General features: G+C 67.0%; 50 protein-coding genes (2 of these 50 running past the window's edge). 22 read left to right on the top strand and 28 right to left on the bottom strand.

Annotated features, from left to right (window positions below; all coding sequences use genetic code 11):
- A protein-coding gene (gene mtrB, locus ACT9TC_RS14180) for an MtrAB system histidine kinase MtrB (RefSeq protein ID WP_458042941.1) crosses the window boundary here: on the bottom strand, positions 1-1,413 show its 5' portion. It extends 312 nt beyond the left edge of the window; 1,413 of the gene's 1,725 nt are visible here — the first part of the coding sequence; its start codon is at positions 1,411-1,413; its stop codon lies off the left edge, out of view.
- A gap of 130 nt (positions 1,414-1,543) precedes the next feature.
- Positions 1,544-2,224, bottom strand: coding sequence for an MtrAB system response regulator MtrA (mtrA, locus tag ACT9TC_RS14175; RefSeq protein WP_458041104.1), 681 nt, complete (start codon positions 2,222-2,224; stop codon positions 1,544-1,546).
- Positions 2,225-2,301: 77 nt separating this feature from the next.
- Here mtrA and ACT9TC_RS14170 point away from each other — a divergent pair, with 77 nt between their 5' ends.
- From ACT9TC_RS14170 to ACT9TC_RS14145, 6 genes are all read left to right on the top strand, one after another.
- A complete protein-coding gene (locus ACT9TC_RS14170; protein WP_458041103.1) occupies positions 2,302-3,768 on the top strand; it encodes a glycerophosphoryl diester phosphodiesterase membrane domain-containing protein in 1,467 nt (488 codons plus the stop codon).
- Positions 3,765-4,424, top strand: a complete 660-nt coding sequence (locus tag ACT9TC_RS14165) for a DUF4129 domain-containing protein (RefSeq protein ID WP_458041102.1) — start codon at positions 3,765-3,767, stop codon at positions 4,422-4,424. Before ACT9TC_RS14170 ends, ACT9TC_RS14165 begins: the two co-directional genes overlap by 4 nt.
- A complete protein-coding gene (locus ACT9TC_RS14160) occupies positions 4,424-5,668 on the top strand; it encodes a DUF4350 domain-containing protein (RefSeq protein ID WP_458041101.1) in 1,245 nt (414 codons plus the stop codon). Before ACT9TC_RS14165 ends, ACT9TC_RS14160 begins: the two co-directional genes overlap by 1 nt.
- Positions 5,669-5,688: 20 nt before the next feature.
- A complete protein-coding gene (locus ACT9TC_RS14155) occupies positions 5,689-6,645 on the top strand; it encodes an AAA family ATPase (RefSeq protein ID WP_458041100.1) in 957 nt (318 codons plus the stop codon).
- 8 nt (positions 6,646-6,653) lie between these two features.
- Positions 6,654-7,979, top strand: a complete 1,326-nt coding sequence (locus ACT9TC_RS14150) for a DUF58 domain-containing protein (protein ID WP_458041099.1) — start codon at positions 6,654-6,656, stop codon at positions 7,977-7,979.
- Positions 7,980-8,137: 158 nt separating this feature from the next.
- Positions 8,138-8,926: an aquaporin gene (locus ACT9TC_RS14145; protein WP_458041098.1), complete on the top strand. Its 789-nt coding sequence runs from the start codon at positions 8,138-8,140 to the stop codon at positions 8,924-8,926.
- A gap of 251 nt (positions 8,927-9,177) precedes the next feature.
- Here ACT9TC_RS14145 and katG read toward each other — a convergent pair whose 3' ends face one another.
- From katG to ACT9TC_RS14130, 3 genes are all read right to left on the bottom strand, one after another.
- The gene (gene katG / locus ACT9TC_RS14140) at positions 9,178-11,502 is read right to left on the bottom strand and encodes a catalase/peroxidase HPI (protein WP_458041097.1); all 2,325 of its coding nucleotides are present in this window, start codon (positions 11,500-11,502) and stop codon (positions 9,178-9,180) included.
- 68 nt (positions 11,503-11,570) lie between these two features.
- Positions 11,571-12,053 carry a Fur family transcriptional regulator gene (locus tag ACT9TC_RS14135; RefSeq protein WP_458041096.1) on the bottom strand — a complete coding sequence of 161 codons (483 nt, stop codon included), beginning with the start codon at positions 12,051-12,053 and terminating at the stop codon, positions 11,571-11,573.
- A gap of 72 nt (positions 12,054-12,125) precedes the next feature.
- Positions 12,126-13,121 (bottom strand): stage II sporulation protein M, encoded by a 996-nt coding sequence (locus ACT9TC_RS14130; protein ID WP_458041095.1) that lies wholly within the window; start codon positions 13,119-13,121, stop codon positions 12,126-12,128.
- 17 nt (positions 13,122-13,138) lie between these two features.
- Between ACT9TC_RS14130 and ACT9TC_RS14125 the strand changes: the two genes are divergently transcribed.
- On the top strand, positions 13,139-13,996 hold the full coding sequence (locus ACT9TC_RS14125; RefSeq protein WP_458041094.1) for an RDD family protein: 858 nt from the start codon (positions 13,139-13,141) through the stop codon (positions 13,994-13,996).
- A 62-nt stretch (positions 13,997-14,058) separates the two neighbouring features.
- Here ACT9TC_RS14125 and ACT9TC_RS14120 read toward each other — a convergent pair whose 3' ends face one another.
- Positions 14,059-14,265: a DUF3499 family protein gene (locus ACT9TC_RS14120; RefSeq protein ID WP_036297937.1), complete on the bottom strand. Its 207-nt coding sequence runs from the start codon at positions 14,263-14,265 to the stop codon at positions 14,059-14,061.
- Positions 14,266-14,405: 140 nt separating this feature from the next.
- Here ACT9TC_RS14120 and ACT9TC_RS14115 point away from each other — a divergent pair, with 140 nt between their 5' ends.
- Positions 14,406-14,852 carry a metallopeptidase family protein gene (locus ACT9TC_RS14115; protein ID WP_458041093.1) on the top strand — a complete coding sequence of 149 codons (447 nt, stop codon included), beginning with the start codon at positions 14,406-14,408 and terminating at the stop codon, positions 14,850-14,852.
- A gap of 39 nt (positions 14,853-14,891) precedes the next feature.
- Here ACT9TC_RS14115 and ACT9TC_RS14110 read toward each other — a convergent pair whose 3' ends face one another.
- The 4 genes from ACT9TC_RS14110 to manA form a co-directional block, all read right to left on the bottom strand.
- Positions 14,892-16,295, bottom strand: a complete 1,404-nt coding sequence (locus ACT9TC_RS14110; protein ID WP_458041092.1) for a DUF5719 family protein — start codon at positions 16,293-16,295, stop codon at positions 14,892-14,894.
- Positions 16,292-19,459, bottom strand: a complete 3,168-nt coding sequence (locus ACT9TC_RS14105) for a glycosyltransferase (protein WP_458041091.1) — start codon at positions 19,457-19,459, stop codon at positions 16,292-16,294. Before ACT9TC_RS14105 ends, ACT9TC_RS14110 begins: the two co-directional genes overlap by 4 nt.
- 57 nt (positions 19,460-19,516) lie before the next feature.
- Positions 19,517-19,837 (bottom strand): WhiB family transcriptional regulator, encoded by a 321-nt coding sequence (locus ACT9TC_RS14100; RefSeq protein ID WP_458041090.1) that lies wholly within the window; start codon positions 19,835-19,837, stop codon positions 19,517-19,519.
- A 158-nt stretch (positions 19,838-19,995) separates the two neighbouring features.
- On the bottom strand, positions 19,996-21,168 hold the full coding sequence (manA, locus tag ACT9TC_RS14095) for a mannose-6-phosphate isomerase, class I (RefSeq protein ID WP_458041089.1): 1,173 nt from the start codon (positions 21,166-21,168) through the stop codon (positions 19,996-19,998).
- A gap of 199 nt (positions 21,169-21,367) precedes the next feature.
- Between manA and ACT9TC_RS14090 the strand changes: the two genes are divergently transcribed.
- From ACT9TC_RS14090 to ACT9TC_RS14080, 3 genes are read left to right on the top strand one after another with little or no spacing between them, the layout of a single operon-like run.
- Positions 21,368-22,771 (top strand): O-antigen ligase family protein, encoded by a 1,404-nt coding sequence (locus ACT9TC_RS14090; RefSeq protein ID WP_458041088.1) that lies wholly within the window; start codon positions 21,368-21,370, stop codon positions 22,769-22,771.
- Positions 22,768-24,096 carry an O-antigen ligase family protein gene (locus tag ACT9TC_RS14085; protein WP_458041087.1) on the top strand — a complete coding sequence of 443 codons (1,329 nt, stop codon included), beginning with the start codon at positions 22,768-22,770 and terminating at the stop codon, positions 24,094-24,096. Before ACT9TC_RS14090 ends, ACT9TC_RS14085 begins: the two co-directional genes overlap by 4 nt.
- 59 nt (positions 24,097-24,155) lie before the next feature.
- Positions 24,156-25,154: a glycosyltransferase family 2 protein gene (locus ACT9TC_RS14080; RefSeq protein WP_458041086.1), complete on the top strand. Its 999-nt coding sequence runs from the start codon at positions 24,156-24,158 to the stop codon at positions 25,152-25,154.
- Positions 25,155-25,158: 4 nt separating this feature from the next.
- Here the strand turns inward: ACT9TC_RS14080 and ACT9TC_RS14075 are convergent, their stop codons facing one another.
- The 12 genes from ACT9TC_RS14075 to add all read right to left on the bottom strand — a co-directional run bounded on the left by ACT9TC_RS14075 (position 25,159) and on the right by add (position 38,788).
- Positions 25,159-25,905: an ABC transporter ATP-binding protein gene (locus tag ACT9TC_RS14075; RefSeq protein ID WP_458041085.1), complete on the bottom strand. Its 747-nt coding sequence runs from the start codon at positions 25,903-25,905 to the stop codon at positions 25,159-25,161.
- On the bottom strand, positions 25,905-26,696 hold the full coding sequence (locus ACT9TC_RS14070; RefSeq protein ID WP_458041084.1) for an ABC transporter permease: 792 nt from the start codon (positions 26,694-26,696) through the stop codon (positions 25,905-25,907). The genes ACT9TC_RS14075 and ACT9TC_RS14070 overlap by 1 nt, the downstream gene beginning before the upstream one ends.
- Before the next feature lie 25 nt (positions 26,697-26,721).
- Positions 26,722-27,846 (bottom strand): acyl-CoA dehydrogenase family protein, encoded by a 1,125-nt coding sequence (locus ACT9TC_RS14065; RefSeq protein ID WP_458041083.1) that lies wholly within the window; start codon positions 27,844-27,846, stop codon positions 26,722-26,724.
- Positions 27,847-27,873: 27 nt separating this feature from the next.
- Entirely contained in the window at positions 27,874-28,659 is a 786-nt protein-coding gene (locus ACT9TC_RS14060; RefSeq protein ID WP_458041082.1) for a GntR family transcriptional regulator, read from the bottom strand.
- Positions 28,656-29,570, bottom strand: a complete 915-nt coding sequence (locus tag ACT9TC_RS14055) for an ABC transporter permease (RefSeq protein ID WP_458041081.1) — start codon at positions 29,568-29,570, stop codon at positions 28,656-28,658. The genes ACT9TC_RS14060 and ACT9TC_RS14055 overlap by 4 nt, the downstream gene beginning before the upstream one ends.
- A complete protein-coding gene (locus ACT9TC_RS14050) occupies positions 29,567-30,733 on the bottom strand; it encodes an ABC transporter permease (protein ID WP_458041080.1) in 1,167 nt (388 codons plus the stop codon). Before ACT9TC_RS14050 ends, ACT9TC_RS14055 begins: the two co-directional genes overlap by 4 nt.
- Positions 30,730-32,562, bottom strand: coding sequence for an adenine deaminase C-terminal domain-containing protein (locus ACT9TC_RS14045; protein ID WP_458041079.1), 1,833 nt, complete (start codon positions 32,560-32,562; stop codon positions 30,730-30,732). Before ACT9TC_RS14045 ends, ACT9TC_RS14050 begins: the two co-directional genes overlap by 4 nt.
- Positions 32,559-34,142, bottom strand: a complete 1,584-nt coding sequence (locus tag ACT9TC_RS14040) for an ABC transporter ATP-binding protein (protein WP_458041078.1) — start codon at positions 34,140-34,142, stop codon at positions 32,559-32,561. Before ACT9TC_RS14040 ends, ACT9TC_RS14045 begins: the two co-directional genes overlap by 4 nt.
- A 166-nt stretch (positions 34,143-34,308) precedes the next feature.
- Positions 34,309-35,700, bottom strand: a complete 1,392-nt coding sequence (locus ACT9TC_RS14035) for an IS1380 family transposase (RefSeq protein ID WP_458041077.1) — start codon at positions 35,698-35,700, stop codon at positions 34,309-34,311.
- Between the two features lie 121 nt (positions 35,701-35,821).
- The gene (locus ACT9TC_RS14030; protein WP_458041076.1) at positions 35,822-36,847 is read right to left on the bottom strand and encodes a BMP family lipoprotein; all 1,026 of its coding nucleotides are present in this window, start codon (positions 36,845-36,847) and stop codon (positions 35,822-35,824) included.
- A gap of 103 nt (positions 36,848-36,950) precedes the next feature.
- On the bottom strand, positions 36,951-37,664 hold the full coding sequence (locus tag ACT9TC_RS14025) for a hypothetical protein (protein ID WP_458041075.1): 714 nt from the start codon (positions 37,662-37,664) through the stop codon (positions 36,951-36,953).
- The gene (gene add / locus ACT9TC_RS14020; RefSeq protein ID WP_458041074.1) at positions 37,664-38,788 is read right to left on the bottom strand and encodes an adenosine deaminase; all 1,125 of its coding nucleotides are present in this window, start codon (positions 38,786-38,788) and stop codon (positions 37,664-37,666) included. Before add ends, ACT9TC_RS14025 begins: the two co-directional genes overlap by 1 nt.
- 222 nt (positions 38,789-39,010) lie before the next feature.
- Between add and ACT9TC_RS14015 the strand changes: the two genes are divergently transcribed.
- Positions 39,011-39,499, top strand: a complete 489-nt coding sequence (locus tag ACT9TC_RS14015; RefSeq protein WP_100814085.1) for a nucleoside deaminase — start codon at positions 39,011-39,013, stop codon at positions 39,497-39,499.
- Here the strand turns inward: ACT9TC_RS14015 and ACT9TC_RS14010 are convergent.
- Positions 39,496-39,975: a hypothetical protein gene (locus tag ACT9TC_RS14010; protein WP_458041073.1), complete on the bottom strand. Its 480-nt coding sequence runs from the start codon at positions 39,973-39,975 to the stop codon at positions 39,496-39,498. The genes ACT9TC_RS14015 and ACT9TC_RS14010 overlap by 4 nt on opposite strands.
- Positions 39,976-40,097: 122 nt before the next feature.
- Between ACT9TC_RS14010 and pseI the strand changes: the two genes are divergently transcribed.
- Entirely contained in the window at positions 40,098-41,159 is a 1,062-nt protein-coding gene (gene pseI, locus ACT9TC_RS14005) for a pseudaminic acid synthase (RefSeq protein ID WP_458041072.1), read from the top strand.
- 2 nt (positions 41,160-41,161) lie between these two features.
- Here the strand turns inward: pseI and ACT9TC_RS14000 are convergent, their stop codons facing one another.
- A complete protein-coding gene (locus ACT9TC_RS14000) occupies positions 41,162-42,136 on the bottom strand; it encodes a GNAT family N-acetyltransferase (protein ID WP_458041071.1) in 975 nt (324 codons plus the stop codon).
- A gap of 661 nt (positions 42,137-42,797) precedes the next feature.
- Between ACT9TC_RS14000 and pseB the strand changes: the two genes are divergently transcribed.
- The 3 genes from pseB to ACT9TC_RS13985 are packed head-to-tail and all read left to right on the top strand — an operon-like array spanning position 42,798 to position 45,639.
- Positions 42,798-43,787 carry a UDP-N-acetylglucosamine 4,6-dehydratase (inverting) gene (gene pseB / locus ACT9TC_RS13995; RefSeq protein WP_458041070.1) on the top strand — a complete coding sequence of 330 codons (990 nt, stop codon included), beginning with the start codon at positions 42,798-42,800 and terminating at the stop codon, positions 43,785-43,787.
- 2 nt (positions 43,788-43,789) lie between these two features.
- Positions 43,790-44,917 (top strand): DegT/DnrJ/EryC1/StrS family aminotransferase, encoded by a 1,128-nt coding sequence (locus tag ACT9TC_RS13990; RefSeq protein WP_458041069.1) that lies wholly within the window; start codon positions 43,790-43,792, stop codon positions 44,915-44,917.
- A complete protein-coding gene (locus ACT9TC_RS13985) occupies positions 44,914-45,639 on the top strand; it encodes a cytidylyltransferase domain-containing protein (protein WP_458041068.1) in 726 nt (241 codons plus the stop codon). Before ACT9TC_RS13990 ends, ACT9TC_RS13985 begins: the two co-directional genes overlap by 4 nt.
- A gap of 5 nt (positions 45,640-45,644) precedes the next feature.
- Here the strand turns inward: ACT9TC_RS13985 and ACT9TC_RS13980 are convergent, their stop codons facing one another.
- Positions 45,645-46,022 (bottom strand): hypothetical protein, encoded by a 378-nt coding sequence (locus tag ACT9TC_RS13980; protein ID WP_458041067.1) that lies wholly within the window; start codon positions 46,020-46,022, stop codon positions 45,645-45,647.
- Positions 46,023-46,049: 27 nt separating this feature from the next.
- On the bottom strand, positions 46,050-46,742 hold the full coding sequence (locus tag ACT9TC_RS13975) for a hypothetical protein (protein ID WP_458041066.1): 693 nt from the start codon (positions 46,740-46,742) through the stop codon (positions 46,050-46,052).
- Positions 46,743-46,893: 151 nt separating this feature from the next.
- Between ACT9TC_RS13975 and ACT9TC_RS13970 the strand changes: the two genes are divergently transcribed.
- The gene (locus ACT9TC_RS13970; RefSeq protein WP_458041065.1) at positions 46,894-49,146 is read left to right on the top strand and encodes a hypothetical protein; all 2,253 of its coding nucleotides are present in this window, start codon (positions 46,894-46,896) and stop codon (positions 49,144-49,146) included.
- A 73-nt stretch (positions 49,147-49,219) separates the two neighbouring features.
- Positions 49,220-51,325, top strand: a complete 2,106-nt coding sequence (locus ACT9TC_RS13965; RefSeq protein WP_458041064.1) for an acyltransferase family protein — start codon at positions 49,220-49,222, stop codon at positions 51,323-51,325.
- Between the two features lie 25 nt (positions 51,326-51,350).
- Here ACT9TC_RS13965 and glf read toward each other — a convergent pair whose 3' ends face one another.
- Together glf and ACT9TC_RS13955 are read right to left on the bottom strand one after the other, a co-directional pair.
- Positions 51,351-52,487, bottom strand: a complete 1,137-nt coding sequence (glf, locus tag ACT9TC_RS13960) for a UDP-galactopyranose mutase (protein ID WP_458041063.1) — start codon at positions 52,485-52,487, stop codon at positions 51,351-51,353.
- A gap of 86 nt (positions 52,488-52,573) precedes the next feature.
- Positions 52,574-54,805 carry a hypothetical protein gene (locus ACT9TC_RS13955; RefSeq protein ID WP_458041062.1) on the bottom strand — a complete coding sequence of 744 codons (2,232 nt, stop codon included), beginning with the start codon at positions 54,803-54,805 and terminating at the stop codon, positions 52,574-52,576.
- A gap of 95 nt (positions 54,806-54,900) precedes the next feature.
- Between ACT9TC_RS13955 and ACT9TC_RS13950 the strand changes: the two genes are divergently transcribed.
- The 4 genes in view from ACT9TC_RS13950 to ACT9TC_RS13935 are tightly spaced (each overlapping or abutting the next) and all read left to right on the top strand, a layout consistent with a single transcriptional unit that may run on beyond the window.
- Positions 54,901-55,767: an NAD-dependent epimerase/dehydratase family protein gene (locus ACT9TC_RS13950; protein WP_458041061.1), complete on the top strand. Its 867-nt coding sequence runs from the start codon at positions 54,901-54,903 to the stop codon at positions 55,765-55,767.
- Positions 55,764-56,507, top strand: coding sequence for an NDP-hexose 2,3-dehydratase family protein (locus ACT9TC_RS13945; protein WP_458041060.1), 744 nt, complete (start codon positions 55,764-55,766; stop codon positions 56,505-56,507). The genes ACT9TC_RS13950 and ACT9TC_RS13945 overlap by 4 nt, the downstream gene beginning before the upstream one ends.
- Positions 56,495-57,523 (top strand): Gfo/Idh/MocA family protein, encoded by a 1,029-nt coding sequence (locus ACT9TC_RS13940; protein ID WP_458041059.1) that lies wholly within the window; start codon positions 56,495-56,497, stop codon positions 57,521-57,523. The genes ACT9TC_RS13945 and ACT9TC_RS13940 overlap by 13 nt, the downstream gene beginning before the upstream one ends.
- Positions 57,520-57,671, top strand: the start of a protein-coding gene (locus tag ACT9TC_RS13935) for a GtrA family protein (protein ID WP_458041058.1). It continues 295 nt past the right edge of the window; 152 of the gene's 447 nt are visible here — the first part of the coding sequence; it begins with the start codon at positions 57,520-57,522; the stop codon falls past the right edge of the window. The genes ACT9TC_RS13940 and ACT9TC_RS13935 overlap by 4 nt, the downstream gene beginning before the upstream one ends.

Genomic DNA, 57,671 nt, shown 5'->3' with positions numbered 1-57,671 from the left:
CGACGGATCCGCCCGCCAGAAGCGATCGAACACCCGCTCGGCATCCGCCGGCTTCATGCCCATCCCGAAGTCGCGAACGCCGATCGCGACGGCGGTGGAATTGCTGTCGACGGTGACCACGATCGGCCGCCCCTCGCCGTGCTCGATCGCGTTGCCGAGCAGATTGCGAACGACGCGACGCACGCGACGGGCATCCATGTCGACCGGGGAATATCCCCCGGGTGCGACGAGCCGAACATCCGAGCCGTGTTGCTCCGCCAACTGCGCCATCTCGGCGATGATGTCCTCGGCGAGGTGAGCCAAGCTCGTCGCCTCCCACTCGAGTTGAACCGATCCCGCGTCGTATCGGCTGATCTCGAGCAGGTCACCGAGCATCGTCTCGAACCGCTGCACCTGCGCGTGCAGCAACTCGGCCGCGCGAGACGCCGCGGGATCGAAGGTCTCACGACGATCGTTGAGGATGTCCGCGGCCAGTCGGATCGTCGTCAACGGCGTACGCAGCTCGTGCGAGACATCCGAGACGAACCTCTGTTGCACGAGTGAGAGGTCCGCGAGCTCGAGGATCTGGGACTGAATGCTGTCGGCCATCGCGTTGAACGACCGGCCCAGCGTTGCCAGTTCGTCCTCGCCGCGCACGGGCAGACGCACCTGCAGCTCACCCGCAGCCAGTCGCTCACTCGTCTCGGCGGCCTCGGCGATCGGCGTGGCGACCGCGCGCAGCACGAACCACGAGATCCCGCCGATCAGCAGAATCAGCGTGATCCCGACGATCCACAGTGTGCTCTGGACGAACCCGAGGGTCTGAGAAGCTGCCGAGAGGTCGTACGCGAGATACAGCTCGTACGCGCCGACCTCGGGCACGAGCAGCTGCTGACCGACGACGATTCCCGGGACCGTCCGTCCCGACGCATCCTCGAGCGATACCGACTGCCACCACTGCGTTGTGGGCTGCGCCTGCACGCGCTCGCGGAGGCCCTCCGAAACGATCTCTTCGTCGAAACCGCCCGCGGTGAAATCCTGCGGCGCGATGGATGACGGAGCCGAGTCGACTCGGAAGACCGCGATCCGGTCGCTCGAGGACTGGCGCGCGATGTCGTCACCCACATTGCGCATGAGGTTCTGCAGGCGCACGCGGTCACTCTGGACCTCGCCCGAGTCCAGGGTCGTCTGAGCGGTCACGGTCGCACGACGGGAGTCGTCGAGCACTTCATTGCGTCGTGACTGGAACAGGTCGTTCTGAATCGCCAACGCCATCCAGACGCACGCGATGAGGATCGCCAGCGCCGTCAGCGCAATCGTGATGAGCACCGTGCGAAAGCGGAGCGAGCGTCGCCAGAGGCGGGAGGTCCCCTCGACCCACGTCGACGGATGCCGCCACGCAAACGACACGAACGTCCGCGTGGCCTGCGGCACGGTGCCCGTCGCTGCCGTGTTCGTCGCTGAGTTGTTCGTCGCTGCCGTGTTCGTCGCCGTCTTGTTCGTCCCCGCCGCGTTCCTCGCTGCGGTCGCGTTGGACGCGGTCGATGACGGCGTCACGGGATCCTCAGACGACAGCGCCGGCGCGGTAGCCCACGCCGCGCACCGTGGTGACGATCTTGGGGTTGTCGGCGTCGAGCTCGACCTTGGCACGCAGTCTCTGCACGTGGACATTCACCAGACGGGTGTCGGCCTTGTAGTGGTAGCCCCAGACCTGCTCGAGCAGCATCTCGCGCGAGAAGACCTGATGCGGCTTGGCCGACAGCGCGACGAGCAGCTCGAACTCGAGCGGGGTGAGAGCTATGATCTCGTCCGCACGGCGCACCTCGTGGGCGGCGACATCGATCGTCAGATCGCCGATGCGCAGCGGCGCCCCCGTGTTCTCGGGTGTCGGGCGCAGACGCGTACGGATGCGCGCGACAAGTTCTTTGGGGTTGAACGGCTTGACGATGTAGTCGTCGGCGCCCGATTCGAGACCCTTCACGACGTCAGCGGTGTCGGTGCGAGCCGTGAGCATGATGATCGGCACACCGGATTCGGCACGAACGAGCGCGCACACCTCGATCCCGTCCATCCCGGGCAGCATCAGATCGAGCAGGACGAGGTCGGGATTCTCGGTGCGGAACGCCTCCAGCGCCTCGGAACCGTCGGAGCAGAACACGGGGTCGAAGCCCTCTGTGCGCAGGACGATCCCGATCATCTCGGCGAGGGCGGTGTCATCGTCGACGACCAGGATGCGTGAACTCATGGAACGGGGTTTCGTCCTTCTGCGACGGAGTGTCGTGCGCGGCCCGAGCGCGGCCGGTACCCACAGAGTAGTCGACAGTGCCCGGACGTGGACTGCACACCGCCTGCACGCCCGCCGATACGTCGCCGGGAGCGTGTGACACGATGGATGGTGCCACCACCGGCGCCGGGTCTGACATCCGCGCCGCCGAGCGCCTACGGAGGACTCAGATGAGCGCCCAGCAAGCGTGGACGCCCGCGCCGCGACCCGGGATCATTCCGCTGCATCCGCTCGGGTTCGGCACGATCCTCGGGCGGTCCTTCGCGGCCCTCCGGCACAACCCCGCGGTATTGTTCGGCTTCGCGCTCGGTGTGCAGTCGATCGCCTTCATCATCCTGCTCGTCGGTGTCGGCGGTATCGGATGGCTCACCTTCTCGCGCCTCGACACGCTGCGTGAAGGCACGGAGGAGTTCGACGCGGTACTCGCTGGTTCGGCCCTGATCACGGGTCTGGCCGCATTCGTCCTCGGCCTGCTCGCGACCGCACTGCAGGTGATCGTCCAGGCCGTCGTCGTCGGCGAGGTATCGCACGCCGTCGTCGCCGAGAAGCTGCGGCTCAGGGCGCTCTGGCGTCACGTACGCCCGAGCCTCGGCCGGCTCCTCGGATACGCCGCGCTGCTCCTCGTCGCGATCGGCGTTCTCGTGGCGGCTGTCACGGCGGCGATCATCGCCGTCGGCGTCGTCGTTCATCCGGCCGTCGCGATCGCGCTGACCGTGCTTGTGATCCTGGGCGCGATTCCCCTGACGCTGTGGCTGAATACCAAGCTGCTGCTCGTGCCGAGCATCCTGATCCTCGAGCGAATGACGATCCGGGCGGCCGTCGCCCGATCGTGGGTGCTCGTGCGGGGGCGCTTCTGGGCCGCGCTCGGCGTGATCGTCATCATCTCTTTGCTGTTCGGCACGATCTCGCAGTTCGTCAGCCTGCCCCTGTCGTTCCTCAGCTCTGGGCTCACGACGATCTTCGCGCCGACGGGCGAGCCCAACGCCGGGGCGGTCATCGCGATCGTCGTCACGGTCGTGCTGACCTACGTCATCACCCTCGCCATCCAGGCCGTGGGTCTCGTGGTGCAGTCCACGGCGAGCGTGCTGATCTACATCGACTGTCGGATGCGGCGCGAGGGTCTCGACATCGAGCTCATGCGCTACGTCGACCGCCGCGATGCCGGCGATGACTCGCTGCCCGACCCATGGCGTCCGCGCGCGGGTGGACCACCCTCCGCGCCCCCGGCTGGGTCCGCATGGGGCCCGCCTGCGTACGGAGCGCCGCAGCCGTATCCCGCCCAGCCTCCGTATCCGGGGCAACCGCCGTATCCGGGGCAACCGCCGTACGGTGGGCGGCAGCCCTACCCCGCCCCGCCGTCCGCTCCCCCGCAGCCGTATCCGGCTCAGCCTCCCTACGCCGCACCACAGCAGCCCCCGCCCGCGCCGCCCGCGCCTCGAGATGCCCGCACCTGGGCCCCGCCGATCGCGGGCGACGGGGACTCCGACCCGCGACCGCCGTCGTGAGGGCGCTGGATTTCCCTCTCATTCCTGACGGCGCCGAGGGGCGAGAGTGGGCGGAGCGTGAACTCGCCGATCCGCGCTACGCCGCGGCCGAGCCGACGCCGCTCGATCGACTCGCCCAGGCCGTCGGCGAGTTTCTCGAATCACTGTTCGGCGCGGGGGGGCCGGCGGGTCTCGGTCCCGCCGTGCTCGTCGGGCTCGCCCTCCTCGCGATAGCCCTGATCGTCGTCGCCTTCGTGATCTGGGGCCGCCCCCGGCTCTCGCGGCAGACGTCGGCGGCCGCCCCTCTGTTCGGCGAGGACGATGCGCGCTCGAGCGCGGATCTGCGGCGAGAAGCATCCGCGCGTGCCGCCGCCGAGGATTGGGATGCGGCCATCGTGCTGCTCTTCCGTGCCCTGGCCCGCTCGATCATCGACCGAGGCATCGTTCCTGCGCGGCCGGGCGCGACGGCGCAGTCGTTCGCCCGCTCCGCGGCCCGCGCCTTCCCGGAGCTCGGCGGCGCGCTGGTCGATGCGGCATCCGTCTTCGATGACGTGCGTTACCTGCGGCGCCCCGGTTCCTCACACGACTACGACCGCGTCGCGGCGACCGCTGCCGCGGTCGAAGCGGCCCGACCACGACGTGACGAGCTCACAGTTGCGGCGGGACAGCGCGGATGATGCCAGATACACGCACCTTCGGTCCCGCGTCTCTGGCGGGACCGGACGCGACAGAAGAGCGGCTGCCGTCCGGCCCTCCCGGCGCGAGACGGCGCCGCGCGCCCGCCTGGGCCGTGATTGCCGCGTTCCTGATCCTGGTGGGTATCGCCGCGGCTCTGCTGTCGGGAATCGGAACGTGGACCGAGCGCGACCGCCTCGACCCCGAGAGCGTCGGCCCCGGCGGTACCGCCGCGCTCGTGGAGATCCTGCGGGAGCGGGGCGTCGACGTCACTGTCACGCGTGACCGCGACGAGACGATGCGCGCCCTCGATGAGGCGCCTGCCACCCTGGTCATGGCGGACTCGCCGATCCTCAGCGACGACGCGCTGCGGGCGATCTTCGACGCGGCGAACGACGTCGTCCTGATCGATCCTCGAACGCGCGGCGTAGAGATGCTCTTTCCCGGAGCAACCGCCAGCGGCTTCGCGCCCGCCCTGACCGTCGAGCCGGATTGTCAAACGGATGCCGCAGTCCGTGCGGGCTCCGTGATGCCCGGGCGGCTGCTCGAGCCGGGGACATCCGATGCCGTCGCGTGTTACCCAGCGGGCGACGGTTTCGGCCTTCTCACGAGCGCGGACGGGGAAAGTCGCGCCGCAGCATTCGACGGTCTCGACCTGATCACCAATGAAAACCTTGCCGCGGACGGGAACGCCGCTCTCGCCCTCAACCTGATGGGGCGGTTACCGAACCTCGTCTGGTACGTGCCATCCCTCACCGACAGCGACGTCGCTACCGAGCCCACCCTCGGCGAGCTGACCCCCGGATGGGTCACCCCGGCCATCGTGCTGCTCGGGGCGAGCGTGCTTGCCGCCGCGCTGTGGCGCGGCCGTCGGTTCGGGCCGCTCGTCCTCGAACGCCTACCCGTGACGGCCCGGGCGAGCGAAACGATGGAGGGTCGCGGTCGTCTCTACGAATCGAGCCGGGACGCCCTGCACGCCGCGGACTCTCTGCGACTCGGCACGCTGGAGCGTCTCCGGCGGGCCCTCGCGTTGCCGCCCGCGGCGAGCGCAACCGATATCGCCGATGCATCCGCCCGCCTCACCGCTCTCCCCCACCAGGACGCCAGACGCCTGCTGATCGAGGACGAACCGCGTGGCGAACGCGAGCTGATCGCGCTGAGTGACGGCTTGCGGGCGCTCGAAGCATCCGTCGCCCACCGAATCCGGGGCGCGGGCGAAACCCGACCGGAGCAGACAAATAAATGACCATGAATGAGGGAGAACGGATGAGCGACGACGCCCTGCGGGAGTCGATGAACCGCGTACGCGAAGAAGTAGGCAAGGCGGTCGTCGGTCAGGACGGAGCCGTCACCGGCCTGCTCATCGCGCTGCTCGCCCGCGGCCACGTGCTGCTCGAGGGGGTTCCCGGTGTCGCCAAGACACTGCTCGTGCGCTCGTTCAGCCGAGCGCTCGGGCTGGAAACCACGCGCATCCAGTTCACGCCCGACCTGATGCCGGGCGATGTCTCGGGGTCGCTCGTCTACGACGCCCGCGCCGGTGAGTTCGAATTCCGTGAGGGCCCGGTGTTCACGCATGTGCTGCTCGCCGACGAGATCAACCGCACACCCCCGAAGACGCAATCGGCTCTTCTCGAGGCGATGGAAGAACGTCAAGTGTCGGCAGATGGCGTCACGCGCCCCCTGCCCGACCCGTTCCTGGTCGCGGCGACGCAGAACCCCGTCGAGCACGACGGCACCTACACACTCCCCGAGGCACAGCTCGACCGCTTCCTGCTGAAGCTCGTGATCGAGGCGCCCGACCGCGATGCCGAGGTGTCGGTCCTCCGTCGCCACGCGGCGGGATTCTCGCCGCGTGATCTCGAGGCCGCGGGGGTCGAGCCCACGGTGACGATCGCCGATGTGCACGCCGCTCAGAGGGCCGCGGCCGCCGTCGCCGCGACCGACGAGATGCTGGCGTACGTGGTCGACCTCGCCCGCGCCACGCGGTCGAGCCCGTCGGTGGAGCTCGGAGCAAGCCCGCGAGCGTCCACGGCTCTGCTCGCGGCGGCGAAGGCTTGGGCGTGGCTCGGCGGCTACCCGGCGATCACGCCCGACCACGTGCAGACGATGCTCGTTCCCGTGTGGCGGCACCGCGTGCGGCTGCGGACCGAGGCCGAGATCGAGGGGGTGACGGCCGACGCGATCCTTCGCCAGGTCGTGCAGCAGACCCCCGTACCGCTCTAGGGTTCGCCGTGTTCGTCACCGGACGTCTCGCGGTTCTCGTCGGCCTCGGCGTGGTGCCCGTCATCCTGCTCTCGCTCGCCGCGAACGCCGGCAATGCGGGTGCCGTCGCCTGGGCAGCGGTCGCCGGCTGGCTCCTGCTGTGCGTCGTCGCGGCGATCGCGGATGCTTCGGCCGCGGCCGACCCGCGTGCCGTTCGCGTCGAGCGCGATACGCCGGGTCGCGCCCGTCTCGGCATCCCGGTGCGGGCGTCGGTCACCGTTGCGGCCACGGGACGACGACGCCTGCGCGGTCTGCTGCGCGACGGGTGGGAGCCGACGGCGGGCGCTGAACCCGCGCGTCACCGCCTCGACATCCCGCCGGGCGAGAGCCGCACGCTGCCGGTGACGTTCCTCCCGAGGCGACGCGGCGAGCGACGCACGGCGTTCGTCGCGGTGCGCAGTCTCGGTCCTCTCGGCCTCGCGGGCCGGCAGGCCGTCACCCCCGCGCCGGCATCGCTGCGCATCCTGCCCTCTTTCCACGCGAGCCGGCACCTGCCCTCTCGGCTCGCGCGCCTGCGTGAGCTCGACGGAAGCACGAGTGTTCAGGTCCGCGGCCAGGGCACCGAGTTCGACTCCCTGCGCGAGTACGTCTGGGGCGACGATGTCCGCTCCATCGACTGGCGCGCCACCGCTCGGGCGAAAACGACCATGCTGCGCACGTGGCGACCCGAACGCGACCGGCACGTTGTCATCGTGATCGACACGGGGCGCACGTCCGCCGCCCGCGTGGGTGATGGCACGCGGCTGGATGCCGCGATGGAGTCGGCCCTGCTGCTGGCCGCCCTCGCCGACCGGGCGGGCGACCACGTGCACCTGCTCATGTTCGACCGGGTCGTCCGCGCCCGGGTGACCGGCGTCCGTGGCACCCGACTCTTACCGGCGCTCGTGGATGCCATGGCCGGCGTCGAACCGCAGCTGATCGATACGGACTGGGATGCGGCTCTTGCCGGGGCCTCGCGACTGACGTCGCACGCGTCGCTCGTCGTGCTGCTCACCGCCCTCGATGCGGCCAGCGCGAGCCGCACCCTGCTCGCGCGGCTCCCGGCCGTGACGGCGCGGGGCCGCGTTCTGGTCGGCGCGGTGACGGACGTGATGATCGAACAGACCGCGGCGAAACGTGAACGAAGCGATGACCTCTGGATCGCCGCGGCGGCCGAACGCACTCTGCTCGAGACACGCCGTCTCAGCGATGCGTTGACGCGGCTGGGAGCAGAGGCGATCCTGCGCGGACCGGACGAGCTGCCCCCGCAGATCGCGGACCGATACCTCGCACTCAAGGCGGCCGGCCGACTCTAGGCATCCGTTCCTCCCCCGCGAACGGACGGGACCCGCCGCGCGCTCGCCCCACGACGCGGCGTGTCGCGACCGTTCGGGGCGGCGACGTTTGCGCGCGCGGCTCTCGCGCCGGGCGAACCCGCGCCGCTACGCTCGGCACGAGAAGAGAGGAGTCCGCCATGACGGAACCCGCAAACACCCCCTCCACCGCGACAAAACTCGCCGCAGAAGCGCTCGGAACGTTCCTGCTCGTGTTCGGATCGATCGGCACGGCCCTATTCGCCGCCAACTTCGGAATCAGCGATAACGGAACACCCCTCGGCGTCGGTTTCATCGGCGTCTCGCTCGCCTTCGGCCTGACCCTCATGGCCGGCATCTATGCCTGGGGCCCGATCTCGGGCGGTCATTTCAACCCGGCCGTGACGCTCGGACTCGCCGCATCCGGTCGATTCGAGTGGAAGAACGCACCCGGCTACATCATCGCTCAGCTCGTCGGCGGGGCCGTCGGCACGACGCTGATCGTCCTGATCGGACTGTTCGGGCCGGACGGGTGGCTGCAGGGCGCCCAGGACGGAGGGTTCGCCAGCAACGGCTTCGCCGAGAATTCACCGGGTGGCTTCGGAATCGGCGCGGCAATCATCGCCGAGGTTCTCTTCACGGCGATCTTCGTGATGGTCATCCTCGGGGTCACGCACGCCTCGCGCGGTACGGGTCCGGCCATGGCTGGTCTCTCGATCGGCCTGACGCTCACCTTCGTCCACCTCGCATCCATCCCCATCGACAACACCTCGGTCAACCCGGCCCGCTCGATCGCCACGGCGATCTACGGGGGCGGCGATGCCCTCGCGCAGCTGTGGGTCTTCATCGTGTTCCCGCTCGTGGGTGGCTTGATCGCCGGGTTCGCCCACCGGGCGCTGTTCGAGCCGAAGCCCGCCTTCCCGGCGCAGGCAGAGGCCCGCACGCGGTAGTACGCGCCGAGTTCGAAACGGGTGCCCGTCATCGCCCACCCGTTGACTCGAACGCAGCCAAAGTGGGAGACGCCTCAGACGCGTGTCCCACTTTGGCCTCGGAATGATCACGCTATTGCGGGAGCAAGTGGGACACAGCCCCCGAAAATCGGGACATCAGGATGTCGGATGTCTGATGTCGGTCGGCGGACACCGTCGCCGAGCACTGCGGCCCGCCCCGAAAGGGGCGGGCCGCAGTCGTTCCCAACGGATCAGACCAGGTCGAACCGGTCGAGCTCGGTGACCTTGCCCCACGCGGCGACGAAGTCGCGGACGAACTTCTCGTGCGCGTCGTCCGAGGCATAGACCTCGGCCAGGGCACGCAGCTCGGAGTTCGATCCGAACAGCAGGTCGACGCGGGTGCCGCGGCCGAAGACCTCGTCCGTTCCGTCGATGCGCCCCTCGAACGCGTGCGAGCCCGGGTCGAGCGGCTTCCACGTCTTGCCGAGGTCGAGCAGGTTGGCGAAGAAGTCGTTCGTCAGGACACCTGGCCGCTCCGTAAAGACACCGTAGGCGGAGTCGTCCCAGTTCGCGCCAAGGACGCGCAGCCCACCGACCAGCACGGTCATCTCGGGAGCCGTCAGCGTGAGCAGGTTGGCGCGGTCGATCAGGTGGTACTCGGCCGGCATCGGCGCGAGCGGTCCCTGATAGTTCCGGAATCCGTCCGCCGCGGGCTCGAGATAGGCGAACGATTCGGCATCCGTCTGCTCCTGCGTCGCGTCGGTGCGCCCCGGGTGGAACGTGACCTCGGCGTCGACGCCAGCATCCTTCGCCGCCTTCTCAACACCCGCGTTGCCCGCGAGCACGATCAGGTCCGCGAGCGAAACCTTCTTGCCGTCGGCACGGCCATCGTTGAAGGATGCCTGGACACCCTCGAGCACCCCGAGCACACGTGCCAGCTGCTCCGGCTTGTTGACGCCCCAGTCCTTCTGCGGTGCGAGACGCACGCGGGCGCCGTTGACGCCGCCGCGCTTGTCACTGCCGCGGAAGGTGGATGCCGCGGCCCAGGTGGTCGCGACGAGTTCTGCAACCGTGAGGCCCGACTCGAGGATCTGTGCCTTGAGTGCAGCAGCGTCCGCGGCACCGATCAGCACGTGGTCGACCGCGGGCACGGGGTCCTGCCAGATGAGCTCTTCGGCCGGAACCTCGGGTCCGAGGTAGCGGGCGATCGGCCCCATGTCGCGGTGCGTGAGCTTGAACCAGGCGCGCGCGAAGGCATCGCCGAAGGCCTCCGGGTCTTCGAGGAAGCGGCGCGAGATCGGTCCGTACTCCGGGTCCATCCGCAGGGCGAGGTCGCTCGTCAGCATGCGCGGTTCGCGGCGCTTCGACGAATCGTGGGCGAGGGGAACCATGTCGGCCCCGCCGCCGTTGATCGGACGCCACTGGTGTCCGCCACCGGGGCTCTTCATGAGCTCCCAGTCGTACGCGAACAGGATGTGGAAGAACTCGTTGTCCCAGCGAGTCGGGTGGTACGTCCACGTCACCTCGAGGCCCGACGTGATCGTGTCGTCGCCCTTGCCCGTGCCGAAGGTGTTCTTCCAGCCGAGGCCCTGGTTCTCGAGGCCCGCGGCCTCGGGGTTGTCCTCGACGTTCGTGTCGGGGGCCGCGCCGTGCGTCTTGCCGAACGTGTGTCCGCCGGCGATGAGCGCGACGGTCTCTTCGTCGTTCATTCCCATGCGCCCGAAGGTCTCGCGGATGTCGCGGGCCGAGGCGAGCGGGTCCGGATTGCCGTTGGGACCCTCCGGGTTGACGTAGATCAACCCCATCTGCACGGCCGCGAGCGGCTTCTCGAGCTCGCGGTCACCCTCGTAGCGCTCGTCGGCGAGCCACGTGGTCTCGGGACCCCAGTACACGTCGTCGTCCGGCTCCCACACGTCGGTACGCCCGCCGCCGAAACCGAAGGTTTCGAAGCCCATGGTCTCGAGCGCGACGTTACCGGCGAGGATCATCAGGTCGCCCCACGAGAGGCTCTGCCCGTACTTCTTCTTCACGGGCCACAGCAGGCGCCGAGCCTTGTCGAGGCTGACGTTGTCGGGCCAGCTGTTCAGGGGCGCAAAACGCTGCTGTCCCGTGCCGCCGCCGCCGCGACCGTCGGTCGCGCGGTACGTGCCGGCCGAGTGCCACGCCATGCGGATCATCAGGGGTCCGTAGTTGCCGAAGTCGGCGGGCCACCACGGCTGGCTGTTCGTCAGCGTCTCGGCGATGTCGGCTTTGACCGCGGCGAGGTCGAGTGAGGCGAACGCCGTGCGGTAGTCGAAGTCGGCGCCCAGCGGGTCGCGCATCGACGAGTGCTTCGCGAGGATCTTGAGGTTCAACTGGTTCGGCCACCACACGCGGTTGGCAGACCCCGTCGTCGGGTGAGGCTGCGACTGCTGCCCTCCGTGAATCACGGGGCAGCTGGCGTCGTCCGGGTTCGGGCTCGGGCGCGTCTCGCCATCCTCGCGCTCGTCTACGGGCGTGTCGATGTCGGTGACGGACTGGTCGGTGCCGGTCGGGTCGTTTCCGATACCCGTGGTGGTGTCGTCGGTGTCGCTCATGTTCTTTCCTTCCTCAGGGATTCGTTGCGGGCTTTGCGAAGCTTGTGGGATTCAGGGGGCTGCGGGATTCAGGAATTTTCGGATGCGACGGGCACCGTGGCGACTCCACCGGCACCGGCTGCGCAGTCGGGACAGACGCCCCAGTACGTCACCTCGGCGGCGTGCACGGCGAAACCATGGGTGTCGGACGGCGTGAGGCAGGGAGCTTCACCGACGGCACAGTCGACGTCAGCGACCGCTCCGCACTCCGTGCAGATCACGTGATGATGGTTGTCATCCACGCGCAGCTCGAACAGCCCCGGCCGCCCGGCGGGCTCGATGCGACGAACCAGACCCGCGTCCACGAAGTCGCCGAGGGCGTTGTAGACCGACTGCAAGCTCGTCTGCGGCACAGACAGGGTGACGATCTGGAAGACGGCGTCCGCGCTCGCGTGCGGGCTGACCCGCAGGGCTTCCACGACCGCTCTCCGCGGATCCGTCACCCGGAGTCCGGCGCGCCGGATGAGCTCTGCAGCTGCCATCCCGTTCGGGAGAAGGGCGGTTGAACTCATCCCCCCAGTCTAGCGTCCAGTTTTGATTCGCTCAAAAAAGCGGCCGATGAAGATCAGGTGAACGAATGCCTCTCACGCCGACACGAGTACCGTTGCGCCCGCTTCGGACTCCGACAGGTCGCCGGTCTCGCCGGCGCGCGCCGCGCGGCCCCCGACGAAGACCATGTAGAAGACGAACGCACCCAGCGCCAGGGCCCCGATACCGATCTTCACGACCCACGGCCACGGCTGCGCCGTGACGAAGCCCTCGATGATCCCCGACACCAGTAGGGCCAACAACAGCCCGATCGCGACGGTGGCCAACGATCTGCCGGCGGACGCGAGCGCCTCGAGGCGCGTCCTCGGCCCGGGCGCGATCCAGGCCCAGAAGATGTGCAGCCCCGCGGCTCCCGCAACGAAGATGCACGTCAATTCGAGCAGCCCGTGCGGGAGGATGAACAGCACGAACACATCGCCGCGCTCGAATGCGAACATCACGGCGGCGGCCGTTCCCACCCCCACCGCGTTCTGGATCAGCACCATGACGGGCCAGAACCCGGTGACCCCGAACAGGACGCTCTGCGCGGCGATCCACGCGTTGTTCGTCCAGACCGTCCCCGCAAATACCGCCGCGGGATTCTCGGAGTAGTAGCTCGTGAACTCTTCTTCCGCGTAGTACTGCAGCCCCGCCCGGTCACCGAGAGCCGCGACAAGGGCGGGATCGCCGGCCACCCATGCGGCGACGATCGCCACCACCGCGACGAAGAGGGCGGCGATGACGAGTGTCGTCCAGCGCACCCGATACAGAGCCGCGGGTAGCTGAAGGGCGAAGAATCGTGGCAGCGCTCGCAAGGGGTTCGCGCTCGCCCGCGTCAGGCGCAGCCGGGCCGCGGCGAGCAGGGTCGAGACGACGTCACCCTGGGGTGCGCGCCCCGCGGTGGATTTGATCTCGGCGAGATCGGCCGAAGCGGATTGGTAGCGTGCGACGAGCTCATCGGCTTCCGCGCCGGTCAAGCGACGCCGTGCCGAGAGCTCGCCGAGCCGTTGCCATTCGGCTGCCCGTGCGGCCGCCAACGCGTCGAGGTCCACGCGCCTAAACTACCCGCATGACGCCTCGCCCCTCTCCGGAGGCCATCCACATGGCCACCCATCTGGCCGAGGACGAAGTGCTCACCGGTGAGGCCGTCGCCCTCGACGTCCAGCCGACCGGCGTACTGCTTCGGGCGGTCGGCGCCGTGATCGACATCCTCTTGGCGACCGTGCTGATGGTCGCGGCACTGCTGATCATCACGGGCCCGCTCGCGCCGTTGCTGCCCGAGGGTGCTCAGCAGATGACGCTGATCGTCACGCTCGTTCTCCTGCTCGTCGTGCTTCCGACCGCCGTCGAGGCAACGACGCGCGGACGGAGCCTCGGGCGCCTGGCTGTGGGAACACGCATCGTGAGATCGGATGGCGGGGCCTCTGGATTCCGTCAGGCCCTGATCCGAGCCCTCGTCGGCGTGCTGGAGATCTACTTCACCCTCGGCGTCGTGGCGGTCCTCGCCGGCGCGTTCACTCCGCGATCGCAGCGCCTGGGCGATCTGCTCGCGGGAACGTATTCGCAGAGAACCCGTGTGGCTCCCCTGCCGCCCCCGCTTCCGCCGGTACCCCCGACGCTCGATCAGTGGGCATCCGTCGTGGACGTCGCGCGCCTCCCGGATCGGCTCTCGCGGCGGCTCGCACAATTTCTGCTGCAGGCACCCAGAATGGCCCCCGCGGCGCGTCACCGTATCGCGGAAGAACTGCGTGATGAGGTTTCCGCTTTCGTCCACCCGATGCCGAACGCCGACCCCCTCACGGCCCTCTTCGGAATCGCGGCGGCGCGGCGCAACCGGGAGCTGCGCGCCCTGAAAGCTCAGGATGACCGCAGGGTTGAGCTCGCGCCCATCCTCGAGCGCGTTCCCCCCGGCTTTCCCCGCCGCTGACGCACCGAACCCACGCGCAGCGCAGGCCGGCACAGCAAGCGCGCGAAAGATACCCGCCGCGCTCAGGCGCGGAGTGTTTCGTGACGCACGACGACCCAGCCCTTGGGTACCGACATCCGCTCGGTGTGAATGGCGCACAGGTCATGCGCGTGAGGATCATCGGCGGCACCGAGGGGTCCCAGAGCAGCCATCTGGTCGCCGTAGTCGTAGGTCAGCGTCGAGATGGCCTCGCGGGCGCAGCCCACTTTCGAGCAGAGTCTTCCATGCATCGACGTCAGCGTAGTCGGGTGGTTGGCCACCCCGGCCGCGGCGCGCGGAGCCCGTGCAGACGAGCGGCGCGACGCGTGGTCCGGATGCCTGGTCTCGGGCCGACGCGGATGCACCCCGGGCATCGGCCTAAGATCGAGGCATGATCGCTCGGCGAGGAAAGTCTGCGCGCGGCGGCGATCCCGGGCCGCGCCCGGATCGCCACGGGCGGCACGGCCGGCAGGGCCGGAGCCCCGTCGTACGGCCACCGATCGGACCGCTCGACACCAGATTCGAGCGTTTCGACATCGCGGTCGGTGCGGCATCCGATTTTCTCCGCTCCGCGTGGCCCGAACTGCGCGACGTCGAATTCCACATCGGTCATATGCCCGCCGAGCCGCACGAAGACGGTATCCCGCGCTGGCACATCGATCGCGAAGCGCGGCGGATCATACTTTTCCGCATTCCCATAGAGCGCCTGGCACGAACCCATCGGGACGATGAGCTCCACCGTCGCATGATGATCGAGGGCAACGTCTTTCGAGCCGCCGCCGAGTATCTCGATCGCGATCCGTGGGACCTCGGCCCCGAACGTTTCCGCTACTTCTGACGCGCCGGACGTACGCGCCGCATCGCCGCGCGCTCACTCTCAGGGAACGATGACGACCGCCGCCGACGCCTGCGCAGACGCGGCCACGGGATAACCCGCCAAAGCAGTCGCACCTGCATATCCAACGGAGGCGAAGACGGTTCCGGATGCTTCGATTCGCCAGACGCCCGCCGTGACGTTCACCGTCTGCGAGACACCTGCCGGAAGTGCCAGCTCGACCGGCGTGCCGCCACTCAGCGGGGTGAGCGTGACCTGTACGGATTCGGCGTCGGCCGCAACGCGGAACGTGGGCGACGCGTCCGCAGGCGCCTGCGCGACGGCCACGTGAGAGGGTTCGTCCAGTGCCGGAGATGCGGCGATCCAGGCGTTGTCACGCACACCGTCCGCGGCAGTCGAGCTCCAGCCCGCCGCGACGACGGGAGCTGAAGCTTCGACCTCGACCGTGTAGGTGCCGGCCGTCAGTCCGGGCAGGTCGAGCTCGAGCGGTACCCCCGCGCTCAAGGGAACATCGACCGGCGTGCTGGCGGGCTGCGCCGCGCCCACGGCGTAAACACGGACCGTCGCGGTGACGTCCTGGGTTGGCGCGAGCACACGCACCGAAGCGGTCGCGACGTTCCTCGCGGCCCCCTCGCCGGGTGTCGACGTGACCAGACCGACGATGACCTGGCGTTCGGCGGGCGCGGAGGTAGGCCCGGTGACATCCAGTCCGACCGGCTGAAGCGTCTGCGTCCGACTCGACTGAAGGCTTGCGGCGACGGCAGCTCCCTCCGCCTGCACCCGGACAACCGGCGCGAGCTCTCCGAGAACCAGGCCCGCAAGGGGCACCACGGCTTGCGAGCCGGCCCCGATCACGATGTCTCGCCCACCCGGAGGGGTGAGCGCCCCGCCTGAGGCGTAGACGGTGAGCTGCACGGTCGCCGGCACGTCGCCGGGGTTCGACAGGACGACGAGGTCCGCGGACCCCGTCCTCGTCGCGCCGCCGACGAGCCACGAATCGAACTGCGGTGCGGTGCACGCGGCGGCGGCGAATCCGAGCAAGTCCTCGTCCGCGACGGACGCGGATTGCGCTGCAGCCACCGCCGCCGGCATGTCGCCGGTGGGGTCGAGCCGCAACACGCGCGGCCCCTCGCCCACGGGGGCGGTCAACACGTCCTCCCGCGGCGTCCCGTCCGGCGAGCCGGACACGACGGATGCGCCGCCGGCGATAGTGACATCACCCGCGGCACCGACCGTCCGACCGGACGCGAGCAGCGGCCCCGGGCACACGGCCACGGTCTGCGACGGCGTGGGCCGATCGACGATACGAAGTGCTTCCCGCGAAACGCCGGGCACGGAGGCCCCGACCGCCGCGATGACGAGGGCGACGACCAGCACCGCGAGCAACGCACCGACGAGCACCCGCGTTCCCGTCGTCAACGCTCTGAGCCATCCCGTCGCCCTCATGCTCGGCCCTCCTCGTTCGAGGCACGCGCCGAGTCGTCGTGCGGCGCTTCATCCTGCCCGGGCTGATCGTTCTGCCGCCCGGCATCTCGATCAAACTGCTCCGGCTCGGACTGCGCCGGCTCGAGCTGCGCGGCCTCGTACTGCGAGGCTTCGGCGTGACCGGCCTCGGCATGCTCGGCCTCGGCATGCTCGGGCTCGGACTCGAGCTCTTCGGTCTCAGCGGGCACGATCTCGGGCTGCGTGCGCACCGGGTCTGGCGTCTGTTTCGGGCGGGTCCGGGGCGGACGCGCCGGACGCACGACCGACATTCCCACCAGGCGCGAACGAGACCGGGCGGCCCGGCGCGACGCGGCGGTCGGGAACGCGAGGAGCAGGGCTATGAGGACGATGATCGCCTGACCGCCGGCGATCGTTTGCTGGATGGCGACGTCCGCCCGACTGAGCGGCGCACGCGGCGCGATGTCGATGTCATCCGTGACCCGCCAGAGCTTGCCCCGCACGGTGTCACCGACGGATTCGAGCCCTGCGCGCGAGTCCAGGGAAGCGACCGCCTGAAGCGATAGAGCATCGGATGCCTCGGTCCCCGCGCCGTCGCCGAGAAGAACGAAACCGATGCCCTCGGCGGCGAGATCGCCCGCCACATCGACGACACTCGGTGACACCACCTCGGCAGACAGCGCGGCGAGGGCTTCCGCCGACGCCGTGGGCTCTGTCGCGGTGCTCAGCTGTGTCGTCTGACCGCCGAGGGTCTCACTCGCGCCCCAGACGACGCGAGCCGAAACGGCTCCATCGGCTAGGGGGGTAAGGATAAGGGTGCCGAGATCGGGGTCGTCCCGGCCGACCGCGGCCACGAACGCGGGCAGCGTGGACGAGCGACCGTTCTGCAGCGCGGCACGATCCTGAATCGTCGCGGACAGTCCGGGCAGCGACAGCACCACGACTCCCGCGACGACGACGACGACCGCCCAGGGTCGAAGGGCCCCGACGGGACGCGCGAGCGGGGTGTCCGCCGTGACGACCGCCGCCCCCACGACGCCAAGCCAGGCCAGGCTCAGGGCGCTTCCCGGCCAGAGCGCCACGGGCGTACCCACCGCGAACTGCACCACGAAACCGGCGGCGAAGAAGGCGGATGCAAGTCCCAGCACCGCGACACCCACCAGGGCTCCCCCGACGGGCCAGCGCGGAGTGCTGAGCGATAGCAGGGCGAGCACGGCGAGCGGCACCAGGGGAAGCGCGAGCCACCAGGCGTCACCAACATCGCCCGCACTGGCGCCCGTCAACCACGTCGTCCAGCCGGCGAGGTCCGGTGTCGGAAATCCACTGGCGAGCAAGGCCCGCCCGGCGACATCCGCCGCAGCCTGAGGCGCTGCCCACACCACCCCCGGGTCCGCGAAGAGGCCCCAGAGGTCGCCGTTGCGGATGCCCCGGAACCAGATCAGCGGGGCGAACATCGCAAGCGCCGGTATCGGCAACAAGGCAACGCGTGCCGCGCCCCGTCCCGCTGTGACCAGCGCGGCGAGCCAGAGAACGACAAGGGCGGGGGCGAGCGAGGGCGCACAGGCAACGACGGCGGCCAGCAGCAATGAGGCGACGCCCGCCGAGCCCCACGAGCGACGGGCCATCGCGCCCGCATAGAAGAGCCAAGGAAGAAGAAGGTGGACCGCCACGGCGGCGGGACGCCCCTGCGTCAGGGCCGTCAGGAAGGTCGGTGCGAGAGCCCACAGGGTGGCGGCGGCGATGCGGAGCCCCGAACGCTCGGTCAATCGCGTCGCGGCGAACCATCCGCCGAGCGCCGCCAGGGGGAGGGCCAGTATCCAGAGCACGACGAGGGCCATGGACGGGTTCCAGGGGGTGAGGCTGCCCAGAATCGCCACGACCGCCGCGAAGGGATCTGCGGGTCCGACGACGCCGAGGCCCAACTCACGGCGACCGTACGCAGCATCACTCCAGAGCCCCGGGAGCGTCGACGAGAGGGGAAGCAATCCCCCGCCCTCCACGCTGGTCCAGGCGAGCAGCGGGAAGAAGGCGATCGCACCGACCACGAGGGCCGCCAGCACCGTCCAGGCGCCACCGCCGGTGAAAAACCGGAGTTCGGTGCGGACATCGGCTTCGGTGGCCATGTCATCCGGATCATCGAAGCGCCGCGCCAGTTCTGATCGCGTCACGCGCAGCGGCGCGAGTCGCGACCAGGGCACGCGGATGCCGGTGGCCCGTGCCGCAGCTCGAATCCCTCCCCGCGCCCGCGCTACGGCGCCTACGCGAGCCCAGGCCAGGGCGCTCGCGCGCCACTCGCCGAGAACAGAGCCGGGCGACTTGCGGATCAGATGCAGAACCGTCCGCGCCGCGGCGAGCGGCAGGATGCTCAGCCAGATCAACGGCACGAGTCCTGGCAGCGCGTAGACGAGCCGGCGGTGCAGCTGGGCCGTCCGCGCCATGAACTCTCTCTGGCGGGTGCGCCGGCCATCGCGCGGAGTGGGCAAGCCCGCGACGCCGTCACCCGCGACGGTGACGCGCGCGGCCGGGACGAGAGCGATCCGACCGCCGATGAAGCGACTCCGGATGCCGAGATCGAGACCTTCGTCGGCCCCTTCTAGGCCGGGGTCGATGCCACCGAGCAAGTCCCAGACCGCGCGGCGCACGAGCAGACCGCGCACGTCAGCGCCGAGCGCATCCTCTGCCCCATCGTGCTGCCCCTGGTCGAGTCGCCCGTCGACGAGGCCGACGCTGCGCCCGTAGCGGGTCATCGAAACGCCGAGCGAGACGATCGCATCCGGGGCGTCCCAGGCGACGAGCTTCGGCGCGGCCGCGGCCACCGACGGCTGGACTTCGAGCGACCCCGCGAGCAGACGCAGGGCGTCGGAATCGGGGGCCGTGTCCTGGGCGAGCAGCCAGACGGCGTCAGAATCGCCGAGCCGCACGCTCGCCATCCGGACGGCGCCCGCATATCCGGTGTTGCGAGGGGCCTCGATGACGGCTTCAGCCCCAGCGGATGTCGCAAGTTCGGTCAGGCGCGGGGGTACACGACCGCAAACGACCAACGTCAGCGCATCAGGGCGGCGAGAGCCCCCTCGCAACGCCTCGAGGGTCCGTTCGAGGTGGCGAAGGGCCTGGTCGTCCGCGCCGTCGACGCGCACGACCAGAAGAGCATGAACACGGGCTGGCATGACTACGTCAGCCTAGGCGTGCTCTGCCACACCCACCGGGTGAACGCGCCGCGCGCGTCAGACCGCCCGACGCTTCAGCTTGCGGCGCTCGCGCTCGGAAAGCCCTCCCCAGATGCCGAAGCGCTCGTCGTTCGCGAGTGCGTAGTCGAGGCACTGCCCCCGCACCTCGCATGTCGTGCAGACGCGCTTGGCGTCCCGCGTGGATCCGCCCTTCTCCGGAAAGAAGGCCTCCGGATCCGTCTGCGAGCACAGCGCATCGGTCTGCCACGACAAGGGATCTTCGTCCTCGACAGGCCGTCGAACTCCCGGAACCCCCACATTAACCGGGTCGACGAACCAGTTGTCGGGAACGCCGGAACGATATTCCGTACCCGCCATTTCGTCTCCCACCTCTAGTCCCCCCACACACGCAATCGCGTAGGACTAATTACACCGTTGTCATTCGCTCCAGGTCAAGCGCGGCATCGTAAACCCTCAATCCGGAGATGAAGCTTCACGACGCGCCGCATGCTCCTCAGGTTGTCCCAAAGAACTGCTCAGCGGCCGGGCTGAGCGAAAAAGACGTCGCCCGTCCCTCCCACGCGGACCGAACCTTCGTCGGGAGTGATGAGGCAGGCGGCGCCCGGCGTCAGCACGAGTGAGCCTCCACCGCCGTGCAGCATGGGGCGCCCGCGTGTTGCGACGGCGATTGCCGGACCGACGAGCTGAACGGATGTTTCCGGTTCTGTGGCGGCTTCTCGCACCACCCGGGCGAGCGAGAAGTCCGGCACGGGCGGCGCGAAGAGCTCGACACCGGGCGCCTCCAGTTCCGGAGCGAGCAGTGCGACACGGCCGGGATGCGTGTCCAGCACGCGGAGCAGCTCCGGAACATCGACATGTTTGGGCGTCAGCCCGCCGCGCAACACGTTGTCGCTTGCGGCCATGATCTCGACGCCGAGGCCACGGAGGTAGGCGTGCGGCATTCCCGCCGGCACGAACAGCGCATCACCCTCGGCGAGCACGATGCGGTTCATCAGCAGCGCGACGACGACACCCGGATCCCCCGGATACGCCCCTTCTATCCGTTGCAGCGCGGCGAGATCGTCCGCGAACCGCGGGACGCCCCGAGTCTGCGCCGCCGCGATCAACGCGGCTGCTCCCCCGACGTCGCCCGCCAATAGCGCGCCGACGAACGACGCGATCGCGGAGCCCGCGTCGCCGCCGAGGAGGCCGGCGCGCAACCGCGCGATATCCGGATCGTCGACGCCCAGGGCATCCAGGAGTTCGACGAGTTCTTCCGCGGGCCGGAACCCGGCGAGCGCTTCGAAGTCCCCGTCGATGGCGACGATGACCTCGGGCTTGTGGTTGGCGTCCCGATAGTTGCGGTGCGGGGCATCCCGCGGCACGGACAACGCCTCTTCTCTCTCGAAACCGACGCGCGCCTGGTCGAGTGTGGGATGCGCCTGAATCGACAGGGGTGCGTCCGCGGCCAGCAGTTTGAGGAGGAACGGGAGCGGCCCGGCGATGCCCCGCTCTTTTCCTGCGTCCGCGATCCATGCGTCGAGGGTCCGACCCGAGCCGTCTTCGACGATCGCGGGAGCGCCCGGGTGATCGCCGAACCACACCTCCGCTTCTGGCGTCGTGGACGCCGGACGCCCCTGAAGGCGCGCGATGGCGTCGCGAGAGCCCCAGTCATAGCTGCGCGGGACATTTGAGAGGGGCACGAGCATGGAAACAGCCTAAATCGCGCGTGCCTCCGTCGCCGCTTCGGCTCCGCGAGAGGACTTCAGCGCGAGAAGAGGATGCCCCGAGCCCCGGAGTCCTCTCCTCACGCCGAACTCCTCAACCCGCGCGCACGATGCAGACCCGCCCGCACCTACCTCGCGACACCCGGGAAGGGCCACCCGATGCCGGTAACCTGATTGCACCATGGCCGTCCACACGCGACACCCCGTTGGCGCCCCTCCCGCGGCGCCCATCCGCGAATCCACGGGGCACCTGCTGTTGCGCGGCTACACGATCTTCGTCCTCTTCGTCGCGCTCGCGACGACATTCTGGTTCAACCTGCTCGGCGCCGTCGGGCTCGTGATTCTCGTCTGCGCCACGACGCTCGTGAGCGCAATCTTGTGGGCCGTGCTCCGCCCCGTGATCGCGTGGCGTCAGCTGCCATGGCTGCCGCTCGCCTACGTCGCCTGGGCCGCAGCATCCGTGATCTGGTCGACCTGGCGCGACGCGACCGTCCTCACGTGGGTGCTGCTGGCCGCGACCACCGTCCAGGGCCTCTTCATCGCGAGCGTGCTGACCTGGCGCGAACTCGTGCGCGCGATCGCCTCCGCGCTCAAGTGGGTCATGGCCCTGTCGATCCTGTTCGAGCTGTGGGTCTCGCTCATCGTGCAGCATCCGATCCTGCCGAACTTCCTGCTCTGGAGCGGCGACATCGTCACCGAACTGGACTGGTCCCGCAACAACCTCTTCGATGGCGGCCGCATCCAGGGCATCGTCGGCAACGCACACCTGCTCGCGATCGCCGCGCTGCTGGCGATCATCGTCTTCGCGATCCGGATCGCCTCGGGCGCGCCACGCACAGCCCTGTTGTATGGATGGATCGCCCTGTCGGCGTTCCTCCTCTGGCGTTCGAGCTCGGCAAGTGTCTGGCTCGCCGTCGTCGCGGTGGCGGTTGTTCTCGTGACGGCACTCCTCATGCGAACGACCCGCAGACCAGGCGAGCGCACCAAGTTCTACATTGCGTACGCCGCCGTCGGGCTGGGTGGGGCGCTCGCGGCCTGGTTCGGGCGCGATGCGATCCTGGAGCTGCTCGGCCGGGGAGGCGACCTCACAGGCCGCACGGGAATCTGGGAAGCCGTGTGGGCCCGCGTCGTCGAGCATCCGGTCTTGGGGTGGGGCTTCTCCACCCCGTGGCTGCCCTGGGTGCCCGAGATCGACGGATGGATCGTGGTAAACGATCTGACCGTGTTCCACGCTCACAACATGTGGCTCGACGCCCTCTTCCAGGTCGGGGCCATCGGTCTCGGTCTGCTGATCCTGACGTATGTGGCGCTGATCTGGCGTGCCTGGTTCTTCGCGATCGATCGCCCCCGCTGGGATCTGACGGCCGACAGACCCTACCAAGCACTCACTCTGTTGCCGACGCTCGTCATGACCGTCCTGCTAGTCCAGGGCCTGGCGGAATCCCGCCCCCTCTCGGAGTGGGGCTGGCTGTTCGTCGTCATGCTGTCGCACAAGATCGGGCAGTCCCCGCTCGTCGGCGAGGGCCCGGCCGAACGCCGACTCGCGATGGAGCGCGGCGAGCAGGTCGAGCGGACGATGAGGTGACGAACCCCGCGCGCATGCCGCGGCATCCGCTGCTCGATTGGACCTGGGATGCGCTCGATTCCGCGGCCTTCGCACGGGCCTTCACACTCGCCGTCTTCGGCACGGTGGCCCTGTCGTCCGCGATCCACCGGACCGCGGGCGTCGTAACGTACGCCACGATCATCGCGGGACTGTGCGGGGTGGGTATCGCTGTGCTGGTGCGCCGTCGACACGAACTCGCCCTCGTGCGCCTCGTGCCGACGACGCTCGTGTTGTTCCTCGCGTGGCTTCTGGTGACCGCCGTGTGGAGCACAGAACCACCCCGAACGCTCGTCGGCTGGCTCGTGCTCGCGGGACCCGCGTTCCTCGCCATCGTGATCGGACACGTCCGCGACACCCTGCAGACGGTGCGAGCCCTCGGCGACACGCTGCGCGCTCTGCTCGCCCTCTCGCTGGCGCTCGAGATCCTCTCGGGCATCCTCCTCGACCTGCCGATCAGATTCCTGGGGATCCAGGGGAACATCGTCCTCGGGGGTCCGATCCAGGGCATCTTCGGCACACGCAACATGCTCGGCTTCGTCGCGGTGATCGCGCTCATCACGTTCGTCATCGAGTGGCGTACCCGGTCGATCCCCCGCGGTCTCGCGATCTTCTCCCTCGTCCTCGGCGGATTGCTCGCACTGCTTTCCGCATCGCCAACGGTCTTCGTCCTCGCGCTCGCGGTCGCCACCGCGACGGGCGCGCTGGCGCTCGTGCGGCACGCGCCCCCCGAGCAACGACGAAGCCTGCAGATCTCACTGCTGGCGCTCGTCGTCGTGGGCGGTGTGTTCGCGTATTTCTTCCGTCGCGCGATCATCGCGATCCTGAACGCGGGCTCCGACTTCGCCACCAGAGCCGAGCTCTGGGACACAATCCTGAACATCTACGTGCGATACCGCCCGATCCAGGGGTGGGGATGGGTCGGCGGGTGGCCGACGGACGAGTTCCCCTATACGTCGATCAACATCATCACGGATGAGACTCATGCGACCGCCCTGAACGCGTACTTCGACGTGCTCTTGCAGACCGGATGGGTCGGGCTCCTGCTGTTCGTCGGGATGTGCGCCCTCGCCCTCGTCCGCTCATGGCTCGTGGCGAGCAAGCGCCGCTCTGTCCTCTACGCCTGGACTCCTCTCATCTTGATCACCCTGCTCGTCGATTCGATGTTCGAGAGCTTCACGCTGGGTGGATTCGGGTGGCTCCTGCTCGTGGTGTGCGTCGTACGCGCCGGGCTGAGCAGGTCGTGGCGGGAGGGCATCGTGCCCGCGGTGCCGGATCTGCCGCTCCCCGCAAGTGGCGACCGATAGATCCAGGTCCGCAGGCATCGAAAGGGCACAAGCTGCCGTGCCGGTAGGATGAGATCGCCATGCCACAGAGCCCAGATGCGACGGAAGCCTCGTCGACCGAGACCGTGTTCGACCCCGCATCGGCAACCATCGCGATAGTCACCTACAACCGTTCGGCGCTGCTGTCGAAGCTACTCGCCTCGATCGTGCGGATGGACCCCCACCCGGGTCACGTGGTCATCATCGACAACGCGTCCGTCGATGACACCGCCGAGGTCGTCGAATCCTTCCGGGATCAGATCCCGGCGAAGATCGTGTATCGCCGCCTCGAGACGAACACGGGCGGCTCGGGCGGGTTCAGCGAGGGCATGCGGGTCGCCTACGAGCTGGGCTCGACATGGATGTGGCTGATGGACGACGATGTAGAGGTCCTACCCGACGGACTCGCGCGCATGGGCGACTGGGCGCCCCGGTTCAAGAGCATTCAGGGCCGCCGCTACGACTACGACGGCAGCGAGTTCTACTGGCAGTACCGAGTCGCCGAGCCACTGGGCATCCCGATCCCCTTCGCTCCGGCGGGCTTCGACGAATCGGGCTTCAAGCAGATGAACTCCGGATGCTTCGAGGGCATGTTCATCCACCGCGACATCGTCCAGCAGATCGGGCTACCCGACCCCCGTTTCTTCATTTACTGGGACGACCAGATGTACGGGTGGCTTGCCTCACGCAAGACGACATCCGTGATCGTGAACGAGTTCGTGTTGCGACGCACCCGCGAGATCAAGCAGTGGGACATGGGCATCCGCCACATGAATGCCTCGAGCAACGCATATCGGTACTACATCATGCGCAATCGCGGACACATGAAGAACTACTACCGCGCGCTCGGCGTCCATCGACCCATTCTCTTCGGCGTGGGTACCACGCTGACGTTCTTGAAAGAGCTCATCCGCCTGTTCGCCGTCGAGCGCACGGTGCGCGGCACGAGTAACCTCTGGCGCGGACTCCGCGACGGCGGCAAGATCGCGCGGGATGCTTCCTGGCAGCCGATGCCGCCGCTGGAGACTCTGCCGCGCTGACCGACTATGCCTGGGGGCTGTTGTGGTCGGCGTTGTACCGGTCGAGGACCTCATCGATCGGGCCGTCCAGCACGAGCCGGTGCTTGTCGAGGTACAGGCCGCGGGTGCAGAACCGGCGCAGGTCGCGCTCGTTGTGCGAGACGAAGAAGAGCGTCCGTCCCTCGGCCAGCAGCTCGTCGATCCGCTTGTAGCACTTCTCTTTGAACGCCTTGTCGCCCACGGCGAGCACCTCGTCGACGAGCAGGATCGGCTCCTCGAGCTGCGAGACGACCGCGAACGCCAGGCGCACCTTCATGCCGCTCGACAGGTGCTTGTAAGGCGTGTCGACGGAGTCGTGCAGTTCGGCGAAATCGATGATGCCGTCGAACCTGCGCGCGACCTCTGCGCGAGACATCCCGTGCAGTCCCGCCGTCAGGCGGACGTTCTCGCGCACCGTCAGGTCGCCGACGAACCCTCCGGTGATCTCGATCAGCGGAGCGACGCCCCCGTTGACCTGCACGGTACCCTCGTCGGCGAGCAGCACCCGTGCGACGAGCTTCAGAAGCGTGGACTTGCCCTGACCGTTGCGGCCGACGACCCCGATGGACTCACCGGGCTGAACGTCGAACGAGACGTTTCGCAGCGCCCAGAATTCGTTGGGACGGACGCGACGAGATGACCCGGCGAACAGGTCCTTGAAGCTGCGGCGTCCGCGCCGATTGCGCCGGAACCGGATGCCGAGGTCGCGCACCTCGATGGCTGCGCCGCTCATCAGAGCTCCTTCAGGACGGGTCGTTCGAGCTTGCGGAACACCAGGATCCCGAGCCCGAGGAATGCGAGGCACATCACGGCACCGACCACCACACTCAGGGTGTCCCAGACCTCGGGGAAGAACCCGACGCGATACAGCGTGAAGATGCCGGACAGCGGGTTGAACGCCGCTAGCTGCGGAAAGAAGCCGGGCAGATCGCCCACGCTGTAGATGATCGGCGAGGCGTAGAACAGCACGCGCAGGATCAGCTTGGTGGTGCGCTCGAGGTCTGTGTAGAGAACACACAAGGGGGCCACGAGCAGACCGAGGCCGACGAGCAGAGCCGTCTGCAGGATGATCGCCACCGGGAACCAGAGCAGACCCCACCCGACCGGAGCGCCGGCGATGATCGCGAAGCCGACGAGCACGGGCAGCGAGCAGAGAAACTCGACGCCCTTGCTCAGGACGATGCGGTTCACCCAGATCGATCGGGGAATCGCGGTCGACCGGACGAGCCGTGCGTCTTTATTGAACGCGCGTGTGAAGTCGGAGACGGCCGAGTTGAACCACACCCACGGCAGCAGCGCCGTGATCAGGAACACGATGTAGGGCTCGTGTCCGACCGTGCGCTGGAAGATCTGCGTGAAGACGAACCAATAGATCGCGCTCATCACGAGCGGATCGAGGATCGACCACAGGTATCCGAGGGCGCTCGTGGCATAGCGAACGCGCAGGTCGCGGGCCGAGAGCAGCCAGAGGGAGTGCAGGTATCGCCGGGCGGAGCCGGGGCTACCGACGGCGGCGGTGGTCACGCATGCGAGTCTATGCGCGTCCGCGTCAGCCCGCGTCGAGCACCCACCCACCGACGACCTCCGCGCTGAACGGCACCGAATAAGCCATGATCGCGCCAGCCTGGGCGTCGCGGAAGATGCGCTGGATCGGCGATGACACCAGGTATCCGCTCCCTCCCCCGACCTTTACGGCGAGCGCCGCCGCACGCTTGGCGACCTCGTTGGCGAGCATCTTCGTCTCGGTCGCGGTGGGCATGGCCTCGGGCGACCGCGCGTCCGCGAGCCACGTCACCTGCTCGGCCATCAGCCGCGCAGCGCGCGTCTCGGCCCACGCCATCGCCGTTTCGGATCGCACCCAGGATGCCTCGGCGAGGGTCGTCTCAGAACCCGGTGCACGGCGGCCACGAGCGTAGTCCGCCAGCGCATCGAGCGCGGACTCGGCGATCCCGATGGAGAGGAACGCGAAACCGACGGTGATGAGGTTGGCGTAGTCGGCGGGCGGCGGACCGCACAGTCGCGAACGCCGTAGCGGGGTGTCCTGGAACAGGATGCTGCGGCTGCGGGTCGCCCGCATGCCCATCGTCTCGTCGATCGGGGGGAACGAGAGTGTGTCGTCGACGCTGACGCCGAAGAACGCGGGCGCGCCGTCGATGCGGGCGTTGAGGAACATGTGCTGCGCCGCCTCGGAGCCCGAGACGAAGAGTTTGCGGCCGGTGAGAGTCCAGTCCTCCCCCGCGGGGGTCGCGTCCTGCTGGGAGTCGAGGAAGAAGTTGCCACCCGCCGGCTCCGATAGGGCATTCGCGAATCGACGACCCGCCCGCAGCTCACCGGCGAAGAACGCCGCCTGGTCGGGTGCCGACATCGTCACGAGCGCGTGCGCGGCCCCGATGTGCATGAGCCAGACCGCGGCAACCGCAGGGTGCTGCGACGCCAGGACCCGGACGACCTGCCCGAGCGTCGCGTACGACAGGGCCGAGCCCCCGTGCTCGACGGGCAGGAAAGCGGCGTCCAGACCGCTGGCGGCGAGCGCTTCGAGATGTTCGATCGGCAGTCGTGCCGACACGTCGTCCGCGGCGACCGTCTGCGCGAAACCATCGGCGAGCCCGATGACGGTATCGATCCAGCCGCGCTCGGACTCGGGAACGACGACGGGCGACGGGCGGGTGAGCATGGGGACTCCTCGGGTGAGAACGGGCGATTAGAACTGGTACCGGGCGGTACTGAAGACCTGCGGGGGCCGGACGGTCCGCATCATCGAATACGAAACGGTGGCGGGATCATGCAGCTCACGCGCGTGGAAGAGGCGGCGGCCGCTCAGCCCGATCCCGACGATGTCGAGGGTCAGGACGGGGATGCCAGGCGCCCTTTCGAACAACACCGCATCCTCATCGCCGAGGATCTCGGCCGACGGTGTCGCGACCTCCCACGCCACGGCCTCGCCCCACAGCCGGGTCGCGGCCGAATAGATCGAGTCACCCAGTTCTGCCGAGTCGACACCGGGAGGCAGGGGCACGAGGTCGAAGGCGAGCATCGCGACGGCGCCGTCGGCGCGCCACCGTTTGACGACACGCGCAGCGCGGACACCTGCCTCGATCATGAGCAGACCGGCCACGTCGGGCGGCATGACGATTTCGCTCGTCTCGATGACCTCGACCGAGCTCTCGTACCCCAACTGCTGCAACAGCACCTCGTGCTCGAGCTGGTCCTCGAATCGCACGCTCATGCGCATCGCGACCGGGTCGACCTCGGTCGCCGCTCCCTGTCTACGCAGCACGATGCCCTGCTGTTCAAGCGACGCCAGCACGTCCCGCACCTGCTTGCGGCTGCAACCGACCCGCTCCGCGAGCTCGACCTCTCCGGGCAGGTTCGACCCCGCCTCGGCCGCGTCGCGGACGAACTTGAGGACAGCAGCGAGCACGCGGCGGCTCTCCTGCCGGGACGACGAATCGCGGGCAGTCGCGTCGCGGGCAACAGCATCGCTCATGAGATCCGCATCCGGGGGGTCAGGCGACGCAACTGCGCACGCGAGGTGAAGACGAGGACGATGAGCGTGACGACATACGGAAGAGTCTGATACACCTCGCTCGGCACCTGCAGCCCGGTGGACTGCGCGAGCAACGAGAAGCTCTGCAGGAAGGCGAACAGGAGGGCACCGAGAGCGATCCCGACCGGGGACATCCGTCCCATGATCACGACCGCGAGCACGATGTAGCCGCGGCCCGCCGTGATTCCCGGGGCGAACGATCCGATCGTTCCCACCGTGATCACCGCGCCGGCGATACCCGCCAGAGCGCCACCGATGAGCAGGGTATTCGCCCCCACGCGCTGAGCTCGCACGCCCCGCAGCTGGGCAGAAGCCGTGTCGGACCCCACTGCCCGCACCTGCAACCCGAAGCGTGTGAAACGCATCACGGCCCAGGCCACGACAAGCAGAGCAACGGTCGCGTAGACCACGGGGCTCTGGGTGAACAGCACGGGACCGAGAACGGGAATATCGGCCAGGGGCCCGAGAGGCAGCTTCGGGATCGTGGTCACGCTCACGTTCGTCTGCCCGGACGGGACCCAGAGCTGGAACAGATAGGTGCTGAGGCCGAGGCCCAGCATCGTGATCGCGAGTCCGACGACGATCTCGTTGGCGTGCAGCCGGTACACGGCGGTGTTCATCAGGAGAGCGAGCAGGATGCCTGTTGCAGCACCCGCAGCGAGCCCGGCAACGGCACCCGCCATGCTCGCGACGAATACGCCGACGAACGCACCCATGATCATCATTCCCTCGATGCCGAGGTTGATGCGGCCCGCCCGCTCGACGAATCCCTCGCCGATGCCCGCGAGGATCAGCGGCGCGGAAAGCGCGAGAGCGCCGGCCAAGATCGAGACCCAGAGTTCGAGGCTCACCGGATTCCCTCCGATCGTTCGGCCTCGGCGGATGTGCCGGCCTCCGCCTCGATGGCGGCTCCCGTGCCCGGGCCGGGCACGGCGTCGTCATCCGCGGCCGCGGGGGTGCCCGACGGCGCAACCGCGGCCGCCGGTGAACGCTGAACGGCGGCGATGCAGGCGACGCCGAGCAGCAGCACGCCCTTGATGACCTCGGCGATCGAGGACGGAATCGTGCCCGTGGCCGACTGCATCCCGACCGCGCCCGCCGTCAGTGCCGAGAAGAACAGCGCCGCGAGGACGACGCCGGTCGGGACGAGGGCACCGAGCAGTGCGACCGCGAGACCCGAGAAGCCGACGCCCCCCGAGACGGAGCCGAGAAGTCGCTCATTGACCCCGGCGACCTGGATCCATCCCACGACCCCCGCGCCGATCCCGGACAAGACCATGGTCGAGTAGATCGTGCGACGCCGGGTCGCGCCCAGGCGCAGGGCGAGCTTCGGACGGGACGCGAAAACTCCGAGCCGCGTGCTGCCGGGCGTGCGACGCCACCAGATGAAGACGGCGGCCACCACGATCACCAGCAGGATGCCCGCGTGGGCGCGAGTGCCCGGGATGAGCGTCGGGAGCGCCGCGGCCTCGGGGAGTCGCTCACTCTGCGGGGTGGCGGTGTCTTCGGGCGAGGCCAGCCAGGTCCGCAGGGTCAGTCCGAGCACCCCGACTGCGACGTAGTTGAGCAGCAGGGTCGAGAGGATCTCGTTCACCCGCCACCGCACAGCGAGGAGCGCCGGGAGAAGAGCCCAGAGACCTCCGCCGAGGGCGCCCGCGACGGCACCGACGAGCCAGAAGACAGGTGCGGGTGCGCCGTCGCCCAGCACGTCACGCGTCGCGAGGATTGTGCCCGTGGCGAGGATCGCACCGATTGTGACCTGCCCCTCGGCCCCGACCGAGAACACGCCGGCACGCAAAGCGGGAATCAGGGTCAGTGCGATGATCGCGATCGGCACGGCGCCGACGAGCACCTCGCCGACACGGTACGGCGAGCTCGACACGCCCTCGACGAGGCCGCGAAGGCCCACGAGGGGATCCGCGCCCGCGAACACGATGAGCGCCGCCGAGATCAGCACGACCCCGACCAGCACCCCGACCGTGGTGACCCACTGCCGGGTGTCGAACGACCTCACGAGGGGCCCTCCGATCCATGCCCGGCCGAACCCTCTGAGCCGTGCCCGCACGAGTCGATGGGCCCGGGCAGCAAGACGTCGACGAACTCTTGCGTGAAAGCGTCGATGAGGCCGCGCTCCGTCACACCCAGATCGGGCACCACGTAGAGCCCGACGAAGGACAGGATGATGAAGGGGGACGGGATGGGGCATCCGAGTTCCGCCGTCGCAGCGTGCGCGACCCGCAGCGCCTCAGCAGTCTCTTCGAACGGCGCGGCGCTCATCATGCCCCCGACGGGCAGGGCGACGCGAGCCAGCACCTCACCATCGGCGACAGTGACGTAGCCGCCCTGCATGGCGCGCAGTTCTTCGACCGCTTGGAGCATGGATGCGTCGTCCGCACCGACCACGGCGATGTTCATGTTGGGGCAGTTCATCGTGATGGCGATGGCGCCACGGCGCAGGCCGAACCCACGCACGAATCCGAGCCCGACGCTGCCGTCGCGGTGGTGCCGGTCGACGATCGCGATCTTCAGCACGTCCTGCGCCGGGTCGGCTATGACCTGTCCCCCGACCACCGGCAGTTTCGCGTCGAAGGCACGCTTGAAATAGCCCTTGTACATCTCCATGGCACGCACACCCACGGTCGCGGCTTCCGCGGGGGCGGCGAGCTCGAACATGCGGGGGTCGAGCGTCGCGGGCAGCCGTACCGTGTCGAGCACCCAATCGGGCACCGGGTCCTCGTTCGCGAACAGCGCCACTCCCCCGGCCGCGACGATCTCACCCGCGACGATGACGCTCGAGGGACGCACGTCCGCCAGATCGGGCACGATCTGAAGGTCGGCGAGGCGCGACGGGGCGAGCACCCCCAGGACCTGATCGAGCCGGTAGTAGTGCGCAGCATGGGTCGTCGCCATCCGGTACGCCAGCTGCGGGTCAACGCCGAAGCGGATCGCCTGACGAACATGATGGTCGATGTGTCCCTCGGTCATGAGGTCGAGGACGTGCTTGTCGTCGGCGCAGAAACACAGGCTCCGCAGAGCGTGCGCGATAGCCTCCAGATCGGCGAAGATCGGCACCGTGTTGTCGGTGAGCGACGAGCCCATGATCGTGATCATGGCGCCGAGCCGCGTGCGCTCCAGCACCTCGTCGACCGTCGCAGAGTTGTGGTCGTCACCGACACCCGCGGCGAGATAGCCCCACAGCGACTCTTCGGTCTGGGCGGCCGTGTGGCCCGTGATGCGGCGGCCGGAAGCCAGCGCCTCGCGAAAACGGCCGGTCGATGTGTCGCCGTAGTCGAACGGGTTGCCCTCGCCGAGGGTCACCGTGACGTCGCCGTGCAGGCGCCCGCGCACGACCTCTTCGGCGATGACTGCGCCGCCCCGCTCGAGTGTCGTGGATGCCGGCGTCGTCGGCGAAACCTGCTGAAAGATGTGCAGGGGCGTGCCGGTGGTGAGCGCGAAGTCCATCCCCCGCGTGCCCCAGACGTTCGCGGAACCGTTCGGGTCGGTCAACACGGTCGTCGTGCCACGCGCCACGCTCAGACGGGCGAGCTCGCCCGGTGTCAGATTGGTGTACTCGATGTGCAGGTGGGCGTCGATGAATCCGGGCACGACGTGACTTCCGGATGCATCGATTTCGGCGAGGGCGTCGCGGAAATGCCCCCACGGGGTCAGAGTCGCGATGTGGCGTCCCGCGATCACGACGTCGCGCTCGAGCCATTCCTCGGTGCCGGGTGACTGCACGAGCCCCCCGCGGACGATGAGGTCCGCCAACTCACGGCCGGTCGCCACGGCGCGAAGGCGGCCGAGTTCGTCCGCTGTGGGATAGAGGTCGCTCTTGTCGGTCATTGCTTCTCCGTCTGTGAATGTGCGGGACCCGGCTCCGTGAGCCCGGCCATCGCCGCGCCCAGGCGCGATGTCGTGGCCTCCGCCACCGGCAGGTCGGCGACGATGCGTCCGCCGAACATGACCAGCACGCGGTCGGCCAGCGCGAGGATCTCATCGAGGTCGTGCGAGGCAACCAGCACGGCGGCCCCTGCCTCGGATGCTGCGACGAGCCGCTCGCGCACGGCCTGAGCCGCCCGCAGGTCGAGGCCCTGCGTCGGGCCGTAGGAGAGCACAACGCGCGGCGCCTCGCCCTCGCCCCACACAGTGCCGAGCTCGCGCGCCACGAGCAGCTTCTGCTGATTGCCGCCCGAGAGTCCACCCGCGGCGAGCGCGGGCTCCGCCGGGCGAACGTCGAAGGAGCGGAGGATCTCGGCGTGTGTCGTGCGACGCGCCCGCGAGCCCGTCCGCCGACCTGTCGCGCTGGCGTAGACGTCGAGGTTCTCGCGGAGCGTGAGGGTCGGCACGATGGCCTCGTTGCGCTCCTCGGGGATCCAGGCGACGCCGGCGCGCAGCATCCCCCGTGCATCCGTGACCAGCTCGTCGGCGACCCGCACCTCGCCCGCCTGCGGCCTCTCGAATCCGGCGAGGACGTCCATCAGCAGGTTCTGGCCGCTTCCCGCGACTCCCGCGACTCCGACGATCTCACCGGCGCGGACATCGAGAGAGACATTGACCAGCGAGGCATCGCGGCGCGAGGCAGCTGTCAATCCGCGGGCGAAAAGCGTCGTGGGTCCCGGCACGCGTCGGGTGCGAGCAGCGGGTTGCGGCAGGTCCCCGACCATGAGTTCGGCGATGCGCGCGGGTTCGAGGCCCGCCGCAGGTCCGTGATGCACGACCCGCCCATGTGAGAGCACCGTGACCTCGTCGGCGACCTGGCGCACCTCATCGAGGCGGTGCGTGATCAGCAGGATGGCCGTGCCGAGTTCGCATAGTGCGCGCAGGTGGTCGAAGAGACCACCGACCTCCAGGGGGCCGAGGCTTGCGGTGGGCTCGTCGAGAATAAGCGTCGTCGCCCCCTCGGCCAGCGCGACGACGATCTCACCCAGCTGTCGGTGGGCCTGGCTGAGAGCGGAGGTCGGCACATCCAGATCCACCTGAACACCCGCGCGTTCCAGGGTCGCGGCGAGCACCGCGCGTGCACGCGAACGCCGGGCGAGCGGGCTGCGACCCGTCAACAGAAAGTTCTCGACGAGCGTGAGCTCGCCGACGAGGCTGAGCTGCTGCGGCACCATGTCGATGCCGAGCCGCTTGGCGTCGGCACGGTCGTGCGGCGCGTACGAAGAATCCGCGATCGTCATGACGGCGGCATCAGGACGCTCGATACCCGCGAGGATCTTCGCGAGCGTCGACTTGCCCGCGCCGTTCTCTCCGACGAGGGCATGCACTCGGCCGGGATGCACCGCGATGGCGGCGTCATCGAGCGCCCGCACGGCGCCGAAGCTCTTCGAGACGGACCGCGCCACGAGGGCGCGGCCCGAGGTGCTCGCTGAGTCGGACCGCGTCCGGTGGACGCGGTCCGACTCGGTGGAGGGATTACTCATTAGCCTCGACCTTTCATGGTCGTTGTGAGCGGGGTCGAATGAGCGTGGGTGCGCTCGCTTGAACCTGATTCTGTCGCCTGGGTACGACAATGAGTCGCGTGTCGCTGCGTGGGCGGGGTTCCGGTCCGGGGCGGTGCTGTCGTGGGTGGACTGAAGGCTGCCGGCGTCAGCCGGGCGCCCGCGCGTGAGCGCGCAGCCCGGTGATCGCCGCGAGGGCCGTGGCGACCCAGGTTGCCCGGTCGGAGAGGTGCAGGGTCGTGCGCCGGCCGTGCCGCGCGATCGCTGCCGGGATGGAGAACAGCCGCAGCCGTAACCGTTTCGGTTCCCACCGGCGGGCGGCATCGGTGGGGTGCGCGAGCATTCCCATCCAGGCCATCAGTTCGGACGCGAGGGCCACGAGGTGGCACCAAATGCGGTTCTGATCGAACGCTTTCAGGGGCAGGTTGCGCAGTCCGGTGTCTTTCGCGATACGGATGCGGTCCTCGCAGCGCGCCCGCCGACGGTGCCGCAGCTCGAGGGCGGCGAGTTGCCCGCGGGCCGTGTTCGTGGCGAACGCGGTCAGGCGGTAACCGTCGACGTCATCGAACCGCAGTTGCGCGCCGGGGTGTGGTCGTTCGCGGCGCACGATGACACGCATCCCTGGCGGCCATTTCGTGAGGTCGAGGATCCCGGTGAACTCGGCGACATCCGCACCCGGGCGGCCTTCTTCGGCCGCGTTGTAGGCCGGTGCCCACACCTTCTCGGGGATCTTCCGATACAGCTCCGGGGTGAACTGAGGGAGCGTGAACCCCACCGAATACGCCAACCGGCGCCCGCTGAGCCACTTCACGAACTCGTGCGTTCCACCGGCACCGTCGGCGCGGATCAGCACGCTCTTCCCCGGCCGGGCCGAACCTCCGGGCAACTGCGCGAGCGCTTGTTTCACGACGTCGATGTGGTCCGCGGCGGTGTTCGAGCCGGCGTTGCCCGGGCGGAGCTTGATCGCGAGCGCCTCACCCGCCCCGGGTTTCCCGTGGTCGAGAAACGCGCACAACGGATGAAAGCCGAAGCCGCGCTTGTATGTCGGTGCGGCGTGTTCTTTCTCGGAGTGCGCGGTGATCAACGTCGCATCCAGATCGATGATCAGCGGGTCCTTCACCGTCGCGGCGTGACCGGGCGCGTGCTCACCGGCCAGCGACCACGCCCGCTCCCGAGCAGTGGCTCTCGCGGTGTTGATCGCAGCGATCGCGCGGTCCGGGTCAGCAGCGAGGGCCGCGATCGTGCGGGACACCGTCGGGTCTGATGCGACCGGCCCGAACACCCCTGGCTCGCCGCGGAGCACCCCGATGTCAGCGAGAGCGTCACCACCCAACGTGAGCGCGATCGCAAGATCCACGACAACTTTCCCGGGATCATGGATCGCAAACGGCTTCCGCCACGGCCCGAGAGCCTCGGACAGCGCCCGGTCAAGACCAGTGGCGCGTGCGGTTTCGGTCAGCAGCACACCGCCCGCTTGACCGATCGCGGACACCCTCGCGGTGTCAACATTCACGCGGGGATACGCTCCGGTATTCTTCACCCTGAAGGTGCTCCTTCTTGCGGATCAATACGACTCTCGACAAGCCTTATTCTCCCAGGTCAGGAGCACTTTCCCTATCCAACACGCACGGTCGCCGGACCACAAGCGTGAAAGCCCGAGGTTAGGAGATGGTGATGCTTCCGTCGATCAGACCGGCGATGACGTCCTCGACCTTCGATGCAACATCGGCGGGGACGGCGCCATCCACATCGTTGATGGGATCGTAGACGATGCCACCGTTCTCGAGCGTGGATGTCACACCCTTGCCGCCGAAGTCGCCCGCAGCCACCTCTTCGACCCAGGCCTTGACGATCGGATACATGTCGAGGTCCACCGTCGAGACGTTGGTCGCGAGCGCATCCGCACCGGCCGCGGACGAGACGCCCACGGTCAACACGCCGGCCTCGGACGCTGCAGCTCCCACTCCCGCGGCGATTCCATCGCCGGTCGTGTAGACGAGTCGTGCACCCTGACCGATCAGACCGGTGGTCGCGGATGCCGCAGCCTCGGCGTCATCGAAGCTTCCCGCGTAGACGACGGGCAGCAGCTCGGCTGCCGGGTTCGCGGCCGCGACGCCCTGCTGGAAGAACGCGTCGGTCGCTACAACGAAGTCGAGCTCGAGGCTCTCCACACGGCCGATCGGGGTCGCCCCGGTCGCGCCGGCGATGTAGCCCGAGAGGTATCCGACCTGCGGGGTGTCGTAGGTCCAGGTTTCGACGTTGTCTGTGTACTTCTCGAGGATGTCGGGGCCGCCGGATGCCGTGAATGCCAGGTCCGGGAAGTCCTCCGCCACGGAGAAGATCGCGTCACCGAGTTCGATGCCGTGTCCGATGATCAAATCGAACCCCTGGCTGGCGAAGTCGGCCACCACGGGCTCGCTCGTCGCCGGGTCGGCCATCTGCTCGCGCAATTCGTATTCGATCAAGCCCTCGTCCTCCAACTGAGCGAGCGCGTCCGCGAGGGCCTGGTTGAATGCGCCGTCGTTTGCGTTGCCGGGGGTGAGCGCACCGACGCGGATGACGTCGGAGCCGGCATCACCGGAGGCGCTGGAGGATTCTTCGGCCGAGCCGGAGCATCCGGCCAGAAGGAGAGCTGATCCGGCGACCAGGGCGGCGGCCGAGAGCAGGGTGCGGCGTTTGGTGCTCATGGGTGGGTCCTTTCGGGGTGAGTGAGTGCTGGGTTGCGGGTGAGGGGCGGGCGGAGCGGAACAGGCGGGGTCGAGGTCGGGGTCCGAGGCGGGGACGGGGTCGTCACGGGAACACCTCGCCGAGCACCTCGGCGAAGAGCGCGTCGTCGCGCTCGCCCGTCTCGGCGAAACCCGCGGCCAGGGTCGGTCCGACGAACGCGGCGCTCGCGGCGGACCAATGACCGAGCAGCGCTCCGGTCGCAACGGAGAAGCAGGGATCGAGCCCCGCGATCGATGGCGCGGAGTCGGGGTGCACGGCGTCGTCGTCCACGCACACCACCGGGGTCCCGTGCAACGCCCGAGCCGTGCCTGTCTCGGGCAGGCGCCCCGTGCGCTCGAGACCGATCAGTGCCGCCGTGGTCAGGAAGCCGCGGAGCGCAGGATCATCGACGCAGGCTGCCGCATCCTTCGTGCACCCCGCTACCCAGGTGATCGTGCCGTCCGCCGCCACCCGCACAGCACCCCGCTGCGTTCCGAGCGCCGTGTCACCCTGCGCGATGACCTCGATCCGGAGCGCGAACAGGTCGTCGTCACGCGAGAAGGTGATGCGCTCGGTGTAGAGAGGTTCGGACTTGCCGCCCACGACCGAGTACGAATCGGGCCATTCGGCGACGATCGACGCCAGGCCGACCTCACGGGCGACGGCAGCACCCACGGGTTCCACGTCGACGTTGCCGCTGGCGTTCGCGATGCCAGCGCCCGCTGCACTCGCGCCCACGACGAGGAGGGCGAGGGCGGCTGCCGCCACCGTCGCCTTCCTCGCGCGGGCACGACGCATCAGTACACCGCCTCCGGTGCGACGCGGGCGAGCTCGGCACGCAGCGTCCGCTTCGTGTCGTCGTTCGCGAAGCTCGCGTTGATCGAGCGTCCGGCAAAGCCCGCCAGGTCGGTCAGGTCGAACCCGAACTGTTCGGCGGCGACGGCCCAGTCGGCCTCGAGCGTCGTGCCGAGCGGTGCCGGGTCATCCGTGTTCAGGGTTACCAGCACGCCCGCCTCGAGCAGTCGAGGAAGCGGATGCTCGGACCACGACGGCGCGATACCGAGAGCGACATTGGAGCGGGGGCACACCCCAAGGCTGATGCTGTCGACGACGAGTCGCTCGACCAACGCCGGGTCTTCGATCGAGCGCACCCCGTGATCGATGCGTTCCGCGTGCAGCAGGTCGAGCGCGTCCCAGACGCCCTCGGGACCGCTGGACTCCCCCGCGTGGACCGTGCGACGCAGACCGCCGGACCCGGCAAGCGCGAAAGCATCTCGGAACTTCTCGCCCGTACGTCCCGACGCTTTCTCGTCACCGTCGACCGACAACGCAACGACGCGCTTCGGCCTGCGGGCGACGAGATCGCGAACCAGATCCTCGGCCTCGGCGGCACCCTGACCGCGCAGGAGCGAGTACGCGACTCCGACCTCGCAGAGACCGTCGGTCTCGGCCTCGTCGAAGCCCGCGCCGAGCGCGTCGAGCAGGTCGAGTTCGCGCCCGCGCCAGGTGCTCCAGTGGGTCGGGTTGACGATCACGTCGCTGTATCGGATGCCGGAGGCACTCTGCCGCGCGGCGAATGCGTAGGCCACCCGCGCGGCCTGCGCGGGCGTCTGCACGAGACCGCACTGCCAGTCGAGGAAGCGCAGGAATCCGCTCAGACCACCCGCGCCGGCTCCGGCTTCGGCTCCCCCGGTCGTGACGTCGGGGACTTCGAACGCATGATGCGTTGCGACATCGAATAGCGTCGCGGCGGGCCCGGGCAGCGAGGCGCCGTTCTCTTTAGCGAGGGTGAGCAGATCGATCAGCGCGAACGTGCCCTCGAGATGGATGTGCACCTCGGCCTTGGGCAGCGACCGGATCTGCTCTTCGTCCACGCGAGCGCGCACCGCGGTCGACGCGGATCCGGGCGTTGAGGTGGACATCGGTTCCTCGGGTCGGGGGGTATGAGAAGCGGCGGCGGGGTGGGTCACCCCAGAACGGTAACCGGGCGAGACAGCTTGTTCACAAGTTAAGAGAAAGACGTTCGAAGGTCGTAACACCGTCGTAACCGGCGGTCACGATTCTGCGTTTTCGCGGCATACGATGAAAACCTGCGCGTCAGACACCGACACGCAACGTCACACTTGTTCACAACTAGGAGTTTCATGCCCGCATCTCTGAGCGATGAGGATCTCGGCCACTTGCGCGAGAGCATCCGCGTCGCCGAGCAGTCGCGCGCCGAAGGGTCGCATCCGTTCGGGTCCTTGGTCGTCGACGTCCGCGGCCGAATCGTGTCGTCCTACGGCAACAACTCTTTGCCGCCCCACGGAGACCCCACGCAGCACGCAGAGATGCGTGCGGTCGCCGCTGCCGCGCGACTTCTCGGCCCGGACGGGATGCGCGGATCGACCCTCTTCACAAGCGCCGAACCGTGCGCGATGTGCGCGGGCGCTGCCTACTGGACAGGCATCGACCGCGTCGTTTATGCGCTCTCTGAGAGGCGTCTGCTTTCACTCACGGGTGCGCACGAGGAGAACCCGACACTCGACCTCCCGTGCCGCGAGGTATTCGCCCGGGGTCAGCGCACCGTTCAGGTCGTGGGGCCCATGCTCGAGGACGAGGCGGCCCAGGCGCACACGGGCTTCTGGGTCTAGAAGGCCGCGCGTATCTGTTCGAGCTTTCCGCGGTCGGTCGGCGCGACGGCGTACAGCCCCTGCTTCACGAAGTCATCCGCCGTTATGCCGAAGGGCGCAACGGAATCAAGGTATGTCAGGTATTCGTCTTCCGAAGCGAACTCGTAGATTCTGACCTCACTGCCGTCGAGGGTGCCCACGCCCCATTGCGAGATGTAGTCCGCGGTACCCCGCAGAGTGAAGTTGGCGAGTCCCAATCGATCCGCGATGTTCACCAACTCGTGCTGCGCGGGCGAGGTGGGTGAGGGAATGGGCTCGACGGTAGGTGTGGGGGGGCCCGAGGCGTACGGTTCGTGTGATGCCGTGGGTTGCGCCGAAGGCGACACGGTCTGCTGAGCAGTCGCGCTCGCGCCTGCCTGCGGCTCCGCCGCGCAGCCCACGACCACGATGCTCATCGCGAGGACGGCGGCGACGGAAGAAGAACGGTATGCAGGCACGCATGGAGCCTAACTCCGGTCTTCGACATGAGCGGCGAGCCACACGAGGCGCGGCCGAAAGACCATGAGCCCGACGAAAGTCGACGGGGCGCCGGTGCGAGGACCGCGGATAAGCTCGTGTGATGAGCGCGTCCGATGCTATTTCTCTCTCGAGCCGGGAGATCGGCGCGGCAGCACCCGTCTTCACCATCGCAGAGATGTCCGGAAACCATAACGGCGATCTTGACCGCGCGCTCGCGATCGTCGATGCGGTCGCGGAGTCTGGCGCGAGCGCCCTGAAGATCCAGACGTACACCGCGGACACCCTCACGATCGATTCCGATGCGCCGGCGTTCCGAGTCGCAGGCGAACACGGGCTGTGGGGCGGCCGGACTCTTTACTCGCTGTACCAGGAGGCCCACACGCCCTGGGAATGGCACTCCGCCATCTTCGAGCGGGCGCGTTCACACGGCTTGATAGCTTTTTCGACTCCTTTCGATCCCAGTGCGGTCGAGTTTCTCGAGGAGCACGGAGTCGAGCTGTACAAGACCGCGTCGGCGGAGATCGTCGATCTGCCACTCCTCCGCGAGGTCGCTCGCACGGGCAAGCCAATGATCGTGTCCACGGGGATGGCGACACTCGCCGAGATCGACGCCGCGGTCGACACGATCCGAACCTCCGGAAACCCTCCCCTCGTCCTCCTCGCATGCACGGCGGCGTACCCGGCTCGCCCCGAGGAAGCGCGCCTCGGGAACATAGGCGTTCTCCGGGAGGCCTTTGATCTACCCGTCGGGCTCTCCGATCACACACTCGGCATAGGCGTCGCTGTCGCGGCGGCTGCGCTCGGAGCAGTCGTGATCGAGAAGCACGTTGCGTTGTCGAGATCTCAGGGCGGGGTCGACGCGGACTTTTCGTTGACCCCGGCTGAATTCGGTGACTTGGTCGCTGCGACGGACCAAGCACGTCGTGGAGTTCTGAGCGGCACTGCCTTCGGGCCGACCGAGGAGGAACGGGCCGTACGTGCCCTACGCCGATCGCTCTTCGTTGTCCAAGATGTGCGGGCGGGCGACATGGTCAGTGTGAGCAACGTCCGTTCCATCCGTCCCGCCGGCGGACTTGATGCGGAGCAGTTCGGGCAGGTAGCAGGTCGGGTCTTCCGAACGGATGTAGCGCGCGGGACTCCGTTGTCCTGGGACCACGTATGACGCTACAGGAGCCATTTGACCCGTTTTTCGAACCCGTCTGACCCCGCTGGCAGCAGCGGCAGATAACCGGCCCTACTGAACAGTCGCAGGGATGCGACGTTCGAAGCGTTGATCGCCGCAGTGAGTCGCGCGGGGCGCGTTGCCGCGAATGCTCTCTCGCCCGCTGCAAGCACAGCGCGCCCCCACCCTTTGCCACGCGCGGCCGGTGCGATCGTCATGGATATCTCCCAATCGGTCCCACCGCGGTGATCCCACCGGACCGTTCCGATCTTTTCGTCACCGACCTCGACGACGTAGAGCTGCACGTCCTCCGCTGCCATCGCATTGCTGAACCAGAGGACATGATCTGTCCAGTTCAGGACGCCTGTCGTACGCGAGCTCGCCCGTGTGACGGGATCGTTCCGCCACTCAAACAGCACAGTCGCGTCGCCCGGACCAGCACGACGAGCCTGTGCATCCAGCTCCGCCCGCGCAGCCCGGCTCGGTGCGGAAATCTGTTCCCACGCGGACACGATTCGCCACGCCCCCAGTCCATCAACCACGGAACGAAGGTGGACGCTCTGCGCTTCGCGCTGAGCGTTCAGCGCCGCCGGACTGATACCTGCAACATTTTTCACAAGGTCGGCGTGCGGGGGCTCACCGAGGGCGATCGCGAGTCGAGATTGAACGGCTGCGCGATAGCCGGATCGCTGATTCTCCACGGCGCACACGAGGGCCATTGGCACACCCATGCAGGCGAAATCCCATACCGAGGTGCCGGCTGCACTAATCACAAGATCCTGATCAGCAGCCACGCCGGGAAGATCGGACAGGAACGGCTCGACGACCACCCGGTGTTGGCTCCCGAGAGCCGATCGCTCGATGTCGCCCTTCTGCGGCCCATTCGCGACGACGACTACGTCCAGGGGCTCTTCGATCCCATTCAGGCCGCGCACCACGGTACCGGTAAGTTGCTCCGGATCGGTCCCGCCGATCACAACGAGCACACGGAATCGATCATGAACCTCCGGGGCTGCTCCGCGATGTTCCCGCACCTGCGCTCGAACGACGGCAGCGTCCGCGCCGATGAGTCGATAGGTACTCAGATCTGGTCGCTCGAACCGCCTTTCTGCCCCGAGATTCGGGTCGATGGCTAGATCAGCGCGCCGGATGCCGAAACGGCCGTCCTGCATGTTGCTGATGACTGCATCAGCTCCAAGCAGGGCCTGTGGGACATCCCCGTACGAGTCGATGTGGACAACGTCCGGCGAGCCGCCTCGTTGAATGTGGTTTATCCATTCGTGCGACTGCCCCGGTGGAAAAGTCGCGATGTCTATATCGGGGTCGATGGCTCGGCCGCGAGCCGCAGCTTCATCGCTGATCTCGCCGCCGATGACTGCTCGCCATCCCCTACTCGATGCCTCCTGCGCGAGCGCGATACACCGGAGAAGATGACCCATCCCGTACGCGCCGCCAGCATTGCAGTAGAGGAAGACGTGTCGCTGATTCACCTGCAGTCCTCCCACAGAAACCCTCGAGAGAGCACGTTGCGCCGCCTGAGAGTGCACGGCATCCTCCGCCTAGACTATTGGTGGGATCGTTCTTCTTGCTGGTGGAGGGCCGCCCCGCACGCAGGCCGGCCAGATTCAAGGGGTTCCTTTGTCCATTCTCGCGGGATCGAACATCCTGATCACCGGAGGCACCGGATCCTTCGGCAAAGCGTTTATCCGCTATGCGCTGGACAACCTCGACCCCAGACGGCTCGTCATCTACTCGCGAGACGAGTTGAAGCAGTACGAAGTCCGTCAACAATTCTCCGATGACCCCCGGCTCCGCTGGTTCATCGGAGACATCCGCGACGAGCGGCGTCTTGTCCGAGCTCTCCGCGATGTCGATTATGTTGTCCACGCGGCTGCGCTGAAACAGGTCGACACGGCTGAATACAACCCCTTCGAGTTCGTGAAAACCAACATTCTCGGAAGCCAGAACGTGATCGAGGCCTCGATCGACGCGGGCGTCAAGAAGGTCGTCGCGTTGTCGACAGATAAAGCCTCCAGCCCCATCAATCTTTACGGCGCGACCAAGCTCACCGCGGACAAGCTCTTCGTCACCGGCAACCACTATGCGGCGTCATATGTCACGCGTTTCGCAGTCGTCAGATACGGCAACGTCATGGGTTCCCGCGGGTCGGTGATCCCCTATTTCCGCAAGCTCGGGGAAGAGGGCAGCCCTCTGCCGATCACGGATATGCGATGCACCCGATTCTTCATCACGCTTCCTCAGGCTGTGGAGATGGTCGTCGACACTTTCGACCTCATGCAAGGTGGCGAGCTGCTGGTACCCCGGATCCCCTCGATGCGTGTGGTGGACCTCGCGCACGCCATCGTTCCTGATGCGGAGCTCGTGGATGTGGGGCTCCGTCCGGGCGAGAAGCTCCACGAGGAGATGATCAGTCCGGAGGAGGGTCGCCGGACGGTCTCCATCCGAGACGGTCGATATTTCGTGATCCAACCCGATCTTGCATCCTGGGGGTACACCGCACCCGATGGCGCCATACCGGTGCCGCCGGGATTCGCCTATCGCTCAGACAGCAACGAACAGTGGTACAGCCAACGCGAAATCGCCGACATCATCGAGACGGGCGTGTAGCGATGATGCTTCCCTACGGTCGTCAGTCGATCTCTGAGGAAGACATTGCGGCGGTCACGGCGGTGCTACGCGGCGATTGGCTGACGACCGGCCCCGCTGTCGATGAGTTCGAGCGGCAGATCTCGTCTCTCGCGGGCGGTCATCGCGCGGTCACCTCAACCTCGGGAACTGCCGCGCTCCACATGGCATATGCGGCGGCCGGTGTCGGACCGCAGAGTGAAGTGATCTCGACACCCATGACTTTTGTGGCCACGACTGCGATGGCTTCGCTGCTCGGAGCTCATATCGTGTTCGCGGACGTCGAAGAAGATACCGCACTCATCGACCCATCCGCTGTCGCGTCGCTGGTCACGGATGCGACGCGCGTCATCGCGGCAGTTGACTATGCCGGGCATCCCGCAGACTACGACGCACTCCAGCCGATCGCCGACGCCGTCGGTGCGCTCACGCTCGACGACGCAGCCCACTCGATCGGCGGAACATATCGAGGTAGACCTGTGGGTGACCTCGCGGACATCACGACTTTTTCGTTCTTTCCGACGAAGAACATGACGACCGGAGAGGGCGGTGCGGTAGTCGCAAAGGATCCCGATATCGCCCAGAGGGCTCACGAGTTCCATTTCATCGGGCTGGTACGGGATCCCGATCGGTTCGAGATCGTCACAGAAGGTTCTTGGCACCAGGAGGTCCACGAGTTCGGGGTGAACTATCGGCTGACCGATATCGCGTGCGCGTTGGGGATGGCTCAGATGAGGAGACTGGATGCCTTCAAAGAACGTCGCGCGGCGGTGACGGCACGCTACAACGCCGCCCTTGACGACGTGGCCGGGGTACGCACCCCGGCACAGCGAAACGACGTCGATCCCGTCTGGCACCTGTATCCGCTGCGGGTCCTCGATGGACGTCGCCGTGTTGTCTACGACAGGATGCGCGCTGCTGGGATCGGCGTGCAGGTCAACTACATGCCCGTGTACTGGCATCCTGTTTACGCTCGGGCCGGCTACCGACGAGGAATGTGTCCTAACGCGGAGAAGTTCTACCGCGAAGAACTGTCGCTGCCGATCTTCCCCGGCATCACCGACGAAGAAGTCGATCGTGTGGCCGAGACGCTCATCGAGGCTCTCCGTTGACCCGGATCGGCATCGTCACGCAGGCTCGGATGTCGAGTAGTCGGCTGCCGGGAAAAGTGCTGCTTCGCGCCGGCGGAGAGTCGATGCTGGCCCATCACATCACTCGGCTGAACGCATCCCACCTGCCAGTCATCGTCGCGACATCCGTCAACGAGATCGATGACGCTGTCGTCGGCGAGGCGCGCGCATACGGAGCGCACGTATTCCGCGGAAGCGAAGAAGATGTCCTCGGCAGGTTTGCCGGAGCGGCCAGACAGCATCGTCTCGACGTCGTTGTCAGGGTGACCGCGGACTGCCCGCTCATCGACGCAGACGTCATTCTCACCGGAATCGAACGCTTCGTCGATCTCAGCGACGACGGCGCGCACGTCTCGAACGTCCTGGAAAGGACGTATCCTCGAGGCTTCGATTTCGAAGTGTTCTCAGCGTCAGCGCTCTTGCACGCGGATGGTCACGCGACCAGTCTCTCCGATCGCGAGCACGTCACTCCGTATCTCTACCGGAATGGCAGCGGGCTCTCGAGCCTCCATTCCATCCGACGCCCCGCCGATGCGTCCGCTTTCCGCGTCACACTTGACACGACGGACGACCTGCGACTCCTGACGCGCCTGATCGACGAACACCACGCAGAGAGCCTGTCGGCCGAGCAGATTATCGAACTCCTCATAGCTGACCCGGAACTTGCCGCGATCAACTCCCACATCGAGCAGAAACGGATCTGATCGGGTCAATCCGCCCGATCGTGCTCCAGGCGACGCAGACGCTCCTCGAACCGTGACACGGCCTGCAGCCGGAGGCGGGCACGCTCGTGTTCGGCTCGGGCCCGCTGCAACTCGGTGTCTGGGTTGAGGGGCGGAAGGTCCAGTTCGTTGCGGAGCCGCTCGAAGCGCACCTCGAGCGAAGCGAGTTGGGGCGCGAGACGGTCGAACTCGGATCGGAGAAACGAGAAGTCAGCCTGGTTTCCCCTCAACCGCGCTTCATACTCCTCACGTTCGCCACGCAGGTTCTCCCGCTCGACGTCGATCTCGTCGCGGAGCTGCTTCAGCGCCCTGTCGACGCGCCTCGCTACCGCTGCGTCCAACCTCGTGCGAAACCGCTTGAGCATGTTCCTCAACTCCCTTGTGAGTTCCTGCTAACGATGAAGGGCCACGCGGCCCGAGCCGATCAGGGAACGGATCAAGGCAGCTTCCGCTGCGATTCGATGCTCCGTACCGACGGGTGATGAGTCGCCGTATGCGTGACGCCATTCGCTCTGAGACGGCTCGTCCACGAAAGAGAACCCGGCCGCATCGATCCGCAGCTCAGGAAAAAGGTTGAGGGCGATCCACAACATGATCGTGCCGGTCGTAGCCCACTGCCCCTCCGCGCGAGGATCGATCCCGATGGCAGACCCCAGTGGGAGCACTACTTCCCGATTGGGAACGGTCAGCGCCCCGAGGTCTTCCGGCCAGAAATCGGGGATCTTCGGGTTCTCATCGAGCAGCATCCCTGGCTCGACAAGCAGATAGAGCCGTTCTGCGTAAGACTCGAAGAACCAGGGAGAGGGTCTTACCCCTCGGTTGAATACGACGACATCGGCGCGCGTGCCTACAGTCGCGGGGCTGCCGGGTGGGTCCAGCGCGAACCCATTTACTCGGAACACGATGTCCGCGCCGTCGATGATCGCAGCCCGGTCGGTTGACGGGTCCAGCGGTTGGTTGCCGACAACGGCGACCGAGGTGACTTGCCCGGTGCGAGAGAAGCTCAGCGCGAGATCTCGAAGGTTCTCATAGAAACGCAACTCCATAGCGCGCGTGTCAGTGATCGAATCCAGCGAAGTCCCCATGGTCCACCCACCCTATTACTACTGCCACGAACCGTCCGTACGCGCGGTGGGGGCTAGCCGTCATCGGACGACGGCCAATCTAACTCCGCGGAAGGAAGGAGCGCCGCAGCGCGTCGGTACGATGAGCATCTCGTGGGCGAAAGGACGTGGGATGACCCAACCAGGGGCAGGAACGGCGCTCATCTCTACGCGTCGTGCACCGACGATCCTGCCCGCGCTTGTCTGCTTCATCGCTGTTGTGTTGGCCGTCGTGGCGATGCTCCTCGCTTCCGGACTACCTTTGGACGCCCTCGTGCAGTACGTCGCATACATCGTTTTTTGGGTGGTGGCGCCCGGGCTCGTGCTACACCGCACTCTGCGCGGTGCTCAGACGACCTGGGGCGCGGATATCAGCCTCGGTGCGGCGACGGGGATCGCGGCGGGCTTGATCGCATGGGTAATGTACAGCGCAGCGGGGCTTCAACATTGGCTGTGGACATGGCCAGTCCTCGCAGCACTCCCGCTCCTGAGCCGACGCGCTCGCCGCAGGGCAGCCACGCGTCCAACGGAATACACCGCCGCGCTACCGGCCGCAGCAGTTGCAGTCGCCGCACTGGCGGCTCTCTTCCAATTACAGCGCACCTATTTCACGGCGTGGGATCTTCCCCCCACCGCGCGCCCCTATTACAGCGACCTTCTCTGGCACATGAGCCTTGCAAACGAGGCAATGCGCAGCTTTCCGCTGATGAGCCCGCAATCGCTCTTCGCTGCGCCGATCAAGTATCACTGGTTCGCGAATGCTGACATCGCGCTGGCGGCACTCATCAGTGGCCTGGATGTGCCGGTCCTGCTGCTGCGGCTATGGCCCGCGTTCCTTGTGCCGCTGATCATCGTCCTGGTCGCGGTCGTGGGCCGACAGATCAGCGGCCGCGCATCGGTGGGGGCTGTGGCGGCGCTCGTGACTGCGATGACCACCTTCCTCGTGCCGCTCTGGCCCGTTCTCGATGTTCAGGATGTCTTTCGTCCCATCTCGCCGTCCCAGCTCTACGCGTTCATACCTCTCCTCCTCATCCTCTCCGCGGGAATCACGCTTGCAACTTCTCGCCGTGTCCACGTCGGCGCGCTCATTCTCATCATTGCGGCGCTCTGTGTCGCGGCAGGGTCGAAGCCGACAGTGCTCCCCATGGTCATCGCGGGGAGCGTTGTCGGGACTGCGGCGGCCGCGATCATGCGCGGTCGCTGGGGCGCGTTCGCTGCGGTCCTCGGCGTAGCCTGCGCATTGCAGGTCGTCTCCTCCGCGGTGATCTCGGGCGGAAACGATGGGATGGCGATAACGCTCTTCTCCGGCCTCACCCTCTTCGGGTTCGTAAGAACGCTTCTGGAACCATCCGCCTCGTCCAGTGCGAGTTTCCTGTTGCCCGGCATGTTCACCCGCCCGTCTGGCGGGCTCGCAGTGGGAGCCCTGGCGGCGATCTCCGCCGTCCGGCCGCTGCTCGGCGCAGCACCGCTGTTCAATCGCGAGCTCAGGCTCAATGCCACTGCGTGGTGGCTTGCGGGAATGGCTGGCGCGGGCGCCGCAGGTTTCCTCCTTCTGGCCCATCCGACCTACAGCCAGCTGTATTTCGCGCACACCGCCGTTCCTGTCGGAGCTATCGTCGGCGCGTGGTGGCTCGTATCTGCCATCGGTGACCGGGTATGGGCGGCTCGGCTCGCTATCGTCTCCGCTATCCTCGCGGCGTCCCTCGCCTGGGCTGCGGCGTTCGCGACCCGCAACGCAGCGGATTGGGCGCCCGAACTGATCCTCCGCATCCTTGCCTGGATCGGGGTCATCGGGCTCGCTATGGCCATCGCGGCATGCATTACCGCCATAGCTTGGAGGCGCACCGGCCACAGGATGAGCGGACCCGGCACAGTCATCGTCCTGGCAGGCCTGATGGGCGCAATGCTCGGCTCGCTCCCCGCGGCCGCCCTGCTCCCGCCCTCTGCCCCCCTGTCCGAAGACGCGCGACAGCTCTCTGAGAGTGAGGCCGCTCTCTGGATCGCAGAGAACACGGACGCGGATGCGGTACTGGCGGTGAACGACCACTGCGCCGGCGAAGAAGCACCAGTCTGCGATTCACGGGTCTACTGGGCGTCGGGGCTCGCAGGGCGGCGCGTGCTCTTGGAATCATGGTCGTACATCCCGGAGTCGGCAGACCTCGCGCCCGACACCATCATCCGACCGGCGTTTGACCTCACCCTGCTGGAGTTCAACCAGTCTCTCTTCACGGGTCCGACCGCCGATTCGACAGCGGAGGCGCGCAGTCTCGGCGTCGACTACCTCGTCGCGACATTAGGAGCGACTGAGGTGTCTGCGGAACTGAACAGCTATTGCACGACCGTCTTCGAGAACGACCACGTTCTGGTGTGCGCTCTCATGGGATGAGCTCGCACCGAGGCAGTCTCGCAGGAATCGCTGGGTACGCTGAGTCACGACCTTCAACCCAGGACCCGCCCAAGTGACATCCACACAAACCGTTTCCTCATCGCGCAAAGTGCGTCCCCACGTTGCCGTTGTCCGACCCGAGATCCAGGCGTTGCGAGCGCTTGCGGTCTTGGGTGTGCTGTTGTTCCATCTTTGGCCGAATCGCCTCCCAGGAGGATTCGTCGGCGTCGATGTCTTTTTTGTGGTCTCGGGTTTCCTGATCACCGACCATCTCATCCGCGAGTGGCTCACCCGCGGGAGGGTCTCACTCACGACGTTCTGGGCCCGTCGGGCGCGCCGCCTCATCCCGGCTTCGCTCCTCGTCCTTCTTGCCACCGTGGTGGGGGTTCGGCTATTCGTTCCCGACGTCCGATGGGGCCAGTTTGGGACAGAAATAATCGCGAGCGCCTTCTACGTCGAGAATTGGGCACTCGCAGCGCAATCCGTGGACTATATGGCGCTGTCCAACGTCAAATCGCCGGTGCAGCACTTCTGGACGCTGGGAGTCGAGGAGCAGTTCTACCTCCTCTGGCCGCTGCTGATGGTGGCCTCGCTGGCACTCGCACGAGTGCTGCGGCGACGTTCGATGGTCACGCTCGCTCTCGTAGTCGGCGTTGTATCCGCGGCGAGCCTCGTTCACTCGACAGTTTCAACCGCGATCGACCCCTCGGTGGCGTACTTCTCAACTCTCACGCGAGCGTGGGAGTTCGGAGCGGGAGCACTACTCGTCTTCATCCTCCGCCGCCACCCTGTGCCATTCGGGGGCGGCTCCCGAGCGGCAGCGGCATCCTGGGCTGGCGCAGTGATGATCGTCACCGCAATGGTGGTATTTACGGGCTCGACACCATTCCCGTCATTCACGGCACTACTGCCGGTCATCGGAACACTGCTCGTGATCGGTGCAGGCACACCCGTCTCGCCCATCTCGCCTGCGCGCCTCATGGCGCTCCGTCCCATCCAATTCGTCGGTGATGTTTCGTATGGGACATACCTTTGGCACTGGCCGCTGATTGTGCTGCTTCCGTACGCTCTGGGCACGCCTCTGGGCACCGTCGCCTCGGTGATCGTACTGTTCGCGTCGATCGGTCTCGGCTGGGCCTCGAAAAAGTTTGTCGAGGACCCCATACGCGCTCGTCGTATAGTCGCGGACTCCAAACCACGTTGGACTTTTGCGGTGACTCTGGTCGCGATGCTCGGTGTGACGGCCGCAGCGCTTCCGATGGCGACCTTCCGCATTACCGCGCCGTCGATTCCTGCGGTGGGACAGCAAGCGGACTGTTACGGCGCAGAGGCCATGCTCGACACCACCTGCGGGCCTGCCCAGGATGTCGCGCTCACCGCCGCACTGAGCTCATTCTCTGTCGACCTTCCGCCTGACGACATCCTCGCCTGCGAGCGCCCGACAACCGCCGAAGATTACGTCCGATGCGATTTCGGAGACGAGCAGTCCTCCGGACCGCGAGTCGCCCTTATTGGCGACTCGCACGCCACCCGACTCGTGGAGCCGCTGCGCGAGACCATCCTCGCGCAGAACGGAACGCTCAGCACATTCCTCGTTTCGGGTTGCTCCATGATGTCAAACGAGCTGACGGGTTCGGCGTGGGGATACGAGACGCCTTACGCGGAACAATGCAGAAACGTGGCGGAGCGGATCCACGAAGCGGTAGCAGCCGATCCAACGATCGACACTGTGATTCTTAACAACCGGACGCGACTCTACGTATCTCCGGACGATTCGCTTCGCCCGCTGACAGCGGCAATGGTGAACCGCACCATCGAGAATTTCACTGCCGTCGGCAAGCGAGTTGTGGTGATTGCGGATCCCCCAGAGATGAGCGCCGTTCCACCCCGCAACGGCGGCAGCGCCGTTGATTGTCTAGCCAGCGCAACATCCCCGGTGGAGTGCGGACTGCCTCGGCCACAATCTGAATTTCCCGATCCGATGTCCGAGGCAGCCAAGGCATCCGGGGCAGGGCTAATCGACATCGATGACCTTTTCTGCACCGACCAGGTCTGCCTTCCCCAGATCGGCGGACTGGTCGTCTACTCAGACGACAACCACCTGACGCGCTCGTTCGCTCGCAGTTTGGTAGGACCCCTCGCCGAACGCCTGTCTCCGTGGATATCGCCCGGCGCATGAGCCCGTCCACCTACACAGACTCGCTTCAGGCCAGGTTGTTGTTCCACATCGACAACGCCGAGCCGATGGCCATATGCATGTCGAGGTACTGATATGTACCCAGCCGGCCGCCGAAGTACACGCTCTGCTCACCCGCCTGAAGATCGCGGTAGGCAAGCAGGCGGGCTCGGTCATCCGGGGTGTTGACCGGGTAGTAGGGCTCGTCCTCGCCACCGGCGAATCGCGAGAACTCCCGCATGATCACGGTCTTGTTGCGGGGGTAACGCTCTGCGCGCTCCGGGTGGAAGTGCTTGAACTCGTGGATGCGTGTATAGGGAATGTTGGCGTCCGCGTAGTTCATGACGGGTGTGCCTTGGAAGTCTCCGACTTCCAGCACCTCCTCTTCGAAGTCGAGCGTCCGCCAGCCCAGTTCCCCTTCGGCGTAGTCGAAGTACCGATCTATAGGCCCTGTGTAGACGATCGGAAGCTGTCCGACGGTGGCAGTCTTGTTCAGAGGCTGTGCTGCATCGAAGAAATCCGTCGACGGCTGGACGTCGATGTTGGGGTGATCGGCCATTCGCTCGATCCAGGCGGTGTACCCATCAATGGGCAGGCCCTCCCACGTGTCGTTGAAGTAGCGGCTGTCGTAGTTGTAGCGGACGGGGAGCCGACTGATGACCTCGGCGGGTAGATCCTTGGGATCGGTTTGCCATTGCTTCGCGGTGTAGTCGCGGATGAACGCCTCGTATAGAGGTCGCCCGATCAACCCGATGGCGCGTTCTTCTAGGTTCCGTGCTTGCTTCGCATCGAACTCCCCCGCGAGCTCCTGAACCAGCGCTCTCGCCTCGTCCGGCGTGTACGCAGATCGGAAGAACTGGTTGATGGTGCCGAGGTTTATCGGAAGGGGATAGACGATGCCGTTGTGAGTGGTGTGGACACGGTGAACGTAGTTAGTGAATGACGTGAACCGGTTGACGTACTCCCACACTGTCGGGTTGGAGGTATGGAAAAGATGCGCACCGTACCGGTGCACCTCGATGCCGGTTGTGGGCTCGTCTTCGCTGTACGCGTTCCCGCCGATATGGTGACGGCGATCGATCACCGTCACCTTGCGGCCGGCCGCCGCGGCACGCTCTGCAACAGTAAGGCCGAAGAATCCAGAGCCGACGATGAGAAGGTCCATGGCAATTCCTGACGATCGGGATGAAGGGCGGGCCTCATCTAGAGGTGACGTCGATCCGTACGGTCGGAGCGGCGCGACGGTCCAGTCTAGGCGCCCTTCGTCGGTTCTCCCTCCTTGCGGTCACCGCGACGCGAACTCCGGGAGAACGCGATAAGCAGCACAGCGAGCACGGCGGCAACGATCCCCGCCCCCAGCTCCAAGTGCCACCCGGGCGGACGGAAGACGATGGTCAGCTCCTCGCCCACATCTGCGGGTGTGACTCCCAGCGTGAGGAGATAGCCCCGCTCTGGAGCGAGAAGTTCCCCGCCGCTGCTCGTGTAGCCGGGCCACGCGAGGCGGCTAAACACGATCTCGCCTTGGTCTTCGGTAACGTCTTCGATCCGCACGCTCACCGATGTGTCGCTCTGCTCAAGGATCGTGACATCCAGTCCTGGCGACGTGCGAGCGACGCCACCCGCTGCATCCAACGGATCCGCGCGGCCCAGGGTCCAGGTGTACTCGCTTTCACGCAGTGTCCATCCCGGTGGTGGCACGGGTTCGTCCTCGAGCCCGACCCCCTTGATCACGATGATCTGATTGAGGCGCATGTCGTCGGCGAGCGGAACCGGCTCCTCGGCGGTGGTGTCGAACAAAGCAGCGAGCGCTTCGGGGCAGGTGTACCCACGGATATCGATGCACAGCTCCTCTGCAAACGCCTTGAACGGCAACACCGTGTAGACACCAACGACATCGCGGTCGGCGAGATACCAGAGATTCGCGATCAGGGACTCGCTATAGGCGCCGGGATTGTTCTGGAGCGAGTAAACGTCGCCGACAGTCATGATGCCGTTCTCGAGATCGACTCCGACATCGCGCATCTGCTCGACCGAGGACGGCACTTGGAAATTACCCATCGGACTGTTCGGGTACTTGGCGATCTGAGGCATCAGCACAACGACGGACGCGATGAGGGCAATGCCAGGCACTACCCACCCTCTGCGGCCATCTGCACCGCGGCGAAGTGAAAAATCGATGGCGATCCAACCGGCCATCTGGACACTGAACGCGATCGCCACCCACAGCCAAGAATCGGGTTGCGCGGCCCACGCCATCCATGCCGCGCCAGCTGTCACGAGGGTGATGCCCACCCGGTGCCGCCGTGCCGCAATCTTCGGCCAAGCCGTGCTCGCAATCACGGCCACGAGTATGGCGATTGCCAGCACCGCGTAGGGCATCATGCGCGCTGGGTAGCGTAGCGGCCCGAGTACACTCGGGCCGATCACGAGGGCGATCGTGCACCCCAGCACCCCGTACACGGTTATCAGGGGACGCCAGGCGCGTATCGCTGCCGCTCCGAGGACAACGAGGATCGGGACAAGCCAGGTGATGTATTGCATCGGGACGGGCGCCGCGTCGCCCCAGTAACCGCGAATCGTCGTTACTGCAGTCGCGATGGGGGACGTCGCGAGGTCGCTGAGGTCCATGCTCAGAAAGAGATCATTGGCAATCCCGGTCTCAGAGCGGACAGTCACGGGCGCGGTCAGGATGCCTGGGAGATAGACGAACACGGTGAGAAGCGCCGCATACAGCCCCAGCACGAGTGGTCGGACCACTTGTCGTGGCGATCGAAGGGCACCCTCCACAAGCGTGAAGGCAAACAGGATGACGAGTTCGATGACGCCGAAGACGTATCCGACAGTGATCAACAAGTAAGCGGAGACCAAGAAGGCCGCAGGGCCCTTTCCATAGACGAGATGCCGGCGAAGTGCCCACCACGCGAAAGCGAACAGGGCCACGCTCTGCAATCCCGTCACCCACGACGGCGCATCGAGGTACATCGTCTGACCTCCAGCTGTCGCCGCGAACGCCGCGACAGCTGACCAAGCCGGAGACGCTCCGAAACTGCGTGCGAGCAAGAATGCGCCAACACACAGCAGCACCAGCAGGAGCGTCTTGACCAGGGTGGCGTAGACGGCGGCGCTCGGCACCGCATGCGCGCCGAGACCAATCAGCCAGGCAAGGGGACTCCACAAACCCCACTGCCCCTCAGCCAGGAGATTCCCGCCCTGCCACGCTCCCGGGTCGAGGATCGTCCACGACCCCGAGAGGAGGCGATCCCCTAACTCGTACCACTGGCCGTAGGCGCCGAGCTGCGTGTCGTCCCAGAAGAAGTACCAAGGGGTGCGGATGACCCTCGCTACGACGTTCACCAGGGTCGCCGCAACCGCAAGGGCCAGCCAGACTTCGGCGCGGGAAGACAGCGGAACGCGCGGCTTGATCTTGCGTCTCGCGCCGCCAGGATTCGGGGGTGCGAGTGGCGCTGAAGTGGGGGTCGTCACACCTCGAGGGTACCGTCGGCGACGTCGCAGCTCGGTGCCACAGCCGCGCCCGAGTAGGCTGTTGCAGGCGCAAACGGCGCCCCAGGAGGAGTGTCATGGGTTCACGCGTCGTGGTCACGGGAGCGAACGGCTATCTGGGGCGTCATGTCGTTGAGGCGCTGCTCGCGCGAGGTGATGAGGTCGTCACGGTTAGCCGCTCAGCCGATCCGTGGTTGGTCGAACGAGTCGGCGAAGATCGGGTAATCAACCGCTCAGCCTTCGACCTCACGACCCAGGACTGGGATGTGCTCGCGGATGCCGACGCTTTGGTGCATCTCGCCTGGCGTGACGGTTTCGTGCTCCGCTCCCGAGCGCATGGCGAGGACCTGTCCTCGCACTACAGCTTCCTGATGGATGCCGCCGACCGGGGCGTGAAGCGCATCGCACCCATCGGGACGATGCACGAGATCGGATACTGGGAAGGGCCTGTCGACGCGGAAACACCGAGCAATGCGACGACCCCCTACGGCATAGCCAAGAACAGCCTGCGGGAACTATTGACGGCATCGCTGCCGGACACGACCGCCCTCGCGTGGCTGCGCTGCTACTACATCATCGGAGACGACGCGCGCAGCCAGTCCATCTTCAAGAAGATGCTGGATGCCGTCGACAGAAATGAGCGAGAGTTTCCCTTCACATCGGGGAAGAACCTCTACGACTTCATCGACATCGACGTGCTCGCACGTCAGATCGCCGCGGCGGCGATTGACAGCGAGACCACTGGCGTCGTCGAGTGCAGCACGGGTCGTCCGCGGACACTCGCCGACGCGGTCGAGGGCTTCATCCGTGAAAGAGAATTGCCCATCCGTCTTGCCTACGGGGCGTTCCCCGACCGGCCCTTCGATTCGCCCGGCTTGTGGGGCGACTCGACTCGGATCGAGGAGATAATGGCGCGTCAACAACAGATACGAGAGAGTCCATGACACTTCGCGATGACCTGATCGCCTTGGCCGCTTCTACTCCCGACCCGGGCGAATCTCAGAAGCTGATCGAATATATCGACCTTGTCCTGGGCGACGACAACCGGTTCCACTCGCTGGATGAGCTACGCCAATGGATCGACACCATCCGCGAGGCCTCGCCGATCCACCTTGAACGCAAGCGGATCCCCGAACTACGCGATTGGCACGTCGATCCAGACACCGGGGAGATCTCACACGTATCCGGCGAGTTTTTCCGAGTGATCGGTGTGGGCATCTCGAACTCGGCGCGCGAGGTGAGCGGCTGGGACCAGCCGTTCATCTTCCAAAAAGAGGCCGGGATACTCGGTATTCTCCGTGCTCGCTTCGATGGTGTCTGGCATTACCTCCTGCATGCGAAGGCAGAGCCGGGCAACACGCTTCTGTACCAGATCTCCCCGACGCTGCAGGCGACTTACTCGAATCTCAAAACAGCGCACGGGGGGCGGGTTCCCCGTTTCAGCGAGTTTTTTCTCGAAGAAGGTGCCGCTCCACGTACCGTTGTGTACCGACAGTGGCTTGCGGAGGACGGTGGACGGTTCTACCTCAAGTCGAACCTGAACATGCTGGTCGAGGTGGCCGCCGAGGACGTTCCGGATTTCCCTGACGAGTACCGCTGGTTCACCCTCTCCCAGATCAAGCGCCTCCTGCAGGAAGACAACTACATCAACCCGCATGTGAGAGGCATCTTGTGCCACCTCTGAACGTCGGTGTCCTGGGCGCGGCGAAGATCGCGGACAAGTCCACGGTCCCCGCCATGCTCGCCACTGAGGGGGTGTCCGTCGCCGGAGTGGCTGCTCGGGATAGCGCCCGAGCCCAGGCGTTCGCCACCAAGCACGACATCCCGGTCTTCGATAGCTACCAGGAGATCATCGACGACCCAGCGGTGGACGCGGTCTATGTGCCACTTCCTGTGGGGCTGCACGCCCGGTGGGCGCTTGCCGCAATTGCTGCAGGCAAGGATGTCCTGGTGGAGAAGTCTCTTGCCGGCACCCTCGCCGACTGTCTGGAGGTCATCGATGCCGCGCGTGCCGCAGGTGTTGTGATCGTAGAGAACTTCATGTGCGAACGCCACCCGCAGAACACCTTCATCCGTGAGGGACTTGCGTCGGGGATTATTGGAGAACTTCATCACGCGACGCTGTCCTTCGGGTTCCCCGCTTTCCCGCCGGATGACCTTCGCAATTCTGCCCGGCTGGGCGGGGGGGCATTGAACGACGCCGGGGCATACTGCCTCGATATGGCGACGTACTACAGCGGCAGGGCTCCGGAAGCTGTCACGGCGCGACTCGCAGCTGGCCCGCACGGCGTCGATGTCGTCGGTAGCGCTTTCCTCGAGTACGACGACGAGCTGACCGTCTCCGTGTCGTTCGGATTCGGCTATGACTATCGAAACGAGGCAAGATTCTGGGGTGCTTCTGGTCAACTCGAGGTTGACAGATGCTTCTCGATCCCGCCTGACCGCCCACCTGCCGTCTCGGTCACCCGCAACACGGTACGGGAGGACATAGAGCTGGCGGCGGCAGACCAGTTCCGCCTTCAGGTCGAGTATTTCCGTGACCTCGCGGTCGCGGGCGGGCCGGCCGTTGCTCGAGAGCTGGATGCCAGGGAGCGTCATGCGCGCGTCATGGAAGCTGTCAGAGTCTCTGCCCGAGAGCGCCGCCGAGTTCTCGTCAACGAGGTCATGCCTCGTGCCTCGGCGCGGGATGCATCCAGATGAGTGAGTTCGAGGAGCCGCAGGCGCCGCCTGGACCTCTTTTGCGCCTCATTAAGGACAAGCGGATCGCTTTCCTCATCGTGGGGGTCGCCAACACCGCCATCGGATTCCTCTGGTACACCCTCTTCCTCTGGCTGCTCGGAGCTCTGCC

The organism is Microbacterium sp. HM-570, from assembly GCF_054165885.1.
This window is presented reverse-complemented; position numbering and strand designations above follow the sequence as displayed.

Coding starts and splice junctions, on each gene's coding strand:
- ACT9TC_RS14060 (WP_458041082.1), bottom strand. CDS start 28,659: ATGAGCGATGCTGTTGCCCGCGACGCGACTGCCCGCGATTCGTCGTCC.
- ACT9TC_RS14090 (WP_458041088.1), top strand. CDS start 21,368: ATGGCCGTCCACACGCGACACCCCGTTGGCGCCCCTCCCGCGGCGCCC.
- ACT9TC_RS14105 (WP_458041091.1), bottom strand. CDS start 19,459: ATGCCAGCCCGTGTTCATGCTCTTCTGGTCGTGCGCGTCGACGGCGCG.
- ACT9TC_RS13970 (WP_458041065.1), top strand. CDS start 46,894: ATGACCCAACCAGGGGCAGGAACGGCGCTCATCTCTACGCGTCGTGCA.
- ACT9TC_RS13980 (WP_458041067.1), bottom strand. CDS start 46,022: ATGCTCAAGCGGTTTCGCACGAGGTTGGACGCAGCGGTAGCGAGGCGC.
- ACT9TC_RS13950 (WP_458041061.1), top strand. CDS start 54,901: ATGGGTTCACGCGTCGTGGTCACGGGAGCGAACGGCTATCTGGGGCGT.
- katG (WP_458041097.1), bottom strand. CDS start 11,502: ATGAGCGACACCGACGACACCACCACGGGTATCGGAAACGACCCGACC.
- manA (WP_458041089.1), bottom strand. CDS start 21,168: ATGCTCGTGCCCCTCTCAAATGTCCCGCGCAGCTATGACTGGGGCTCT.
- ACT9TC_RS14025 (WP_458041075.1), bottom strand. CDS start 37,664: ATGCGTCGTGCCCGCGCGAGGAAGGCGACGGTGGCGGCAGCCGCCCTC.
- ACT9TC_RS14145 (WP_458041098.1), top strand. CDS start 8,138: ATGACGGAACCCGCAAACACCCCCTCCACCGCGACAAAACTCGCCGCA.
- ACT9TC_RS14045 (WP_458041079.1), bottom strand. CDS start 32,562: ATGACCGACAAGAGCGACCTCTATCCCACAGCGGACGAACTCGGCCGC.
- ACT9TC_RS14100 (WP_458041090.1), bottom strand. CDS start 19,837: ATGGCGGGTACGGAATATCGTTCCGGCGTTCCCGACAACTGGTTCGTC.
- ACT9TC_RS14080 (WP_458041086.1), top strand. CDS start 24,156: ATGCCACAGAGCCCAGATGCGACGGAAGCCTCGTCGACCGAGACCGTG.
- ACT9TC_RS14155 (WP_458041100.1), top strand. CDS start 5,689: ATGAGCGACGACGCCCTGCGGGAGTCGATGAACCGCGTACGCGAAGAA.
- ACT9TC_RS14030 (WP_458041076.1), bottom strand. CDS start 36,847: ATGAGCACCAAACGCCGCACCCTGCTCTCGGCCGCCGCCCTGGTCGCC.
- pseI (WP_458041072.1), top strand. CDS start 40,098: ATGAGCGCGTCCGATGCTATTTCTCTCTCGAGCCGGGAGATCGGCGCG.
- mtrA (WP_458041104.1), bottom strand. CDS start 2,224: ATGAGTTCACGCATCCTGGTCGTCGACGATGACACCGCCCTCGCCGAG.
- ACT9TC_RS14115 (WP_458041093.1), top strand. CDS start 14,406: ATGATCGCTCGGCGAGGAAAGTCTGCGCGCGGCGGCGATCCCGGGCCG.
- ACT9TC_RS14015 (WP_100814085.1), top strand. CDS start 39,011: ATGCCCGCATCTCTGAGCGATGAGGATCTCGGCCACTTGCGCGAGAGC.
- add (WP_458041074.1), bottom strand. CDS start 38,788: ATGTCCACCTCAACGCCCGGATCCGCGTCGACCGCGGTGCGCGCTCGC.
- ACT9TC_RS13990 (WP_458041069.1), top strand. CDS start 43,790: ATGATGCTTCCCTACGGTCGTCAGTCGATCTCTGAGGAAGACATTGCG.
- ACT9TC_RS13945 (WP_458041060.1), top strand. CDS start 55,764: ATGACACTTCGCGATGACCTGATCGCCTTGGCCGCTTCTACTCCCGAC.
- ACT9TC_RS14120 (WP_036297937.1), bottom strand. CDS start 14,265: ATGCATGGAAGACTCTGCTCGAAAGTGGGCTGCGCCCGCGAGGCCATC.
- ACT9TC_RS14075 (WP_458041085.1), bottom strand. CDS start 25,905: ATGAGCGGCGCAGCCATCGAGGTGCGCGACCTCGGCATCCGGTTCCGG.
- ACT9TC_RS14110 (WP_458041092.1), bottom strand. CDS start 16,295: ATGAGGGCGACGGGATGGCTCAGAGCGTTGACGACGGGAACGCGGGTG.
- ACT9TC_RS14065 (WP_458041083.1), bottom strand. CDS start 27,846: ATGCTCACCCGCCCGTCGCCCGTCGTCGTTCCCGAGTCCGAGCGCGGC.
- ACT9TC_RS14160 (WP_458041101.1), top strand. CDS start 4,424: ATGCCAGATACACGCACCTTCGGTCCCGCGTCTCTGGCGGGACCGGAC.
- glf (WP_458041063.1), bottom strand. CDS start 52,487: ATGGACCTTCTCATCGTCGGCTCTGGATTCTTCGGCCTTACTGTTGCA.
- ACT9TC_RS14040 (WP_458041078.1), bottom strand. CDS start 34,142: ATGAGTAATCCCTCCACCGAGTCGGACCGCGTCCACCGGACGCGGTCC.
- ACT9TC_RS14125 (WP_458041094.1), top strand. CDS start 13,139: ATGACGCCTCGCCCCTCTCCGGAGGCCATCCACATGGCCACCCATCTG.
- ACT9TC_RS13975 (WP_458041066.1), bottom strand. CDS start 46,742: ATGGGGACTTCGCTGGATTCGATCACTGACACGCGCGCTATGGAGTTG.
- ACT9TC_RS14135 (WP_458041096.1), bottom strand. CDS start 12,053: ATGAGTTCAACCGCCCTTCTCCCGAACGGGATGGCAGCTGCAGAGCTC.